This is a genomic window from Pseudomonas sp. LAMO17WK12:I1 (assembly GCF_900177315.1).
Lineage (GTDB): Bacteria > Pseudomonadota > Gammaproteobacteria > Pseudomonadales > Pseudomonadaceae > Aquipseudomonas > Aquipseudomonas marginalis.
On sequence record NZ_FWZV01000007.1, the window covers coordinates 338419 to 394797 of the forward strand.

Annotated in this window: 52 protein-coding genes (1 of these 52 only partly in view); 24 read left to right on the forward strand and 28 right to left on the reverse strand. The window is 59.8% G+C overall.

The features are described from left to right. The 3 genes in view from B9N88_RS15960 to mnmG are tightly spaced (at most 18 nt apart) and all read right to left on the reverse strand, a layout consistent with a single transcriptional unit that may run on beyond the window. Window positions 1–88, reverse strand: the beginning of a protein-coding gene (locus tag B9N88_RS15960) for a ParA family protein (protein WP_016978715.1). Its footprint begins 710 nt before the window's first position; 88 of the gene's 798 nt are visible here — the first part of the coding sequence; its start codon is at window positions 86–88; the stop codon falls past the left edge of the window. An 18-nt stretch (window positions 89–106) separates the two neighbouring features. Continuing rightward, window positions 107–751 (reverse strand): 16S rRNA (guanine(527)-N(7))-methyltransferase RsmG, encoded by a 645-nt coding sequence (gene rsmG, locus B9N88_RS15965; RefSeq protein ID WP_027608173.1) that lies wholly within the window; start codon window positions 749–751, stop codon window positions 107–109. Then, window positions 748–2640: a tRNA uridine-5-carboxymethylaminomethyl(34) synthesis enzyme MnmG gene (gene mnmG, locus B9N88_RS15970; RefSeq protein WP_027608172.1), complete on the reverse strand. Its 1893-nt coding sequence runs from the start codon at window positions 2638–2640 to the stop codon at window positions 748–750. Before mnmG ends, rsmG begins: the two co-directional genes overlap by 4 nt. A gap of 564 nt (window positions 2641–3204) precedes the next feature. Here mnmG and B9N88_RS15975 point away from each other — a divergent pair. The 3 genes from B9N88_RS15975 to B9N88_RS15985 all read left to right on the forward strand — a co-directional run bounded on the left by B9N88_RS15975 (window position 3205) and on the right by B9N88_RS15985 (window position 7186). Further along, window positions 3205–3711: a sigma-70 family RNA polymerase sigma factor gene (locus B9N88_RS15975; protein ID WP_027608171.1), complete on the forward strand. Its 507-nt coding sequence runs from the start codon at window positions 3205–3207 to the stop codon at window positions 3709–3711. Continuing rightward, on the forward strand, window positions 3711–4655 hold the full coding sequence (locus B9N88_RS15980) for a FecR domain-containing protein (RefSeq protein WP_027608170.1): 945 nt from the start codon (window positions 3711–3713) through the stop codon (window positions 4653–4655). Before B9N88_RS15975 ends, B9N88_RS15980 begins: the two co-directional genes overlap by 1 nt. 92 nt (window positions 4656–4747) lie before the next feature. Beyond that, window positions 4748–7186, forward strand: a complete 2439-nt coding sequence (locus B9N88_RS15985; RefSeq protein WP_027608169.1) for a TonB-dependent siderophore receptor — start codon at window positions 4748–4750, stop codon at window positions 7184–7186. 60 nt (window positions 7187–7246) lie between these two features. Here B9N88_RS15985 and mnmE read toward each other — a convergent pair whose 3' ends face one another. From mnmE to rpmH, 5 genes are all read right to left on the reverse strand, one after another. Then, window positions 7247–8617, reverse strand: a complete 1371-nt coding sequence (gene mnmE, locus B9N88_RS15990) for a tRNA uridine-5-carboxymethylaminomethyl(34) synthesis GTPase MnmE (RefSeq protein WP_043293853.1) — start codon at window positions 8615–8617, stop codon at window positions 7247–7249. A 79-nt stretch (window positions 8618–8696) separates the two neighbouring features. Continuing rightward, window positions 8697–10400 (reverse strand): membrane protein insertase YidC, encoded by a 1704-nt coding sequence (gene yidC, locus B9N88_RS15995; protein WP_027608166.1) that lies wholly within the window; start codon window positions 10398–10400, stop codon window positions 8697–8699. Between the two features lie 2 nt (window positions 10401–10402). Continuing rightward, the gene (yidD, locus tag B9N88_RS16000; RefSeq protein WP_010207715.1) at window positions 10403–10648 is read right to left on the reverse strand and encodes a membrane protein insertion efficiency factor YidD; all 246 of its coding nucleotides are present in this window, start codon (window positions 10646–10648) and stop codon (window positions 10403–10405) included. Then, entirely contained in the window at window positions 10641–11045 is a 405-nt protein-coding gene (gene rnpA, locus B9N88_RS16005; RefSeq protein ID WP_053128141.1) for a ribonuclease P protein component, read from the reverse strand. Before rnpA ends, yidD begins: the two co-directional genes overlap by 8 nt. Before the next feature lie 16 nt (window positions 11046–11061). Then, window positions 11062–11196: a 50S ribosomal protein L34 gene (rpmH, locus tag B9N88_RS16010; RefSeq protein ID WP_003213577.1), complete on the reverse strand. Its 135-nt coding sequence runs from the start codon at window positions 11194–11196 to the stop codon at window positions 11062–11064. Window positions 11197–11781: 585 nt separating this feature from the next. On the opposite strand from rpmH, the gene dnaA reads away from it, so the two are divergent. The 5 genes from dnaA to B9N88_RS16035 all read left to right on the forward strand — a co-directional run bounded on the left by dnaA (window position 11782) and on the right by B9N88_RS16035 (window position 19312). Continuing rightward, the gene (gene dnaA, locus B9N88_RS16015; protein ID WP_027608165.1) at window positions 11782–13302 is read left to right on the forward strand and encodes a chromosomal replication initiator protein DnaA; all 1521 of its coding nucleotides are present in this window, start codon (window positions 11782–11784) and stop codon (window positions 13300–13302) included. 38 nt (window positions 13303–13340) lie between these two features. Then, entirely contained in the window at window positions 13341–14444 is a 1104-nt protein-coding gene (gene dnaN, locus B9N88_RS16020; protein WP_005783345.1) for a DNA polymerase III subunit beta, read from the forward strand. 20 nt (window positions 14445–14464) lie between these two features. Then, a complete protein-coding gene (recF, locus tag B9N88_RS16025) occupies window positions 14465–15568 on the forward strand; it encodes a DNA replication/repair protein RecF (protein ID WP_027608164.1) in 1104 nt (367 codons plus the stop codon). A 4-nt stretch (window positions 15569–15572) separates the two neighbouring features. After that, window positions 15573–17990: a DNA topoisomerase (ATP-hydrolyzing) subunit B gene (gyrB, locus tag B9N88_RS16030; RefSeq protein ID WP_027608163.1), complete on the forward strand. Its 2418-nt coding sequence runs from the start codon at window positions 15573–15575 to the stop codon at window positions 17988–17990. Window positions 17991–18340: 350 nt separating this feature from the next. Continuing rightward, window positions 18341–19312 carry a class I SAM-dependent methyltransferase gene (locus B9N88_RS16035; protein ID WP_027608162.1) on the forward strand — a complete coding sequence of 324 codons (972 nt, stop codon included), beginning with the start codon at window positions 18341–18343 and terminating at the stop codon, window positions 19310–19312. 174 nt (window positions 19313–19486) lie between these two features. On the opposite strand, the gene B9N88_RS16040 is transcribed toward B9N88_RS16035, so the two are convergent. Continuing rightward, window positions 19487–20212: a response regulator transcription factor gene (locus tag B9N88_RS16040; RefSeq protein WP_027608161.1), complete on the reverse strand. Its 726-nt coding sequence runs from the start codon at window positions 20210–20212 to the stop codon at window positions 19487–19489. 448 nt (window positions 20213–20660) lie between these two features. Here B9N88_RS16040 and B9N88_RS16045 point away from each other — a divergent pair, with 448 nt between their 5' ends. Next, on the forward strand, window positions 20661–22943 hold the full coding sequence (locus tag B9N88_RS16045; protein WP_027608160.1) for a CHASE2 domain-containing protein: 2283 nt from the start codon (window positions 20661–20663) through the stop codon (window positions 22941–22943). A 180-nt stretch (window positions 22944–23123) separates the two neighbouring features. Here B9N88_RS16045 and B9N88_RS16050 read toward each other — a convergent pair whose 3' ends face one another. The 4 genes from B9N88_RS16050 to glyQ all read right to left on the reverse strand — a co-directional run bounded on the left by B9N88_RS16050 (window position 23124) and on the right by glyQ (window position 27520). Beyond that, entirely contained in the window at window positions 23124–23894 is a 771-nt protein-coding gene (locus B9N88_RS16050; protein WP_027608159.1) for a lysophospholipid acyltransferase family protein, read from the reverse strand. A gap of 82 nt (window positions 23895–23976) precedes the next feature. Beyond that, on the reverse strand, window positions 23977–24513 hold the full coding sequence (gmhB, locus tag B9N88_RS16055; protein WP_166655292.1) for a D-glycero-beta-D-manno-heptose 1,7-bisphosphate 7-phosphatase: 537 nt from the start codon (window positions 24511–24513) through the stop codon (window positions 23977–23979). Window positions 24514–24515: 2 nt separating this feature from the next. After that, the gene (glyS, locus tag B9N88_RS16060; protein WP_027608157.1) at window positions 24516–26570 is read right to left on the reverse strand and encodes a glycine--tRNA ligase subunit beta; all 2055 of its coding nucleotides are present in this window, start codon (window positions 26568–26570) and stop codon (window positions 24516–24518) included. After that, window positions 26567–27520 carry a glycine--tRNA ligase subunit alpha gene (gene glyQ, locus B9N88_RS16065; RefSeq protein ID WP_003187265.1) on the reverse strand — a complete coding sequence of 318 codons (954 nt, stop codon included), beginning with the start codon at window positions 27518–27520 and terminating at the stop codon, window positions 26567–26569. The genes glyS and glyQ overlap by 4 nt, the downstream gene beginning before the upstream one ends. An 81-nt stretch (window positions 27521–27601) precedes the next feature. Between glyQ and B9N88_RS16070 the strand changes: the two genes are divergently transcribed. Continuing rightward, window positions 27602–28159, forward strand: a complete 558-nt coding sequence (locus B9N88_RS16070; protein ID WP_027608156.1) for a DNA-3-methyladenine glycosylase I — start codon at window positions 27602–27604, stop codon at window positions 28157–28159. Between the two features lie 40 nt (window positions 28160–28199). Beyond that, the gene (locus B9N88_RS16075) at window positions 28200–29087 is read left to right on the forward strand and encodes a lysophospholipid acyltransferase (protein ID WP_027608155.1); all 888 of its coding nucleotides are present in this window, start codon (window positions 28200–28202) and stop codon (window positions 29085–29087) included. Between the two features lie 124 nt (window positions 29088–29211). On the opposite strand, the gene B9N88_RS16080 is transcribed toward B9N88_RS16075, so the two are convergent. From B9N88_RS16080 to def, 5 genes are all read right to left on the reverse strand, one after another. Beyond that, the gene (locus B9N88_RS16080) at window positions 29212–29523 is read right to left on the reverse strand and encodes a tetratricopeptide repeat protein (protein ID WP_027608154.1); all 312 of its coding nucleotides are present in this window, start codon (window positions 29521–29523) and stop codon (window positions 29212–29214) included. Between the two features lie 18 nt (window positions 29524–29541). Continuing rightward, a complete protein-coding gene (gene trkA / locus B9N88_RS16085) occupies window positions 29542–30915 on the reverse strand; it encodes a Trk system potassium transporter TrkA (protein ID WP_027608153.1) in 1374 nt (457 codons plus the stop codon). A gap of 22 nt (window positions 30916–30937) precedes the next feature. After that, window positions 30938–32248 carry a 16S rRNA (cytosine(967)-C(5))-methyltransferase RsmB gene (gene rsmB, locus B9N88_RS16090; RefSeq protein WP_027608152.1) on the reverse strand — a complete coding sequence of 437 codons (1311 nt, stop codon included), beginning with the start codon at window positions 32246–32248 and terminating at the stop codon, window positions 30938–30940. After that, complete coding sequence (fmt, locus tag B9N88_RS16095) at window positions 32245–33198, reverse strand: methionyl-tRNA formyltransferase (RefSeq protein ID WP_027608151.1); 954 nt, start codon at window positions 33196–33198, stop codon at window positions 32245–32247. Before fmt ends, rsmB begins: the two co-directional genes overlap by 4 nt. Before the next feature lie 69 nt (window positions 33199–33267). Then, window positions 33268–33774: a peptide deformylase gene (def, locus tag B9N88_RS16100; protein ID WP_005783383.1), complete on the reverse strand. Its 507-nt coding sequence runs from the start codon at window positions 33772–33774 to the stop codon at window positions 33268–33270. Window positions 33775–34028: 254 nt separating this feature from the next. Here def and dprA point away from each other — a divergent pair, with 254 nt between their 5' ends. Then, window positions 34029–35132, forward strand: a complete 1104-nt coding sequence (gene dprA, locus B9N88_RS16105) for a DNA-processing protein DprA (RefSeq protein WP_027608150.1) — start codon at window positions 34029–34031, stop codon at window positions 35130–35132. 75 nt (window positions 35133–35207) lie between these two features. Continuing rightward, window positions 35208–35765 (forward strand): L-threonylcarbamoyladenylate synthase type 1 TsaC, encoded by a 558-nt coding sequence (locus tag B9N88_RS16110; RefSeq protein WP_027608149.1) that lies wholly within the window; start codon window positions 35208–35210, stop codon window positions 35763–35765. Between the two features lie 104 nt (window positions 35766–35869). Here the strand turns inward: B9N88_RS16110 and B9N88_RS16115 are convergent, their stop codons facing one another. Then, entirely contained in the window at window positions 35870–36847 is a 978-nt protein-coding gene (locus tag B9N88_RS16115; RefSeq protein ID WP_027608148.1) for a quinone oxidoreductase family protein, read from the reverse strand. Window positions 36848–37023: 176 nt separating this feature from the next. Between B9N88_RS16115 and hemF the strand changes: the two genes are divergently transcribed. After that, window positions 37024–37956 carry an oxygen-dependent coproporphyrinogen oxidase gene (gene hemF, locus B9N88_RS16120; protein WP_027608147.1) on the forward strand — a complete coding sequence of 311 codons (933 nt, stop codon included), beginning with the start codon at window positions 37024–37026 and terminating at the stop codon, window positions 37954–37956. Next, window positions 37956–38777, forward strand: a complete 822-nt coding sequence (gene aroE / locus B9N88_RS16125; protein ID WP_027608146.1) for a shikimate dehydrogenase — start codon at window positions 37956–37958, stop codon at window positions 38775–38777. Before hemF ends, aroE begins: the two co-directional genes overlap by 1 nt. On the opposite strand, the gene B9N88_RS16130 is transcribed toward aroE, so the two are convergent. The 3 genes from B9N88_RS16130 to betC all read right to left on the reverse strand — a co-directional run bounded on the left by B9N88_RS16130 (window position 38778) and on the right by betC (window position 42952). After that, the gene (locus B9N88_RS16130) at window positions 38778–40346 is read right to left on the reverse strand and encodes a SulP family inorganic anion transporter (protein WP_027608145.1); all 1569 of its coding nucleotides are present in this window, start codon (window positions 40344–40346) and stop codon (window positions 38778–38780) included. It lies immediately after the preceding gene. Window positions 40347–40506: 160 nt separating this feature from the next. Continuing rightward, window positions 40507–41421, reverse strand: a complete 915-nt coding sequence (choX, locus tag B9N88_RS16135; protein ID WP_027608144.1) for a choline ABC transporter substrate-binding protein — start codon at window positions 41419–41421, stop codon at window positions 40507–40509. A gap of 16 nt (window positions 41422–41437) precedes the next feature. Further along, window positions 41438–42952 carry a choline-sulfatase gene (gene betC / locus B9N88_RS16140; protein ID WP_027608143.1) on the reverse strand — a complete coding sequence of 505 codons (1515 nt, stop codon included), beginning with the start codon at window positions 42950–42952 and terminating at the stop codon, window positions 41438–41440. Between the two features lie 103 nt (window positions 42953–43055). Between betC and B9N88_RS16145 the strand changes: the two genes are divergently transcribed. From B9N88_RS16145 to B9N88_RS16170, 6 genes are all read left to right on the forward strand, one after another. Next, the gene (locus B9N88_RS16145; protein WP_027608142.1) at window positions 43056–44006 is read left to right on the forward strand and encodes a choline sulfate utilization transcriptional regulator; all 951 of its coding nucleotides are present in this window, start codon (window positions 43056–43058) and stop codon (window positions 44004–44006) included. Window positions 44007–44037: 31 nt separating this feature from the next. Continuing rightward, window positions 44038–44364, forward strand: a complete 327-nt coding sequence (locus tag B9N88_RS16150; RefSeq protein ID WP_027608141.1) for a DOPA 4,5-dioxygenase family protein — start codon at window positions 44038–44040, stop codon at window positions 44362–44364. Between the two features lie 177 nt (window positions 44365–44541). Further along, window positions 44542–45507 carry a 2-dehydro-3-deoxygalactonokinase gene (locus tag B9N88_RS16155; RefSeq protein WP_027608140.1) on the forward strand — a complete coding sequence of 322 codons (966 nt, stop codon included), beginning with the start codon at window positions 44542–44544 and terminating at the stop codon, window positions 45505–45507. Window position 45508: 1 nt separating this feature from the next. After that, complete coding sequence (locus tag B9N88_RS16160) at window positions 45509–46129, forward strand: 2-dehydro-3-deoxy-6-phosphogalactonate aldolase (RefSeq protein ID WP_027608139.1); 621 nt, start codon at window positions 45509–45511, stop codon at window positions 46127–46129. Between the two features lie 47 nt (window positions 46130–46176). Beyond that, on the forward strand, window positions 46177–47325 hold the full coding sequence (dgoD, locus tag B9N88_RS16165) for a galactonate dehydratase (protein WP_003170741.1): 1149 nt from the start codon (window positions 46177–46179) through the stop codon (window positions 47323–47325). Window positions 47326–47440: 115 nt separating this feature from the next. Beyond that, window positions 47441–48751, forward strand: a complete 1311-nt coding sequence (locus tag B9N88_RS16170; protein ID WP_027608138.1) for an MFS transporter — start codon at window positions 47441–47443, stop codon at window positions 48749–48751. Between the two features lie 36 nt (window positions 48752–48787). On the opposite strand, the gene B9N88_RS16175 is transcribed toward B9N88_RS16170, so the two are convergent. From B9N88_RS16175 to trpB, 4 genes are all read right to left on the reverse strand, one after another. Next, window positions 48788–50440: an FAD-binding oxidoreductase gene (locus B9N88_RS16175; RefSeq protein ID WP_027608137.1), complete on the reverse strand. Its 1653-nt coding sequence runs from the start codon at window positions 50438–50440 to the stop codon at window positions 48788–48790. A 161-nt stretch (window positions 50441–50601) separates the two neighbouring features. Then, window positions 50602–51042: an anti-virulence regulator CigR family protein gene (locus B9N88_RS16180; protein ID WP_027608136.1), complete on the reverse strand. Its 441-nt coding sequence runs from the start codon at window positions 51040–51042 to the stop codon at window positions 50602–50604. A 135-nt stretch (window positions 51043–51177) separates the two neighbouring features. Further along, window positions 51178–51987: a tryptophan synthase subunit alpha gene (trpA, locus tag B9N88_RS16185; protein ID WP_027608135.1), complete on the reverse strand. Its 810-nt coding sequence runs from the start codon at window positions 51985–51987 to the stop codon at window positions 51178–51180. Further along, the gene (trpB, locus tag B9N88_RS16190; protein WP_027608134.1) at window positions 51988–53214 is read right to left on the reverse strand and encodes a tryptophan synthase subunit beta; all 1227 of its coding nucleotides are present in this window, start codon (window positions 53212–53214) and stop codon (window positions 51988–51990) included. A 111-nt stretch (window positions 53215–53325) separates the two neighbouring features. On the opposite strand from trpB, the gene B9N88_RS16195 reads away from it, so the two are divergent. Next, window positions 53326–54222: a LysR family transcriptional regulator gene (locus B9N88_RS16195; RefSeq protein ID WP_027608133.1), complete on the forward strand. Its 897-nt coding sequence runs from the start codon at window positions 53326–53328 to the stop codon at window positions 54220–54222. Between the two features lie 8 nt (window positions 54223–54230). On the opposite strand, the gene B9N88_RS16200 is transcribed toward B9N88_RS16195, so the two are convergent. Next, window positions 54231–54557, reverse strand: a complete 327-nt coding sequence (locus B9N88_RS16200; RefSeq protein ID WP_003170746.1) for an ElaB/YgaM/YqjD family protein — start codon at window positions 54555–54557, stop codon at window positions 54231–54233. 156 nt (window positions 54558–54713) lie between these two features. On the opposite strand from B9N88_RS16200, the gene B9N88_RS16205 reads away from it, so the two are divergent. Together B9N88_RS16205 and B9N88_RS16210 are read left to right on the forward strand one after the other, a co-directional pair. Then, on the forward strand, window positions 54714–54929 hold the full coding sequence (locus B9N88_RS16205; RefSeq protein WP_027608132.1) for a dodecin: 216 nt from the start codon (window positions 54714–54716) through the stop codon (window positions 54927–54929). Between the two features lie 115 nt (window positions 54930–55044). Then, complete coding sequence (locus B9N88_RS16210) at window positions 55045–55269, forward strand: DUF1161 domain-containing protein (protein WP_005783407.1); 225 nt, start codon at window positions 55045–55047, stop codon at window positions 55267–55269. A 91-nt stretch (window positions 55270–55360) separates the two neighbouring features. Here the strand turns inward: B9N88_RS16210 and B9N88_RS16215 are convergent, their stop codons facing one another. Further along, the gene (locus B9N88_RS16215) at window positions 55361–56362 is read right to left on the reverse strand and encodes an LLM class flavin-dependent oxidoreductase (RefSeq protein ID WP_021491416.1); all 1002 of its coding nucleotides are present in this window, start codon (window positions 56360–56362) and stop codon (window positions 55361–55363) included. Window positions 56363–56379: the final 17 nt, after the last annotated feature.

The following is a 56379-nucleotide window of genomic DNA, read 5'->3' on the forward strand; positions in this document are numbered from 1 at the left end:
TGGCGACCAGGGATGCTGCGAGGTTGATGCAGGTGGTGGTTTTGCCCACGCCACCTTTCTGGTTCGCTATCGCGAATACCTTAGCCATTCTTGCTTGTGTTCCCAATCATGCCGTGCGGCGCAGTATCAGCAGATGGCGTTGGCCTTGGCAACCGGGTACGGCCAAGGCGTGTTCGCTATCGAGGTGGAAGTCTGCCGGCAATGCTAACAGCTCATCGCTTGGATGGACGCCCTTCATTGCCAGCCAGCGGGTGTCGCGGTCGCCCAGGTGACGAGTCCAGTTGCTGAAGTTCTCCATGCTGCTGAACGCCCGGGAAACAATTCCGTTGAAGGGCAACTCAGGCGTGAAGGCTTCGACGCGACTGTGGATAACGTGCAGGTTATCCAGCTTGAGTTCGAGTTTGACCTGGGTCAGGAAGCGGGTTTTCTTGCCGTTGCTGTCCAAGCAGGTCACTTGCGACTCAGGAAACAGGATAGCCAGCGGGATGCCAGGCATACCGCCACCACTGCCGACATCGAGCCAACGACCGTTTTCGATAAACGGCATCACGCTCAGACTGTCGAGCAAGTGACGGGAAACCATTTCGTCGGGATCACGCACAGCCGTCAGGTTGTAAGCCTTGTTCCATTTGATCAACAGGGCCAGGTAACCCAGCAGCAAATCGTGCTGGGCTTCGGTCAAGTCCACGCCCAATTGGCGCGCACCTGTGGATAACTCTTCGGCGTGTTGCGAGGTGACCAACGAACTCAAGCGCTTTGCTCCAACTGACGGCCCGCGCCGCGTTTTTTCAAATGAATCATCAACAGCGAAATAGCTGCAGGGGTGACGCCCGGGATACGTGAAGCCTGCCCGAGGGTCTCGGGGCGAGTTATCCCCAGCTTGCTTTGGATTTCTTTCGACAATCCGGAAATACCGGTGTAGTCGATATCCACAGGCAGCCTGGTGTCTTCACTGGCGCGCAGACGAGCGATCTCGTCCTGCTGGCGGTCAATGTAACCGGCGTACTTGGTCTTGATTTCGACCTGCTCGGCAACCTGTGGATCATCGGCGCCGCCGCCGGTCACTTCGACCAGACCGGCGTAGTCGATTTCCGGACGGGACAGCAGGTTCAGCAGGTTGTATTCATGAGTCAGCGGCGTGCCGAATTTTTCCGCAATCGCGTCGCCCTGCTCGGTCCCGGGGCGAACCCAGGTACTTTTCAGGCGCTGCTCTTCAAGCTCGATGCTTTCGCGTTTTTTGCAGAAGGCCGCCCAGCGCGCATCGTCGACCAGCCCCAGTTCACGACCTTTTTCGGTCAGGCGCAGGTCGGCGTTGTCTTCCCGCAGAATCAGGCGGTATTCCGCCCGGGAAGTGAACATCCGATACGGTTCCTGGGTTCCCAGGGTAATCAGGTCGTCGACCAACACGCCGATATACGCTTCATCGCGACGCGGGCACCAGCTGTCTTTGCCCTGTGCACGCAACGCGGCGTTGGTACCGGCCAGCAAACCCTGGGCGCCGGCTTCTTCGTAGCCGGTGGTGCCGTTGATTTGCCCGGCGAAGAACAGACCGCCGATAACCTTGGTTTCCAGGCTGTACTTCAGGTCACGCGGGTCGAAGTAGTCGTATTCGATGGCGTAGCCCGGACGCACGATGTGTGCGTTTTCCATGCCGCGAATCGATTGCACGATCTGGATTTGCACATCGAACGGCAGGGAAGTGGAAATCCCGTTCGGGTACAGCTCATGGGTAGTCAGGCCTTCCGGCTCGATGAAGACCTGATGGCTTTCCTTGTCGGCAAAGCGGTGGATCTTGTCTTCGATCGACGGGCAGTAACGCGGGCCAATACCTTCGATCACCCCGGAGTACATCGGCGAACGGTCGAGGTTCGCGGCAATGATTTCGTGAGTGCGCGCATTGGTATGGGTAATCCAGCAGCTCACCTGTTTGGGGTGTTGCTCCTTGGAACCCATGAACGACATTACCGGAATCGGAGTATCGCCCGCTTGTTCGGTCATCACCGAGAAATCCACGGAACGCCCGTCGATACGCGGTGGGGTCCCGGTTTTCAGGCGACCGACGCGCAGCGGCAATTCGCGCAGGCGTTTTGCCAGGGCAATCGACGGCGGATCACCGGCGCGGCCACCCGAATAGTTCTGCATGCCGATGTGGATAAGTCCGCCGAGGAACGTACCGGTGGTCAACACCACGGATTCTGCGAAGAAACGCAGGCCCATTTGGGTGACAACACCGCGAACCACGTCCTGTTCAACGATCAAGTCATCGGCGGCTTGTTGAAATATCCACAGGTTGGGCTGGTTTTCCAGGGTTTCGCGGACTGCGGCTTTGTACAGGATGCGGTCTGCCTGGGCCCGAGTGGCACGCACGGCCGGGCCTTTGCGGCTGTTGAGCACGCGAAATTGAATACCACCCTTGTCGGTAGCCTCGGCCATCACGCCACCAAGGGCGTCGATTTCCTTGACCAGATGGCTTTTGCCGATCCCACCAATGGCAGGGTTGCAACTCATGGCGCCGAGGGTTTCCACGTTATGCGTCAGCAACAGGGTTTTTACGCCCATGCGTGCTGACGCCAGTGCTGCCTCGGTACCGGCATGACCGCCGCCGATGACGATCACTTCAAAACGGGAAGGGAAATCCACCACGCACCTCGTGCCTGCTTATGTAGGTAATCAGGAATTGTTTGTTGAAAGGGTTTTGGAGCTTTGGCGGCAAGTATAGGGACTTCGCCCTTCCTAAAGAACCCTTTGCACAAAATTTAACCAGCTGTGGATGAATCACAGACAATAGAAATTAAAAGAGAGAAATTTATTAAATCTTTGTTTTTATGTTTATTTCTACTAGGCACCTTTTCTGTGGATAGATCTCTACAGGCCTTTATTTACAATGTGTACAGCGATTCAAAAGTCTGTGGTCATGTGCCAATGAGGCCCTTGGATAAGTGCTTTAAGCCTGTGGATTAAACAGGTGGTTATCCACAGAGGGGTTTTTACTCAGGTTTCGAGCCCTGTTATCAACTGGGCACAGGGGTGGTTATTCACAGGGCTTAATCCACAGAAATCCGTGCAATGGTGTGAATTTCGCCCACGACGAAGCCAACCGAATCTTTCTATTCGGGGGTGAGCACGTCAAAAAGAGATCTATTGTGAGAAAACAGCCAGGCAGTTAATAATAGCGATTATCATTAACCTAGCTTGTCATGCCCTATGTCCCCTTCTTCACACACGGCTGCGGTTCAGAACATCTACGAGCAGCACCACTCCTGGTTGCACGGGTGGCTCAAAGGTAAGTTGCATAACGCGTGCGATGCAGCCGATGTGGCGCACGATACGTTCGTGCGCATTCTGGTTGGGCGGCATGCGGCGCAGATCGTTGAACCGCGTGACTACCTGGCAACCATCGCCAGGGGCCTGGTGATTGATCGTTATCGCCGGCATGCCATCGAGCAGGCCTACAAGCAGACCTTGGCCGAACGGCCTGAAGCCACGGCCATCAGTGAGGAAGACAAAGCCATCATCATCGAGACGCTGGTGGCTGTGGATAAAGCCCTGTCCGGACTCGGCGAGCGAACGCGACGGATCTTCCTGTTGTCGCAGATCGAGGGGCTGACTTATCAACAGATCGCCGATCAACTGCAGGTGTCGCTGACCACGGTGAAGAAGCACATGATCCGTGCATTGACTGAATGCTCGCTGATCATGGCCAGCCTGTAATGGCCGCCCCCGATCGCAAGACCTTCGAGGCCGCTGCTCACTGGTATGTACAGTTTCAATCCCAAACGCCTACGGCTGCTGAACGCCTTGCCTGGCAACAATGGCTCAACGGCGATCCGTCCCATCAGGCGGCGTGGAACCAGATGGAGCAATTGCAGCGCAGTCTCGGCGCCCTGCCCCAGGATTTCACCCGCCGGGCATTGTCGACCACGCAACAACGTCGCCAGGTATTGAAGTGGATGCTGGTAATGGGCGGTACCGGGTGCCTGGGCTGGAATGTCCAGCAACACACCTCCCTGGGCAATGTTTGGGCCGACTACCGGACCTCTGTGGGGGAACGCCGGCGTATCGCATTGGCTGACGGCACACGGATTGATCTGAATACCAGCACGGCGATTGACGTGATCTTCGACGGGCGCCAACGTTTGATCCGGCTGCGTGAAGGTGAAGTACTTATCCACACCGGCAAGTTGGGCGGGCACACGCCCTTTTATGTCGAAACCCGCCAGGGCCGAGTCCAGGCATTGGGTACTCGGTTTACAGTGCGCCAGTTGCCGGATTCCACGCGTGTCGGTGTTCTGGAGGATCGCGTAAGTGTGGCCCCTGGTGACCGGCCCAACCATGCTCGACTGCTCGGTGCCGGTGAAAGCGCTGACTTTGATCGTCAAAACGTAGGGCTTGGCCACACGTATAGCGGGTCCCAGGCTGCCTGGGTCGACGGCCAGCTGATCGTATTGGATGCTCGCCTCGGGGATGTGATCGAAGACCTTGCCCGCTACCGTCCGGGCGTCCTGAAATGCGACTTGGCTAGTGCACGCCTACGTGTTTCCGGGACTTTCCGCCTCGATTCCACCGATGCGGTGCTGGCGAATCTGCAGGCAACCTTGCCCATTCAGGTGAAATACTTCACTCGCTATTGGGTTTCGGTGAAGCGAATCGCTTGATCGGAAAAAATATCCTCACAAGGGGTTATCTTTTTTTTACCTGGCACGGCCCTAAAGGTAATCACGACGCCACCTTCAGGGCTTACCCACCTATGCGCCTTCGCACCAAGCTCCGCCAGCGACTTTCCTACCACGGTATGACGTGCAGCCTACTGCTCGGCACAGCAGCCACAGCCGGTGTTTTGCTATCCAATGACGCCATGGCCGCCAGCACGGTGCAGCATTACGCCATTGCGGCTGGTCCCCTGGACAATGCCTTGAGCCAATTTGCCGCCAGGGCGAATGTGATTCTGTCTTTCTCGCCCCAACAAACCGCGCGCTTGAACAGCACCGGGCTGGAAGGTGACTATTCGATTGAGCAAGGCTTTGCACTGTTGCTGCAGAACTCGGGGTTACAAGCGGTAGTCCAGGCGCCTGGCAGCTATGTCTTGCAGGCCATTCCTACAGGGCAACTCACGCTCGCGCCCACCACGGTCAGTACTTATCAACAGGCTGGGTTCAATCAGGAGATCGCCGGGGATGTGGGCTACAAAGCGCAAAACAGCCGTATCGGCACCAAGACCAGCACGCCTCTGTCGGAAACACCGCGTTCGGTATCGGTCGTCACCGGCCAGCGCATCAAGGACCAGAAGTCGCAGACCCTGACTGAAGTATTGGGCTACGTGCCAGGTATCTTCGCGCCGCCCTTTGCTGCTGGCGACGGTCTCGCAGGTGACTTGTTCTTCATCCGCGGTTTCAATGCCACGGATTACGGCTACGGCCTGCTGCGAGATGGCCTGCGTGTACAAGGCAATCGGTACGACACCACCAGTGAGCCCTATGGCCTGGAGCGGGTCGAAATATTCCGTGGGCCCTCTTCCCTGCTGTACGGTGAAAACGCGCCTGGCGGTTTAGTGAACCTGGTGAGCAAACATCCGACTGCCACGCCGCAGGGTGAAGTGCAGCTCGGTTATGGCTCGAATAATCGGCGTCAGTTGGGTGTGGATATCTCTGGTCCACTCAACGACAGCGACAATATCCTTGGCCGGGTGGTGATGCTCGGCCGCAAGTCTGATACGCAGACTGACCATGTTCCTGATGATCGCCTGTATATAGCGCCTTCACTGACCCTGAATTTCGACGACTTCAACACGCTCACTCTGTTGGCCAATTACCAAAAGGACCACACCAATCTCGAACTCGGCCTACCCGCCGCGGGGACCTTGCTTACAAATCCGAACGGAAAGCTGTCCAAGCACACCATGCTCGGCGACCCGGACTGGAATACGTTCGAACGTGAAGCCTGGAGCAGCGGCTACGAATTCAGCCACAGCTTCAATGATGAGTGGCAGTTCCGCCAGAACTCGCGGTACATGCAATCGCGCATCAACCGTCACGAAACCTGGCCGGGCACATTGAACAATGGCGGTTTCGGCACCCAACTGAACATGACGGCCTACGACCGCTACAACAAGTCGATGGTCTACTCCCTGGATAACCAGTTGGAAGGCAAATTCCAGGTCGGTGACCTGGAAAATACCGTGCTGTTCGGCGCCAGCTATGACCGCACCTCGTTCAACCAGGATTGGGACGCAGGCTTCGCCGGCACCATCAATGTGTATAACCCCGTGTACCTGCGTGAGCCGCTTACCCCGGTGGCTGTGCAAAACACCTTGCTCGAGCAGCAGATGAAGGGTGTTTATGCACAAATCCAGAGCAAGTATGACCACTGGTTGTTCCTGCTGGGCGGCCGCCAGGACTGGGTCGACAGTGATTTCCGCGACAAGGTCAACAAGGCCAGCGACACCGGCTCCGAAGACCGCAAGTTTACCTACCAGGGCGGGGTGATGTACCAGTTCGACAACGGCCTGACGCCGTACGTCAGCTACTCCACCGCATTTGTGCCTGTACAGCAGATCTCCAACGCCGGTTCACCGTTGAAGCCGATCACCAGTAGTCAGTATGAAGTGGGGGTGAAGTACGAACCGGTCGGCTGGGATACGGCGATGACCCTGTCGGTGTATGACTTGCGCAAGGAAGATGACACCTACCTCGACGCCACCACCAACAGCTACCGCCAGGTGGGCGAAAGCCGGGCCAAAGGGGCCGAGGTCGAGGTGAACAGCAACATCACGCCCAACCTGAATGTGACCGCAGCCTACACCTACACTGACGCTCGTATTACCAAGGACTCGGCTACCTCGCTGGTCGAGGGGCATCAGATGACGGGGGTTCCGCGCAACCAGGCCTCGGTGTGGGGCAAGTACCGCTTCCTCGATGGCCAACTCAGGGGCTTGTCCCTGGGCGGCGGTGTGCGCTATTTCGACAGTACGTTTTCTTACACCCAGCCAAGCCTGTACGGAAAGCTGGATGCTGGGAGCGTCACTCTGGTGGACGCAGCCGTCGGCTATCAGATCGACAAGCACTGGTCAGTGGACGTGAACGCCAAGAACCTGTTCGACAAGGAGTATGTTTCTGGATGCAACGACGCGGGCCGCTGCTACTGGGGTGACAGTCGTACACTGCTTGGGACTGTTTCGTACAACTGGTGATGGATGAAGGCCTGAAGAATCAAAATGATCTTCAGGCCGCTATCGCTGGCAAGCCTGCTCCTACTTGCCGATACAGAAGCTGGAGAAGATCCGTCCCAACAAATCATCGGAGCTGAATGCGCCGGTGATTTCTCCCAACAGCTGCTGCGCCTGGCGAAGATCCTCAGCCAGCAGCTCCCCCGCCCCCGCCAAGGTCAACTGCGCCCGGCCGTGCTCCAATGCCGAGCTTGCATGGCGCAGCGCCTCCAGGTGCCTGCGGCGCGCACTGAAGCTGCTTTCCGACGTCTGCTCGTAACCCATGCAGGCCTTGAGATGCTCGCGCAGCAATTCCAGGCCCTCACCCGCAGACTTGGCGCTCAGGCTGATAGTGACGTGGCCATCAGCGCTGGTTTCCATCGCAATGGCTTCACCCGTCAGATCGGCTTTGTTACGAATCAAGGTGACTTTGGCCGGGTCCGGCCGTTGCTCGAGGAATTCCGGCCACAATGCAAAAGGATCCACAGCCTCCGGCGCGGTGGCGTCCACCACCAGCAGTACCCGGTCCGCTTCGCCGATGGCTTTGAGCGCGCGTTCCACGCCGATCTTTTCCACCTGGTCATCGGTATCGCGTAAACCGGCGGTGTCGACGACGTGCAACGGCATGCCATCGATGTGGATATGTTCGCGCAGGATATCCCGGGTGGTGCCGGCGATCTCGGTGACAATGGCTGCTTCACGCCCCGCCAGCGCATTGAGCAGGCTGGATTTGCCGGCATTGGGACGCCCGGCGATCACGACGGTCATGCCGTCTCGCAGCAACGCGCCTTGCCCGGCTTCCCGCAGGACTGTGGATAACTCATCACGGACCTTATCCAGCATCGCCAATACATGGCCATCGGCAAGGAAGTCGATTTCCTCTTCAGGAAAATCAATCGCCGCCTCGACGTAGATGCGCAGGCTGATCAACTGTTCGGTCAAGTTATGCACACGCAGGGAAAAAGCGCCCTGCAGAGAGCGCAGCGCATTGCGTGCAGCTTGCGCAGAACTGGCCTCGATCAAATCGGCAATCGCCTCGGCCTGTGCCAGGTCGAGCTTGTCGTTGAGGAATGCCCGCTCACTGAACTCACCCGGGCGAGCCAGGCGGCAACCCAACTGCAGGCAGCGCTGCAGCAACATATCCAGAACGATCGGGCCACCGTGCCCCTGCAATTCCAGCACGTCTTCACCCGTGAAGGAGTTGGGTCCCGGGAAATACAGGGCCAGGCCTTCGTCCAATACTTCCTCATCAGAGCCGAGGAACGGGCCGTAATGGGCATAGCGCGGCGTCAACTCTCGTCCGCTGATGGCCTTCGCGGCAATCCCGGCGAGCGGTCCGGAAATACGAACGATACCGACACCGCCGCGACCCTGAGCGGTAGCGACAGCAGCGATGGTTTCACGAGGAGCGCTCATCAGCAGGTTCCAGAATAAAAGTGACGGAAAGCAAAACGCCCCACTAGGGGGCGTCTTGAGTGGTTATCCACAGAGTAAATTACGCCTCGGCTTTTTTGGTAGCCGCTTCGATTTTACGTGTGATGTACCACTGTTGAGAGATCGACAACACGTTGTTGACCACCCAGTACAGAACCAGGCCAGCCGGGAACCACAGGAAGAAGAAGGTGAAGATGATTGGCATCATTTTCATCACCTTGGCCTGCATCGGATCCGGCGGCGTCGGGTTCAGGCGCTGCTGGATAAACATGGTCGCGCCCATGATGATCGGCAGGATAAAGAACGGGTCTTTGATCGACAGGTCAGTTATCCACAGCATGAACGGTGCCTGGCGCATTTCCACGCTTTCCAGGAGTACCCAGTACAGCGACAGGAATACCGGCATCTGTACCAGAATCGGCAAGCATCCACCCAGCGGGTTGATCTTCTCTTTCTTGTACAGCTCCATCATGGCCTGCGACATTTTCTGCCGGTCATCGCCATGTTGTTCTTTCAGTGCGGCCAGTTTAGGGGCCACGGCACGCATGCGCGCCATCGACTTGTAGCTGGCGGCCGACAGTGGGAAGAAGATCCCCTTGATCAGCATGGTCAGGAAGATGATCGACCAGCCCCAGTTACCGACGATGCTGTGGATATGTTGCAGCAGCCAGAAGATCGGCTGGGCAATGAACCACAGGATGCCGTAATCCACAGTCAGTTCCAGACCTGGGGACAACTCTTTCAGCACGGCCTGGCTTTTCGGGCCGGCGTACAGCGTAGCGCTGGTTTCAGCCTTGGCACCTGGAGCGACGGTCATCGCCGGGCCTGTGTAGCCGATGATGTAGTTGCCTTTGCTGTCCTTGCGCGCCAGTACTGCATTGTTCTGGCCGGGCTGAGGAATCCACGCGGTCACGAAGTAGTGTTGCAGCCAGGCTACCCAGCCACCGTTCACGTTATAGGTGATCGGCGCCTTGGTTTTGTCTTCGGCCACTTTATCCATGTCTTTCATGGATACTTTTTTGTACGGCTCCGAACTTGTCCACAGGGCAGCGCCCAGGTAAGTCGCGGTACCCGTCGCAGTGCTGGACGATGGATCGGAACTGGCGTCACGCTTGAGCTGCGCAAACATTGCGCCGGTCCAAGGCTGGGCGCTCTGGTTGTCGATCAGATAGGTGACAACGATGTCGTACAGGCCGCGCTTGAGTGTGAAGCGCTTGATGTAGTTGACGCCGTCCTTGCTGAACTTCAAGTCCACGACCAGTTGGTCTTGGCCATCTGCCAGTTGATAGCTCTTCTTCTCCGCAGAGAAAATCGGACGACCGGTTGCACTCGCATCAGGGCCGTTGGTGCCGATCAGGCCACTTTGTGCCTGGTAAACACGTTCGCCACCGTTATCGAACAACTGGAATGGGATTTCCGGGTGATCCTGACGACGCGGATACAGCGGAAGTGTCAGCTTGGCAACATCGCCACCTTGCGGGTCGATAGCCAGGTCCAACACATCCGTCTTGATCTGGATGAGGTCGGTGCTTGCGGCAACTGCAACTTCGGCAGGTGCTTTTGTTTCGCCCGCTGCCCGTGGAATGTCATCACTGGCGGCAGTATTGGTGCCACTTACTGTATCGGGAAGCCCCGCTGGAACAGCATTGGCAGCAACATTCTGAGTCGGCAGGGCAGCCTGGCCATAGTCCTGGTTCCACTTAAGGACCATGACGTAGGACACGATTGCCAGGGCGACGATCAGGATCGTGCGTTTAATATCCATGATTACTCGGCCATCGAAGAAGAACGGGAGGTAGGGATAGGTGGAACCGGGTCATAACCACCGGGATTCCACGGATGACAGCGACCTAAACGACGAAAGGTCAGCCAGCCACCGCGCAGAAGACCATGATTTTCTATGGCCTCTAACGCGTAGCAGGAACAACTGGGGTAGAAACGACAGTGGCTGGCCATCAGAGGACTAATGGCATAGCGATAAAACTGGATCGGAACGAGTGCCAGTTTACGCATCGGTGCTGTCTACCCCTACAGTTTCGGTGCTGACTGCTGGTGCTGGTTTGTTGGTACGCGCCAGACGTTTCCAGAGCTTGCCGAAATGCTGAATCAATTCGGGGTTTTCTACATCCCCCAAGCCTTTGCGCGCGACGATAACAATATCCCAACCAACCAGAGTGTCCTGGTGGAGGCGAAACGATTCGCGCATCAGACGCTTGAGGCGATTGCGCTCAACGGAGAGCTTTACGCTCTTCTTGCCGATCACCAACCCGAGACGGGGGTGATCAAGATCGTTGTTACGCGCAAGGAGCAGGAGATTTTTCCCCGGAACCTTGCCGGTGGGGGAGTCAAAGACTGCCTTGAAGTGCCGGGGGGTTAGCAGACGCTTTTCCCGACTGAAGTCCTGACTCACCACCAGTACCGGATTATCAAACTGCCAGACGCGCACGACCTTTGGCGCGGCGACGCGACAGGACAGCACGGCCGTTCTTGGTAGCCATGCGAGCACGGAAGCCGTGGGTACGGGCGCGTTTGATGGTGCTTGGTTGGAAAGTACGTTTCATGGCGTTGTTACCTGGTTCGTCCACAACGGGCCGGAATGGCCCCCGTTTTAAGAGACCGGCGATTCTAGAGAAAGCAAGCCTCTAGGTCAATTTCCAACCAGCTTTTCCTTCAATTAGATCTTTACGGGCCTCCAGACCTTTTCTTTCCGTTCTGCTTCCATGAGCAATGCCATAGATATAAAAATAAAGAAGGAAGTTATTTAAAGCTTTTCTGTAAAGCTTATAAAAGCTAGGCAGGCCATCCTCTGTGGATAACTACCTTAAGGCCATATTCCACGTGCTGTACAGAGAATGACAACATGGGGGAGAAGCGGTGCTCTGCCTGTGCTGCGCTGTCGGATAAGCTGTGTGTGGAATGGCATGTTATCCACAGGCCAGTTACCCACAGACTTTCGACCCCACTTGTACAACGAGCTCAGGCGCGCTTATCCACAGAGCTTATGCACAGACCATCTGTCGCATTTTTTGCAGTTAAGGCATTGATTTTGGCTGGCCTGTGAGCAACCTACATGTGGATAAGTGGGCTGCTGGCCGCTACAATGGCGGCTGTTTTTGCCTCACCGGCTTTCAACTTAGGGGATATCCGTGTCAGTGGAACTTTGGCAGCAGTGCGTGGAGCTTTTGCGCGATGAGCTGCCTGCCCAGCAATTCAACACCTGGATCCGCCCGCTACAGGTCGAAGCCGAAGGCGACGAGTTGCGTGTCTATGCGCCCAATCGTTTTGTTCTCGACTGGGTCAACGAGAAGTACCTGAGCCGCGTTCTCGAATTGCTCGATGAACACGGCAATGGCCTTGCGCCCGTGCTTTCCTTATTAATAGGCAGCAAACGCAGCTCGGCACCTCGTGCTGCACCGAATGCTCCGCTCGCAGCGAGTGCCTCGCAGGCTCAAGCCCCTGTGGCGCCTGTTAATAACTCGCCAGCGCCGGTTGCCCAGACGCCTTCGAAAGCCTCGTCGCAGAACAACGCGCCTATCAATGAAGAGCCGTCCCGCGACAGCTTCGATCCGATGGCGGGTGCCAGTTCACAGCAGGCTCCGGTCCGCGCCGAGCAGCGCACGGTGCAGGTCGAAGGTGCGCTCAAGCACACCAGCTACCTGAACCGCACGTTCACCTTCGAGAACTTCGTCGAAGGTAAATCCAACCAGCTGGCCCGCGCGGCCGCCTGGCAGGTCGCCGATAACCCCAAGCATGGTTACAACCCGCTCTTCCTGTATGGCGGCGTTGGCTTGGGTAAGACCCACTTGATGCACGCTGTGGGTAACCACCTATTAAAGAAGAACCCGAATGCCAAGGTTGTGTACCTGCACTCGGAGCGCTTCGTGGCTGACATGGTCAAGGCCCTGCAGCTCAATGCGATCAACGAGTTCAAGCGGTTCTACCGCTCCGTTGATGCATTGCTGATCGATGACATTCAATTCTTCGCGCGCAAGGAGCGTTCCCAGGAAGAATTTTTCCACACCTTCAACGCCCTGCTCGAAGGCGGCCAACAGGTCATCCTGACCAGTGACCGTTACCCGAAGGAAATCGAAGGCCTGGAAGAACGCTTGAAGTCGCGCTTTGGCTGGGGCCTTACCGTTGCGGTAGAGCCGCCGGAGCTGGAGACCCGCGTAGCGATCCTGATGAAAAAGGCCGACCAGGCGAAAGTCGATCTGCCCCACGACGCCGCGTTTTTCATCGCCCAACGCATCCGTTCCAACGTGCGTGAGCTGGAAGGTGCGCTCAAGCGTGTCATTGCGCACTCTCACTTCATGGGCCGCGACATCACCATCGAGCTGATTCGCGAATCCCTGAAAGACTTGCTGGCATTGCAGGACAAACTGGTGAGTGTGGATAACATCCAGCGCACCGTGGCCGAGTACTACAAGATCAAGATTTCCGACCTGCTGTCCAAGCGCCGTTCGCGCTCGGTGGCGCGTCCTCGTCAGGTGGCCATGGCACTCTCCAAGGAGTTGACCAACCATAGCCTGCCGGAAATCGGTGATGTGTTTGGCGGCCGCGACCACACCACGGTCTTGCACGCGTGCCGCAAGATCAACGAACTTAAGGAATCCGACGCGGATATTCGCGAGGACTACAAGAACCTGCTGCGTACACTGACTACTTGATGACACCAGCGCAGCTTATTAAGGCAAGGGACTAGACCATGCATTTCACCATTCAACGCGAAGCCCTGTTGAAACCCCTGCAACTGGTCGCAGGCGTCGTCGAGCGCCGACAGACCTTGCCGGTGCTCTCCAACGTATTGCTGGTGGTCGAAGGCCAGCAATTGTCCCTGACCGGTACCGACCTGGAAGTCGAGCTGGTCGGTCGCGTGCAACTGGAAGAGCCCGCTGAACCTGGCGAGATCACAGTACCCGCGCGCAAGCTGATGGACATCTGCAAAAGCCTGCCGAACGACGCGCTGATCGACATCAAGGTTGATGAGCAGAAGTTGGTGGTCAAGGCGGGTCGCAGTCGTTTCACGCTGTCTACGTTGCCGGCCAATGATTTCCCGACTGTGGAAGAAGGCCCTGGCTCACTGACCTGCAGCCTGGAGCAAAGCAAACTGCGTCGTCTGATTGAGCGCACCAGCTTCGCCATGGCCCAGCAGGACGTACGTTACTACCTCAACGGCATGTTGCTGGAGGTGTCGGAAGGCATCATTCGCGCCGTGGCCACTGACGGTCACCGTCTGGCGATGTGCTCGATGCGCGCCGATATCGGTCAACCTGACCGTCACCAGGTGATCGTGCCGCGTAAGGGTATTCTCGAACTGGCGCGCCTGCTCACCGAGCCGGATGGCAATGTCAGCATCGTGCTGGGTCAGCACCATATCCGCGCGACCACCGGCGAGTTCACCTTCACCTCCAAGCTGGTCGACGGCAAGTTCCCGGATTACGAGCGCGTTCTGCCTAAAGGCGGCGACAAGCTGGTGATCGGTGATCGCCAGGCCCTGCGTGAAGCGTTCAGCCGTACTGCGATCCTGTCCAACGAGAAGTACCGGGGCATTCGTCTGCAGCTGGCCAACGGTCAGTTGAAAATCCAGGCCAATAACCCGGAGCAGGAAGAAGCGGAAGAGGAAGTGGGCGTCGACTACAACGGCGGTTCTTTGGAAATCGGCTTCAACGTGAGCTACTTGCTGGACGTGCTGGGTGTGATGACCACCGAACAGGTTCGCCTGATCCTGTCCGACTCCAACAGCAGCGCCCTGGTGCAGGAATCCGATAATGACGACTCGGCTTACGTTGTTATGCCGATGCGCCTGTAATCGTGCCCAGCAGAAGCTAGATGTCCCTTAGTCGCGTCTCGGTCACCGCGGTGCGCAATTTGCACCCGGTGACCTTCTCCCCCTCCCCCCGCATCAATATCCTCCACGGCGCCAACGGCAGTGGCAAAACCAGCGTGCTGGAAGCCATCCACCTGCTCGGGCTTGCCCGTTCCTTTCGCAGTGCCCGCTTGTTGCCGGTGATTCAGTACGAACAACTGGCTTGCACGGTATTTGGCCAAGTCGAACTGGCAGAGGGTGGGCACAGCAGCCTGGGGATTTCTCGTGATCGCGGCGGTGAGTTCCAGATTCGCATCGACGGGCAAAATGCTCGCAGTGCCGCACAACTGGCAGAGATCCTGCCGTTGCAACTGATCAACCCTGACAGCTTCCGCTTGTTGGAAGGCGCGCCGAAGATCCGCAGGCAGTTCCTCGACTGGGGAGTGTTCCACGTGGAACCGCGATTCATGGCCACGTGGCAGCGCCTGCAGAAGGCCCTGCGGCAGCGGAACTCATGGCTGCGGCATGGTACACTTGACGCCGCTTCGCAAGCGGCCTGGGACCGGGAATTGTGCCTGGCCAGCGATGAAATAGATGAATACCGCCGTGCCTATATCAAAGCCTTGAAACCAGTCTTTGAGCAGACCTTGAGTGAGTTGTTGGATCTCGAGGGGCTGACGCTGAGTTACTACCGTGGCTGGGACAAAGACCGTGAGCTGAGTGCAGTGCTCGCGACGTCCCTGCAGCGGGATCAGCAAATTGGCCATACCCAGGCCGGACCCCAACGGGCTGATTTGCGTCTTAGATTAGGCGCACACAATGCTGCGGATATCTTGTCCCGCGGCCAGCAGAAGTTGGTGGTGTGTGCACTGCGGATCGCCCAGGGGCATCTGGTTAGCCAAGCCCGACGTGGTCAGTGTATTTATCTGGTGGATGACTTGCCGTCTGAACTCGACGAGCAACACCGCCGTGCGTTATGCCGCTTGTTGGAAGATTTACGCTGCCAGGTGTTTATCACCTGTGTAGACCACGAATTATTGAGGGAAGGCTGGCAGACGGAAACGCCAGTCGCTTTGTTCCACGTGGAACAAGGCCGTATCACCCAGACCCACGACCATCGGGAGTGAAGGCATGAGCGAAGAAAACACGTACGACTCGACCAGCATTAAAGTGCTGAAAGGTTTGGATGCCGTACGCAAACGTCCCGGTATGTACATTGGCGACACTGATGACGGTAGCGGTCTGCACCACATGGTGTTCGAGGTGGTCGACAACTCCATCGACGAAGCTTTGGCCGGTCACTGCGACGACATCAGCATCATCATCCATCCGGACGAATCCATTACCGTGCGCGATAACGGTCGCGGCATCCCGGTAGATGTGCACAAAGAAGAAGGTGTTTCGGCGGCAGAGGTCATCATGACCGTGCTCCACGCCGGTGGTAAGTTCGACGACAACTCCTACAAAGTCTCCGGTGGTCTGCACGGTGTGGGTGTGTCGGTGGTGAACGCTCTGTCCGAAGAGCTGATCCTGACGGTTCGCCGCAGTGGCAAGATCTGGGAGCAGACCTACGTCCACGGTGTACCGCAGGAACCGATGAAAATCGTTGGCGACAGCGAAACCACTGGTACCCAGATCCACTTCAAGCCCTCGGCTGATACCTTCAAGAACATCCACTTCAGCTGGGACATCCTGGCCAAGCGGATTCGTGAATTGTCCTTCCTCAACTCCGGTGTCGGCATCGTCCTCAAGGATGAGCGCAGCGGCAAGGAAGAGCTGTTCAAATACGAAGGTGGCTTGCGTGCGTTCGTTGAATACCTGAACACCAACAAGACTGCGGTCAACCAGGTGTTCCACTTCAACATCCAGCGTGAAGACGGCATCGGCGTGGAAATCGCCCTGCAATGGAACGACAGCTTCAACGAGAACCTGTTGTGCTTCACCAACAACATTCCACAGCGTGACGGTGGTACTCACCTGGTGGGTTTCCGTTCGGCGCTGACGCGTAACCTGAACACCTATATCGAAGCCGAAGGCCTGGCGAAGAAGCATAAGGTCGCCACCACCGGTGACGATGCCCGTGAAGGCCTGACCGCAATCATCTCGGTGAAAGTGCCGGACCCTAAGTTCAGCTCCCAGACCAAAGACAAGCTGGTGTCTTCCGAAGTGAAAACTGCGGTTGAACAGGAGATGGGTAAGTACTTCTCCGACTTCCTGCTGGAAAACCCGAACGAAGCCAAGCTGGTTGTCGGCAAGATGATCGACGCCGCACGTGCCCGTGAAGCGGCGCGTAAAGCCCGTGAGATGACCCGCCGTAAAGGTGCGCTGGATATTGCCGGCTTGCCAGGCAAACTGGCTGACTGCCAGGAGAAGGACCCTGCCCTCTCCGAACTGTACCTGGTGGAGGGTGACTCTGCTGGCGGTTCCGCCAAGCAGGGTCGTAACCGTCGCACCCAGGCCATCCTGCCGTTGAAGGGTAAGATCCTCAACGTCGAAAAGGCTCGTTTCGACAAGATGATTTCCTCCCAGGAAGTCGGCACCTTGATCACGGCACTCGGCTGCGGTATTGGCCGAGACGAGTACAACATCGACAAGCTTCGCTATCACAACATCATCATCATGACCGATGCTGACGTCGACGGTTCGCACATCCGTACCCTGCTGCTGACCTTCTTCTTCCGTCAGTTGCCCGAGCTGATCGAGCGTGGCTACATCTACATCGCCCAGCCGCCGTTGTACAAAGTGAAGAAAGGCAAGCAAGAGCAATACATCAAAGACGACGACGCCATGGAAGAGTACATGACGCAGTCGGCCCTGGAAGATGCCAGCCTGCACTTGAACGACGAAGCCCCGGGGATCTCCGGCGAGGCGCTGGAGCGTCTGGTTAACGACTTCCGTATGGTGATGAAGACACTCAAGCGCCTGTCGCGCCTGTACCCACAGGAATTGACCGAGCACTTCATCTACCTGCCGTCCGTAAGCCTGGAGCAGTTGGGCGACCACGCACACATGCAGGAATGGCTGGCCCAGTACGAAGTGCGCCTGCGCACTGTCGAAAAATCCGGCCTGGTGTACAAAGCCAGCCTGCGTGAAGACCGTGAACGTAACGTCTGGCTGCCAGAGGTCGAATTGATCTCCCACGGCCTGTCGAACTACGTCACCTTCAACCGCGACTTCTTCGGCAGCAACGACTACAAGACCGTTGTGACCCTCGGCGCGCAACTGAGCACCCTGCTGGACGACGGTGCTTATATTCAGCGTGGCGAGCGTAAGAAAGCGGTCAAGGAGTTCAAGGAAGCCCTGGACTGGTTGATGGCGGAAAGCACCAAGCGCCACACGATCCAGCGATACAAAGGTCTGGGCGAAATGAACCCGGATCAGCTGTGGGAAACCACCATGGACCCAGCTCAGCGTCGTATGCTGCGCGTAACCATCGAGGACGCCATTGGCGCAGACCAGATCTTCAACACCCTGATGGGTGATGCGGTCGAACCTCGCCGTGACTTCATCGAGAGCAATGCCCTGGCAGTGTCTAACCTGGACTTCTGATTCCGGTGTAGGTTGAAAGGATAGTTGCGATGTTTCACAAATAAATGTTCGACCAGCCCCTAGGGTTAGGTTGCCATTTTTGAAAAGGGCCCGCTTACAGCGGGCCTTTTTTTGGTTCACGGAATCCTGGGAAACACAGAAACAAGAACGCCGATCTGATTGATGAACCCCGGCTAATCCAAAGAATTCAAAACCCAGGCAGTTATAACAGCGTCACCTTGTTTACTGCGCTGGACCATCTTCAGGGACGCTTGATCAGTTGCATAAAGTGCCAACGCTGCTATCAGTAAGGCTCCTCGGGTGCGAGCGCGCTACACTGGCAAAAATAGCTCGGGACGGGGTTCTGGAAGATGACGCTGGTAACGGATGAAGAGTTTGATGCCGCTTTGGCTGTGATGCAAAAGCTGCTTTGGGCTGATCCCCAGGATAGAGAGCGACTGCAAACGCTTGGCCTTAATCTCATCCCTTGCAATTTTTACTCAAGTACACCATCGATTTCCGAAACGTATAGCTCCTATGAATACAACGAATCAGAACCACCGTATCTGCACAGTGTCCTGTTTGATCAGGAAAAACTCCGGGCGGAGTTGATCAAGCTGATTCCGTACGCGGTGGATTTCAATCCTGCTGAAGTGGATGATCACGAAACTTGTACCTCCTATTTCTGGAAAAACGGCCAATTCACATGCAGTGATGCCATGGCCTATTACGCCTATGTCAGGCAGATCCGCCCGAAGACCATTGTGGAGATAGGCAGTGGGTTCTCATCACTGATTGCCCTGGAGGCGCTGGGCAAAAACGGAACGGGACGGTTGCACTGCATAGAACCTTTTCCGAGGCCCTTTATCACGTCGCTGAGCAACGAGGGCGCCCTTCAATTGGAAACGATACGTGCCCAGGATTTGACCGTTGAGATGTTGAATTCCACGCTGCAAGATGGCGATATCCTGTTTATCGATTCCACCCACACGGTCAAAACAGGTAGCGATTGCCTGCATATTTACCTTCGCTTGCTACCGAAAATAACCAGGAAAATATTTGTCCATGTTCATGATGTTTTTCTGCCCTTTGGTCTTCCACAGAAGTGGTTGATCGATCACCAGATCTACTGGACCGAACAGTATTTACTGCTGGCGCTGTTGATTGACAACCCACGCACGAAACTGTTGTTCGGCAATGCGTACCACAAACATTTCAACGATGATCTTTTGACCAAACTCATGCAGGGTCGATCTGAAAGCGGCGGGGCCAGTTTCTGGTTTGAGTTTGATGGGCGCATATCCACTACGGATTTAACCAGAGCAGGCGTCGAAGACCTCTAGAGTTGCGTATCCAGCGCCTTGAGTGGCTTTCGAACACTGAGGGCTCATCATCTATTTTGTGAGTCCACACCAGGTACAACACCAAAATAAAAAAGGCCAAAGCATAACGTTGGCCTTTTTTATTGCGTGGGAAATCAACTTCTGCAAAATGCTCCACGTGGAACATCGTGGTTTTTATCCATGAGAAGAAGCCGCCGCCACACTCTCCAACCGATACCCATACCCATAGATCGTCAACAGCTGCCAACCCCTGTCAGCAGTAAGCCCCAGCTTGTTGCGTAGCCGATAGATATGCGTATCCAGTGGCCGCGAGGACACCATTTCTTCATGGGTCCAGAACCGCTCATAAAGGTACTCGCGTGACAGCGGCCGAGCCAGGTTGGCGAACAAGCAGCTCGCCAGGCGGTATTCGCGTTCGGTAAGGTTGATCGGTTTGCCTGCGCGTGTGACGGTCAACTCTGCATCGTCGAAGGTCAGGTCGTTGAAACTCTGCACTTCAGGGGTTGCCGATCTCTGCAGGCCATGCCGACGTAGAACGGCTGTCACTCGTGCCTTCAGTTCGTTAGGTCGAAAGGGTTTGCTGACGTAGTCGTCGGCCCCGCTGTTCAATGCGCTGACGATATCGCTTTCGGCATCACGGCTGGTGAGCATGATGACTGCAGGTGGCGACTCCATGTGTTCACGGGTCCAGCGCAATAAGGCAATACCGGTGATGTCGGGCAGTTGCCAGTCGAGTATCAGCAGGTCGAAGGTCTCCCGGCGCAATTGTCGCAGCAGGTCTTCGCCGCGCTCGAAGCAATGCAGTGTCCAGGGTTGTTCGGCGGTGCTGGGGATTTGTCGCAGTGTCTGTTCCACCCGTCGCAATTCAGCGGGTTCGTCATCCAGTATTGCGACACGCATGGGGGGGTCCTTTCTTCTTGAAGAGTACGGCAGTCGTATTGAGGGGCACGTACTGCGCAGATGCCGGTCAATGAATCTGAAGAATTGTGCTCAGGTTCGTCGACCCCTTGGATCTCTCGGTACGCTGGGATCAATAAGCGAATACGCCATTGAAAGCCCTCCATACCTATGTGGGAAAGATACCGGCTCCAGGCGTTAAGGAAAAGGATCAGCCGACGCATGCGCTGTCGTAAACTCCTGTGCCCCGATAGTGGATGCCCTTTGGACTCCCCGCCGTTATGAACATCCAGCAGGAAATTTTTTCCACCGTGTCGAAAATGAGCTTCACTGGGCTCAATGCGTCGCTCTATCACGTACGCGTGTCGGCTTACGCCGTGCAACGCCTGAGGAGGAATCGGGGGTCTATGCCATCTTCTATCGCACGCCAACAACTCAAGCGCGTTGATCCATGATGCTCTGGGGAAAGGCCGAAAAGCGCCAACCCACCCATGCCCAGCGCCTGTTCCACGGTCTGGTACGTGAGTGGTTATGGATCGGTTTGCTGCTGTTGCCAATCACTGCCTACCTCTCGATGAGTCCTGGCCTGGCCTTGAACAACCCGCTATACGACAGCCTTCGACGTCTGGCGCCCCTGCCGGTGGATCCGCGCATCCTGCTGGTAACCATCGATGACCCTAGCCTGAAGAAACTCGGCCAGTGGCCCTGGCCGCGCAGTGTGCACGCCGACCTGATCGATCGCCTGAGCGCGGCGCAGCCGGCCGGTATCCTGTTTGATGTGATCTTCAGCGAGCCCGGTAACCCGGTCAATGACAAGCGCCTGGCCGACGCGGTGTGCAACGCCGGCAACGTATTGTTGCCCTTGGCTCGTGACGATTCGGCCAGCTACAGCCAGTCTGGGGCACAAATGCTGTCGCTGCTCAAATGTGCCAAGGGTGTCGGGCATATCAATGTGGAGGCGGATAGCGATGGCGTGGTCCGCAGGCTGTATATGCGCGAGGGGCCAGCCGGTGCCACGGCGCTTCAGTTAGCGTGGCTGGCTTTCGCGATGAGCGGGCAATCGGCCGAGATGCCCGGGGAACCTCTGCCATCGATCACCCAGGATTGGCACCGGGAGCATGCGGTCCGTATCCCGTTTATTGCTGCCGACACCCATTTCCCGAGCGTCTCTTATGTCAGCGTATTACGTGGTGAGGTCCCTCCTGAGCGGTTGCGGGGCCGTCTGATTCTGGTGGGGGCGACAGCGTCGGGCATGGGCGATCGCTTTGTCACACCGCTCTCGCCTATGGCCGGTACGACCGCGGGTGTGGAGATCCAGGCCAATGTGCTCAATGGCTTGCTGCAAGGTCGAAGTATCGTGGACATGCCCGGTTGGCTGGCCGCACTGATGGCAACGTCCTTGGTGGCAATGCTGCTGGGCCTGCTGCTCTACCGTCCACGCTATGCGCTGTGGATGACCCTGGGATGCATGTGCTTGGCCTTGCTCGGTTCAGCGGCCTTATTGCGCCTGGGCTACTGGTGGTCGCCTGCGGCCTGCTTGATCGGTTTGCTGCTCAGCTACCTGATCTGGAACTGGCGGCGTCTCAGCGTGATCCTGGCCTACTTCGGCTGGGAATTGGCGCGCCTGGATAACGAACCCAAAGTCTTGCCCGAGCGCCGCCGTGCACCCGCCAATAAGGGTGACGTATTGCAGGGCCGTATCTTTGCCTTGGAGCAAGCCGTCAGTCGTACGCGGGACACGCGACGGTTTATGGCTGATGGATTGGAATGCCTGCCGGTGGCGACACTGATCACAGACACCCAGGGTAATGTCCTGTTGGCCAACCGCATCGCCCGGGAAGTGTTCGGCAATGACTTGATCAACCATAACCTTCTGGAGCAACTGGCCGACCTGGGTTATCCGCCGCTGCACAATGGCGTACGCCCTACCCTCTCGACACTGGAACTCGTTGAGTTTCGTGATATCCACCAACGCAGCCTGCGCATGGAGCTTGCCCCCTTGCTGCCGGCCGAAGGGGATGTCGCGCTGGGATGGCTGCTGAGCCTCACCGACCTGAGCAAGGAGCGCGAGGCCCAGCAGCATCGGGAAACCATGCTGCGCTTCCTCTCCCACGACTTGCGCGCCCCCCACTCGGCGATCCTCGCCCTGTTGGATGTGCACGACAGTGAGTCGCCGATATTTGCACAGATAGAGCAACAAGTACGCCGCGCCTTGAGCCTGACCGAATCATTTGTGCAACTGGCGAGGGCTGAGGCCGATGGCTACCAGTTCGAGCCTACGCTGTTCGCCATGTTGGTAATGGATGCCTTTGATCAAGTGGCCGTGATCGCCCAGCTCAAGGGGATTCACCTGGTCCACGATCTGGACGAGGCCGACGAAGGGATGGTGTCAGCCGATCAATCGCTGCTCACCCGCGCATTGTTCAATGTGCTGGAGAACGCGATCAAATATTCCCCGTCCGGTACCACTGTCCGGCTGCGACACAGCAGCGCGCAAGGCTGGCTGGAATGCCGCATCAGCGACCAGGGCCCAGGCATAGCCGCCGAGGATTTGCCTGAACTGTTCAGCCAGTACAAGCGCTTTGACTCGGCCCAAGGCAGCGAAGGGCTGGGGTTGGGACTGAGCATGGTCAAGGCGGTGGTGGAGCGTCATGGGGGCCGTATCGAGTGTGAAAGCACCGTGGGCAAAGGCACCACTTTCCGCCTGCAGTTGCCCTTGCTGGACGACTGCTAAAACGTACTTTTCCGCTGTGCATAAAAAACCGGTCTCAAGGACCGGTTTTTTAATGAAGGAAAAAACTTATGCACGTTTTTTGCGATTTTAATGGATTTGGAAATATCTAACTAAATCAACTTATTAGGACCAAAAAAAGCCAATTCGCCAACAAAGCGTACACAGGTTATCCACAGATGCTCATACCACCGGCGTCTCCACCACAATCGGCTCTGGCGGTAGGGAACCCATGGCCCGCTGCTGCGCTTCATTCCATGCCTGGGCACGGTCATTCAGCGCGGCAATGGCGCGTGGGCCTTCCCCTTCTGCGTACATTGGCTCGCCTATCACCACAGTGATGGTGCCTGCGCGTTTTGCCCAACCCGCCTTCGGCCAGAACTTGCCGGCGTTATGCGCAATCGGCAGCACCGGCAGGTTTGCGTTAACTGCCAATGCGGTACCGCCGCGAGAGAACTTGCCTACTGTCCCAAAGGGTACCCGCGTACCTTCCGGGAAGATCAGCACCCACACGCCATCCTTGAGCAGTTCATCGCCCTTCTTGGCGACGTGCTTGAGCGCCGCCTTGGGGTTGTCACGGTCGATGGCGATCGGGCGCAACATGGCCATGGCCCAGCCGAAGAACGGCACGTACAGCAGCTCGCGCTTGAGCACCTGGCTCAACGGCGAGAAGTAAGCCGAGAGGAAGAAGGTCTCCCAGGTGCTCTGGTGGTTCGACAGAATCACGCACGGCTGCTCCGGTACGTTTTCAGCGCCCTTGATCTCGAAACGAATGTTCAGGAACGCCTTGGTCAGCCACAACGCGCAGCGGCACCAATAGACGTTGATAAAGCGATAGCGCGCCTTGAACGGCAGGAACGGCGCAATAAAAAAGCTCAGGGTGCACCAGAGAAACGAACTGGTGCCCAGCAGCAGGTAAAAGAAAAAGGTTCTGATGGCCTGCAAAATCGACATGGCGGCATTTACCGTTGCGGGACATGGCCCGCCTGTTAAAAGCGCACTCCCGAACAGTCCTTGGCCAGGAAGTCGAGGGCGGCTAGTTGTTGATAAGTTCTGCGGCAACCGCCGCCAGATCGTCAAAAATCAAGGTGCCTACCGGCAGGTTTTTCGCCTGGGTCTTTTCGCCTTTCCCGGTCTTTACCAAAACTGGCTGAGAGTCGACGGCTTTGGCCGCCTCCAGGTCACCGAGGCTGTCCCCGACGAACCATATCCCAGCCAAGGGCACCTTGTAATGTTCTGCAATGGTTTTCAACATGCCAGGCTTGGGTTTGCGGCAATCGCAGCCCTCATCCGGCCCGTGAGGGCAGTACACCACCAGCCCCACTTCCCCGCCCTGCTCCGCCACCAGCGTGCGCAAGCGCGTGTGCATGGCGTCCAGGGTGGCGATGTCGTAATAGCCGCGGGCGATGCCGGACTGGTTGGTGGCGATGGCCACCGTCCAGCCGGCTTTGCTCAACTGCGCGATGGCCTCGATCGAACCGGGCAGTGGAATCCATTCCGCCACCGACTTGATGTAAGCGTCGGAGTCGTAGTTGATCACCCCGTCCCGATCGAGAATCAGCAGTTTCAACATGGTCAGCTCAGTGTCGAAATGTCAGCGATGTTGACGAACAGGCCACGCAGACGCGCCAGCATGGCGTAGCGGTTTTTCCGCACGCCGGCATCTTCGGCATTGATCATCACCGCTTCGAAGAACGCATCCACCGGCTCACGCAAGGTCGCCAGGCGTGCCAGGGCTTCGGCGTAATTGCGTTCGGCGATCAGCGGCTTCACCGCGTTCTCTGCCTTGGCAATGGCAGAATTCAGCGAGAACTCCTTGGCGTCGGCGAACAGGCCTGGGTCGACATCGGCGTTGCCCAGGCCTTCGGCCTTGCCCAGCAGGTTCGACACACGCTTGTTCACAGCGGCCAGGGCGTCGGCTTCCGGCAGCTTACGGAACGCCTGTACGGCTTGTACGCGTTGATCGAAGTCCAGCGCCGAACCCGGTTGCAGGGCACGTACCGACAGGTAGACGGAAACGTCCACGCCTTCGTCTTCATAACGCGCACGCAGGCGGTCGAACACGAACTCCAGCACTTGCTCGGCCAGGCCGGCTTGCTTGACCTTGCCACCGAACTGGCCGACCGCGAACACCACGGCCTGGGTCAGGTCGAGGTCGAGTTTCTTGTCGATCAGGATACGCAGCACGCCGAGGGCCGCGCGACGCAGGGCATACGGGTCTTTGCTACCGGTAGGCAGCATGCCGATACCGAAGATACCGACGAGGGTATCCAGCTTGTCGGCGATGGCCACGGCCGCACCGGTCAGGGTGGTCGGCAGCTCGGCGCCGGCGCCACGCGGCATGTACTGCTCGTTCAGCGCCAGCGCGACATCGTCCGCCTCGCCATCGTTGAGGGCGTAGTAGTAACCGGCAACGCCCTGCATCTCCGGGAACTCGCCGACCATTTCGGTGGCCAGGTCGCACTTGGACAGCAAGCCTGCACGCGCAGCCCAGGCGGCATCACCGCCGATGCGTGGGGCAATGTAGGCCGCCAGCTTGGAAACGCGCACGGCCTTGTCGTAGACGCTGCCAAGTTTTTCCTGGAACACCACGTTCTGCAGGCGCAGGTTGAAGTCTTCCAGCTTCTGCTTCTTGTCTTGCTTGAAGAAGAACTCGGCGTCAGTCAGGCGCGGACGCACGACTTTCTCGTTACCGGCGATGATCTGCTGCGGGTCCTTGCTTTCGATGTTGGCCACGGTGATAAAGCGCGGCAGCAACTTGCCGTCCACGTCCAGCAGGCAGAAATACTTCTGGTTGTCCTGCATGGTGGTGATCAGCGCTTCCTGCGGCACATCGAGGAAACGTTCTTCGAACGAGCACACCAGCGGCACCGGCCATTCAACCAGCGCGGTCACTTCGTCGAGCAGGCTTGGCGGCACGATGGCGGTGCCTTCCTGCAGGCGGGCGAGTTCTTCGGTGCGTTTGCTGATCAGATCGCGACGCTCGTTGGCATCGGCCAGCACGTAGGCAGCACGCAGATCGGCGGCATAGTTAGCCGGCGAAGTGATGCGCACCGCTTGTGGATGGTGGAAGCGATGGCCACGGGAATCACGGCCAGCTTTCTGGGCGAGGATGGTGCAATCGATGACCTGGTCACCGAGCAGCATCACCAGCCACTGGGTCGGGCGCACGAACTCTTCCTTGCGCGCGCCCCAGCGCATGCGCTTGGGAATCGGCAGGTCGTTCAGGGAGTCTTCGACGATGGTCGGCAACAGGCTGGCGGTGGGCTTGCCTGTGATGACCTGGCTGAAACGCAGTTTCGGGCCGCTCTGGTCGATCTCGCTCAGCTCGACGCCACACTTCTTGGCGAAGCCCAGTGCGGCTTGGGTCGGGTTGCCTTCGGCGTCGAAAGCCGCCTGGCGTGGCGGGCCGTCGAGGTTGATGCTGCGGTCCGGCTGCTGGGTTTCCAGCGCGGTCAGCAACACGGCCAGGCGGCGCGGTGCGGCGTAGACTTTTTTCGCTTCAAATTTCAGGCCGGCGCTCTGCAGGCCTTTTTCGATACCGGCCAGGAACGCATCGGCCAGGGTATTGAGTGCCTTGGGTGGCAGCTCTTCGGTGCCCAGTTCAACCAGGAAATCTTGAGCACTCATTGTGCAGCCTCCAGCTTAGCCAACACTTCATCACGCAGGTCCGGGGTGGCCATCGGGAAGCCCAGCTTGGCGCGAGCCAGCAGGTAGGCTTGAGCGACGGAACGCGCCAGGGTGCGTACACGCAGGATGTATTGCTGGCGCGCGGTTACCGAGATGGCACGACGGGCGTCCAGCAGGTTGAAGGTATGGGAGGCCTTCAACACCATTTCATAGCTCGGCAACGGCAGCGGCTGGTCGAGTTCGATCAGGCGCTTGGCTTCGCTTTCATAGAAGTCGAACAGTTCGAACAGCTTGTCGACGTTGGCGTGTTCGAAGTTGTAGGTCGATTGCTCCACTTCGTTCTGGTGGAACACGTCGCCATAGGTCACTTTGCCGAACGGGCCGTCAGCCCACACCAGGTCGTAGACCGAATCCACGCCCTGCAGGTACATGGCCAGGCGCTCGAGGCCGTAGGTGATCTCACCGGTTACCGGGTAGCACTCGATGCCACCGGCCTGCTGGAAGTAGGTGAACTGGGTGACTTCCATGCCATTGAGCCAGACTTCCCAGCCCAGGCCCCAGGCGCCGAGGGTGGGCGACTCCCAGTTGTCTTCGACGAAACGGATGTCGTGCACCAGCGGGTCGAGGCCCACGTGCTTGAGCGAGCCCAGGTACAGTTCCTGGAAGTTGTCCGGGTTCGGCTTCAGGACTACCTGGAACTGATAGTAGTGCTGCAGACGGTTCGGGTTTTCGCCGTAGCGGCCGTCAGTCGGGCGACGACTGGGCTGCACATAAGCGGCGTTCCAGGTTTCCGGGCCGATGGCCCGCAGGAATGTAGCGGTGTGGAAAGTGCCGGCGCCTACTTCCATATCGTAGGGCTGAAGTACCACACAACCTTGCTCGGCCCAGTATTGCTGGAGGGCGAGGATCAAGTCTTGGAAGGTACGCACGGCTGGCGTAGGCTGGCTCACGAAATTCACCTGTTACTTGGGCTGCGATTTAAAGAGCGGGAGTATACCCGATTCGGCCGCGCCACCATCCCCTGGAGCCTTATGCCACGCTGCTTTTGGTGTTCTGAAGATCCGCTGTACATGGCTTATCACGATCAGGAGTGGGGAACGCCGCTGCGCGATGCGCAGGGTTTGTTCGAGTTGCTTTTGCTCGAAGGGTTCCAGGCGGGCCTGTCCTGGATCACCGTTCTACGCAAACGCGAGCATTATCGAAAGGTCTTGTTTGGTTTTGATGCCCTGCGTCTGGCACAGCTGACCGATGCCGAGATCGAAGCGCTGATGCTTGACCCTGGCATTGTGCGTAACCGCCTCAAGCTCAATGCCACCCGGCGCAACGCCGCAGCCTGGCTGGCGCTTGAAGATCCGGTGGGGTGGCTCTGGTCGTTTGTCGGCGGCGTGCCCAAGGTCAACCATTTCAAGGACCGCAGCGAAGTGCCGGCGATTACGCCGGAGGCTGAAGCCATGAGCAAAGCACTCAAGAAAGCCGGCTTCACCTTTGTCGGCCCGACCATCTGTTACGCGTTCATGCAGGCCTCGGGCATGGTCATGGACCACACCCAGGACTGCGACCGTTACGCGGACTTGGTCAACGCCGGTTAGAATGGCGGCTTTGCGCACCACACACGATCAGGAGTGACCTGTGGAAAAGTTTAAAGGCGCCTTGCTGGTAGGCGCTCTTCGGTTGTTTGCCCTATTGCCCTGGCGCGCGGTTCAAGCGGTCGGCACGGCCATCGGCTGGATCATGTGGAAAACCCCTAACCGCTCCCGTGACACGGTGCGGATCAACCTCTCTAAATGCTTCCCGGACATGGACCCCGCCGCGCGCGAGCGCCTGGTTGGCCAGAGCCTGAAGGACATCGGCAAGTCCCTGACCGAAAGCGCCTGCGCCTGGATCTGGCCGGCCCAGCGCTCCATCGACCTGGTGCGTGAAGTCGAAGGCCTCGAGGTGCTGCACGAAGCCCTGGCCTCGGGCAAAGGTGTGGTCGGCATCACCAGCCACCTGGGCAACTGGGAGGTGTTGAACCACTTCTATTGCAGCCAGTGCAAACCGATCATTTTTTACCGTCCGCCCAAGCTCAAGGCGGTGGATGAATTGCTGCGCAAGCAGCGCGTACAACTGGGTAACCGCGTGGCGGCGTCCACCAAGGAAGGCATCCTCAGTGTGATCAAGGAAGTGCGCAAAGGCGGCCAGGTGGGTATTCCGGCCGACCCGGAGCCGGCCGAGTCCGCCGGGATCTTCGTGCCGTTCTTCGCCACCCAGGCGCTCACCAGCAAGTTCGTGCCGAACATGCTCGCCGGCCACAAGGCGGTCGGTGTGTTCCTGCATGCGCTGCGGCTGCCGGACGGTTCGGGCTACAAAGTGATTCTGGAAGCGGCGCCGGAAGACATGTACAGCACCGACACCGCCACGTCCTGCGCGGCGATGAGCAAAGTGGTGGAGCGTTATGTCGGCGCCTACCCGAGCCAGTACATGTGGAGCATGAAGCGCTTCAAGAAACGCCCGCCGGGTGAGGCGCGGTGGTACTGACCCAGAGCCAATCCAAAACCAAATGTGGGAGGGGGCTTGCTCCCGATAGCAGTGTGTCAGCCAATGCATAGTTGACTGAACCACCGCTATCGGGAGCAAGCCCCCTCCCACATTTTCGATCTGCTTAGCTTTGGCGCTCGAGTTTCTTCAGGAACACCGTCATCTCTTTCTCGGCCTGCTTGTCGCCATGGGCCTGGGCCGCTTCGATGCCCTTCTCCCACGCCTGTCGCGCCGCGGCGTTATCACCCTGCCCCAGCTGCGCCTTGCCCAACAACTTCCACGCCGCCGAATACTTCGGATCGAACTCGACGCATTTGTGCAAATGCTCCGCCGCCTTGGCATTGTCCTTCAGGTCCAGATAACCCTTGCCCAGCCCAAAGCGCAGCAGGGAATTATCCACACCCTTGGCGAGCATTTTTTCCAGGGATTCGAGCATGTCGGTCACTCCGGTTGATCAGAAAAAGCTCAATCCCACGTGGAACAGCTTCTCCACATCGCGGATATGTTTTTTATCCACCAGGAACAGGATCACGTGGTCACCCGTGGCGATCACCGTGTCGTCGTGGGCGATGATCACTTCCTCATCACGAATGATTGCGCCAATGGTGGTGCCCGGCGGCAGGCCTATATCGCGGATGGCCTTGCCGATCACTTTGCTCGACTTCGAATCACCGTGGGCAATCGCTTCGATGGCCTCCGCCGCACCCCGGCGCAGGGAGTGCACGCTGACGATATCGCCACGGCGCACGTGGGCAAGCAAGGTGCCGATGGTGGCCAGTTGTGGGCTGATGGCGATGTCGATATCGCCGCCCTGGATCAGGTCGACGTAGGCCGGGTTGTTGATGATGGTCATCACCTTCTTGGCCCCCAGCCGCTTGGCCAGCAGCGACGACATGATGTTGGCCTCGTCATCGTTGGTCAGGGCCAGGAAGATATCCGCATCGGCGATGTTTTCTTCCATCAGCAGGTCGCGGTCCGAGGCACTGCCTTGCAGTACGACCGTGCTGTCCAGGGTGTCGGACAAATGCCGGCAGCGTGCCGGGCTCATCTCGATGATTTTCACCTGGTAGCGACTCTCGATCGCTTCGGCCAGGCGCTCGCCAATCTGCCCGCCGCCGGCGATGACGATGCGTTTGTAGCTCTCATCGAGCCGACGCATTTCACTCATGACGGCACGAATATTCGCTTTGGCAGCGATGAAGAATACTTCGTCATCGGCCTCGATCACCGTATCGCCCTGGGGCAGGATCGGCCGGTCACGTCGGAAAATCGCGGCTACGCGGGTTTCCACATTCGGCATGTGTTCACGCAGTTGACGCAACTGCTGACCCACCAGCGGCCCACCGTAGTAGGCCTTCACCGCCACCAATTGCGCCTTGCCGCCGGCGAAGTCGATCACCTGCAAGGCGCCGGGGATTTCGATCAGGCGCTTGATGTAGTGGGTGACGACCTGTTCCGGGCTGATCAGCACGTCCACGGGGATAGCGTCGTTGTCGAACAGGCCGGCGCGGGTCAGGTAGGCGGCTTCACGCACCCGGGCGATCTTGGTCGGGGTGTGGAACAGGGTGTGGGCGACCTGGCAGGCGACCATATTGGTCTCGTCGCTGTTGGTGACCGCGACCAGCATGTCGGCATCGTCGGCACCCGCCTGACGCAGCACGGTAGGAAACGACGCCCGGCCTTGTACGGTGCGGATATCCAGGCGGTCGCCCAGGTTGCGCAGGCGCTCGGCATCGGTGTCGACCACGGTGATGTCATTGGCTTCACTGGCCAAATGTTCGGCCAGTGTGCCGCCAACCTGCCCTGCTCCAAGGATGATGATTTTCATCCGGTCACTCCCTTAAACCCGTTCAGCCGCGCGCGGCGGCGATCTTGATCAGTTTGGCGTAGTAGAAACCATCATGCCCGCCTTCCTGCGCGAGTAACTGGCGGCCATGGGGCTGCTTGATACCGGCGGCCGTGGCGAGGTCCAGTTCCCGCGCGCCGCTGGTGCGGGCGAGAAAGGCTTCGATCACCTCGGTGTTTTCGGTGGGCAAGGTGGAGCAGGTGGCGTAGAGCAGGATGCCGCCGACTTCGAGGGTCGGCCACAGTGCGTCGAGCAGTTCGCCTTGCAGCACCGCAAGGGCGGTGATGTCGTCGGGTTGGCGGGTGAGCTTGATGTCCGGGTGACGGCGGATCACACCGGTGGCGGAACACGGCGCGTCAAGCAGGATGCGTTGGAACGGTTTGCCGTCCCACCAGGTGGCGGTGTCGCGGCCGTCGGCAGCGATCAGCTCGGCGCTGAGGCCCAGGCGCGCGAGGTTCTCCCGTACACGCACCAGGCGCTTGGCTTCCAGATCGACCGCCACTACACCGGCCAGGTCCTTTTCGACTTCGAGGATGTGACAGGTCTTACCGCCCGGAGCACAGCAGGCGTCCAGTACACGCTGACCGGGAGCCAGGTCGAGCAGGTCGGCGGCCAGTTGCGCGGCCTCGTCCTGCACACTGATCCAGCCTTCGGCGAAGCCCGGCAGGCTGCGCACGTCGGTGGCCGCTTCCAGCACGATGCCGTCGCTGCTGTACACGCATGGCGTGGCGTTGATCCCTGCGTTCGTCAGCAAGTGCAGGTACGCATCACGGCGGTGATGACGACGATTGACCCGCAGGATCATCGGCGGGTGCGCGTTGTTGGCCGCGCAAATGGCTTCCCATTGCTCGGGCCAGAAGGCCTTCAGGGATTTTTGCAGCCAGCGCGGGTGAGCGGTGCGCACCACCGGGTCATGTTCCAACTCGGCCAGCAGTCCTTCGCTTTCGCGCTGGGCGCGGCGCAGTACCGCGTTGAGCAGGGCCTTGGCCCAGGGCTTTTTCAGCTTGTCGGCGCAACCGACGGTTTCACCGATGGCGGCGTGGGCCGGCACGCGGGTGTAGAGCAATTGATAGAGACCGACCAGCAGCAGCGCCTCGACATCAGCATCGGCCGCCTTGAAAGGCTTTTGCAGCAGCTTGGCTGCCAGCGCCGACAACCGTGGTTGCCAGCGAGCGGTGCCGAAGGCCAGGTCCTGGGTGAAACCGCGATCGCGGTCTTCGACCTTGTCCAACTGCGTGGGCAGCGAACTGTTCAGCGAAGCCTTGCCGTTGAGTACGGCGGCCAGGGCCTTGGCGGCGGCCAGACGCGGGTTCATTGGGCTGCCACCCCGAGGATCGTGCCCAGGGAAAATTTCTCACGGCGACTGTTGTACAAATCGCTGAAATTAAGCGCCTTGCCACCGGGCAATTGCAGACGGGTCAGGCACAGCGCCTGTTCGCCGCAAGCGACCAGCAGCCCCTCCTTGCTGGCACCGATGATTTCACCGGGTGCGCCTTTGCCGTCGGCCAAGGTCGCGGCCAACACTTTCAAGGCTTCGCCATTGAGGGTGCTGTGGCAGATCGGCCACGGGTTGAAGGCACGCACCAGGCGTTCCAGCTCCACAGCCGGGCGGCTCCAGTCGATGCGGGCTTCGTCCTTGTTCAGCTTGTGGGCGTAGGTGGCCAGGCTGTCGTCCTGCACCTCACCTTGCAGTGTGCCAGCGGCGAGACCGGCAATGGCCTGGATCACGGCGGGCGGGCCCATCTCGGCGAGGCGGTCGTGCAGGCTGCCACCGGTGTCTTGGGCCGTGATCGGAGTGGTGACCTTGAGCAGCATCGGGCCGGTGTCCAAACCCGCCTCCATGCGCATCACCGTCACGCCGCTTTCGCTGTCGCCTGCCTCCACGGCACGCTGGATCGGCGCCGCACCGCGCCAGCGTGGCAGCAGTGAGGCGTGGCTGTTGATACAGCCCAGGCGTGGAATATCCAGCACGACCTGGGGCAGGATCAAACCGTAGGCCACCACCACCAGCAAGTCCGGTTGCAGCGCCGCCAGTTCAGCCTGGGCCTCGGCGTTGCGCAGGGTCGGCGGTTGCAGCACGGGGATGTTGTGCTCAAGCGCCAACTGCTTGACCGGGCTCGGCATCAGTTTTTGCCCGCGACCGGCCGGGCGATCCGGCTGGGTGTACACCGCGACGATGTCATAAGGGCTGGCAAGCAGGGCCTTGAGGTGTTCGGCGGCAAATTCAGGCGTGCCGGCAAAAACAATGCGCAATGGCTCGGTCATGGGAGGTCTCGGTTAAAAGCAGTCACAAAAGAAAAAGGCTTGCCGCAGCAAGCCTTTGGAAGGAGGGCATCAAGCTTGCTGGCGATGCTTTTTTTCCAGCTTCTTCTTGATCCGGTCGCGTTTGAGCGTGGACAGGTAATCGACAAACAGCTTGCCATTGAGGTGGTCGCATTCGTGCTGGATGCACACGGCCAGCAGGCCTTCGGCAATCAGTTCGAACGGTTTGCCGTCGCGGTCGAGGGCCTTGATCTTCACGCGCAGCGGGCGCTCGACGTTCTCGTAGAACTCCGGTACCGAGAGGCAGCCTTCCTGGTATTCGCCCATCTCGTCGGTCAACGGTTCGAATTCGGGGTTGATATACACCCGCGGTTCGCTGCGATCTTCCGACAGGTCCATGACCACGACGCGCAGATGCACGTTGACCTGGGTGGCGGCGAGGCCGATACCAGGCGCTTCATACATTGTTTCAAACATGTCATCGACCAGCTGACGAACCTTGTCGTCCACTACGGCCACCGGCTTGGCGATTGTGCGCAGGCGCGAGTCGGGGAATTCGAGGATGTTCAAAATAGCCATAAGCGTAATTGCTGCACATGTGAGGTAAAGGCAAATCGGCAGTGGGAATGGACCCATACGGCCGGTGTGAAACGCCCGAAAGCCGCGAAGGCCCTGGCATTTCACGCGAACGCACATAATAAAGGAGATTCACCCCATGAGGAAATCGCTACTTATCCCCCCATTTCGAGACTGCCCCTCGACCGTAATAAATAGCCTGCTAAATAAGTTACCAACAGAGTTATCCACAGCTTGTTCCGGTCAAGGATGATCAGATGCTTTCGAAAAACTGCAATGAAATTTCCCCTTCAGAACTGGAAGCCCGCCTACGCCTGCACAGGCTGCCGGAGGTAGGCCCGAAGCGTTTTAGGTTGTTGATCGAAGCGTTCGGCAGCGCTTCAAAGGCCATCGGTGCCCCGGCCAGCGCGTGGCGCTCCTTGGGGTTGTCACCCATCAGCGCCGATGCCCGCCGTAGCCATGAGATCCGCGACGGCGCCAGTGAGGCGTTGGCCTGGTTGGAACGTCCGGACCAGCATTTGCTGATGTGGGACCAACCTGAGTACCCGGCACTGCTCGCCCAGATAGATGATGCCCCGCCGCTTTTATTTGTCGCCGGCGACCCGGGGATCCTGGAAAAACCGCAACTGGCGATGGTCGGCAGCCGCCGTGCATCCCGCCCCGGCATGGACACGGCCGCCGCATTTTCCCGCAGCCTGGCGAGCGCCGGTTTTGTCATCACCAGTGGCCTTGCGCTGGGAATCGACGGTGCGGCCCATCAAGCCGCTTTGGATGTGGGGGGTCATACAATCGGCGTACTCGGCACGGGCCTGGAAAATCTTTATCCACAGCGCCATCGACGGCTTGCGGCGGCGATGATTGCCCAAGGCAGCGCCGTGGTTTCCGAGTTTCCGCTGGACGCCGCGCCCCAGGCCGGTAACTTCCCCCGGCGCAACCGCATCATCAGCGGCCTGTCCCTGGGCGTGCTGGTGGTGGAGGCCAGCATGGCCAGCGGCTCGCTGATCACCGCCAAGCTCGCGGCCGAGCAAGGGCGCGAGGTGTATGCAATCCCGGGCTCCATCCATCATCCGGGGGCCAAAGGGTGTCACCAGTTGATCCGTGAGGGGGCGATGCTGGTGGAAACCATTGAACACATCCTCGAAGGCTTGCGTGGCTGGCAGGCATTGTCACGCCCGGCGCCGATGCCTGTGATACATCCGTTGGTGGCGCTGTTGCACGCGGCGCCCCATACCAGCGAAGCCCTCGCGCTGGCCAGTGGGCGGCCGTTGGCCCAGGTGTTGGCGACCCTCACGGAGTTGGAACTTGAAGGCCTGGTGATCTGCGAAAGCGGGCGCTGGCTTGCGCGTGGCCAGCTTTTGTAGCGGCCAGTTTTTTGGAACTAGGTTTTGTAAAGAAGATCGGTAAACTTCCCAGAGCTTTAGTCCGGAGAGTAAACAATGGTCAACAGGTGGCGTGTGCTGGAAGCCGCACGAGAAATTCGCGCAGGCGCGGTGATTGCCTATCCAACCGAAGCGGTCTGGGGCCTGGGTTGCGATCCCTGGAACGAAGAGGCGGTGGATCGGCTGCTGGCGATCAAGAACCGTTCGGTGGACAAGGGCCTGATCCTGGTGGCAGACAATATTCGCCAGTTCGACTTTCTGTTCGAAGACTTCCCGGATACCTGGATCGAACGCATGGCCAGCACCTGGCCCGGACCGAATACGTGGTTGGTGCCGCATCAGGATTTGTTGCCGGAGTGGGTCACCGGTGTGCACGACACGGTGGCGCTGCGGGTGAGCGATCATCCGCTGGTACGGGACTTGTGCGCGCTGGTGGGGCCGTTGATTTCCACCTCAGCCAACCCCCAGGGCCGCCCGGCGGCGCGCACGCGGATTCGTGTGGAGCAGTACTTCCGCGGGCAGGTGGATCTGGTGCTGGGTGGTGCCCTGGGTGGGCGCAAGAACCCGAGCCTGATTCGCGATTTGGCAACGGGTGAGGTGGTGCGGCCTTCCTGAGACCGCATCGCACCCATCGCGGGCAAGCGCCCTCTCACATTTGAACCGTGTCCGTCATGACAACACGGTCAAATGTGGGAGGGGGCTTGCCCCCGAAGAAGCCCTCAAGGCAACAGAATGGTCGACCCAGTGGTACGCCGCCCCGACAACTCCGTCTGTGCCTTCGCCGCGTCTGCCAGCGAATACCGCTGGTTGATATCAATGCGCACCTTGCCGCTCTTGATCATCGAAAACAGATCATCCGCCATCACCTGCAGGTTCGCCGGATTGTTGGCGTAGGTCGCCAGGGTCGGCCGTGTCACGTATAGCGAGCCTTTGGCCGCGAGTATCCCCAGGTTCACCCCATCCACCGCGCCCGACGCGTTGCCAAAGCTCACCACCAGGCCACGTGGCGCCACGCTGTCCAATGAGGTCAGCCAGGTGTCCTTGCCGACACCGTCGTAGACCACGGGCACCTTTTTGCCGTCAGTCAACTCCAGCACGCGCTGTGCGACATTTTCCTTGCTGTAGTCGATGGTTTCCCATGCGCCGAGGGATCTGGCCAGGGCGGCTTTTTCTGGCGAGCTCACGGTACCGATCAGCTTCACGCCCAGTGCCTTGGCCCATTGGCAGGCCAGGGAGCCCACGCCACCGGCGGCGGCGTGGAACAGGATGGTCTCGCCACCTTTGAGCTCATAGGTCTGGCGCAGCAGGTATTGAACGGTCAGGCCCTTGAGCATCGCGCCGGCGGCTTGTTCGAAGCTGATGTCGTCCGGCAGGTGCACCAGGTTGGCGGCGGGCAGCACGTGCAACTCGCTGTAGGCCCCAAGTGGGCCGCTGCCGTAGGCCACGCGGTCGCCGACTTTAAATTGCGTGACTTCGCTGCCCACCGCATCAACCACACCGGCGCCTTCTGCGCCAAGCCCCGATGGCAGGGCCGGCGGCGCGTAAAGGCCACTGCGGAAATAGGTATCGATGAAATTCAGGCCAATCGCCTCGTTACGCACTCGAACCTGCTGCGGGCCGGGCTCTGCCGGTGTGTAGTCCACATATTCAAGTACGTCGGGGCCGCCATGGGCGCTGAACTGGATACGTTTGGCCATCTGCACTTCTCCTGAGGTCGAATTCGCGTAGCCCCCTATCGGACTCCTAAGCTTGATCTTCGTCAACTGCGGCGCTCCTAAGTGCAGTGCTGTCCAAGTGCAGTGGTATCCTGTGTGCCCATTTGCCGCCGACGCCCCACGGCTTCGCGTAGCTTTGCCCGATTCAAGGTGATGTCATGACTACTCGCACCGAGGCTGTCAAAGCCTACCTGCTCGACCTGCAAGACCGCATTTGCAGCGCCCTGGAAACCTTCGAGACGGACACTCGCTTTATCGAAGACGCCTGGACCCGGCCTGCCGGCGGCGGCGGTCGCACCCGTGTGATCGAGAACGGCTCGGTCATCGAAAAGGGCGGCGTTAACTTTTCCCACGTGTTCGGCAGCGGCCTCCCACCGTCAGCCAGTGCGCATCGCCCCGAGCTGGCCGGTCGCGGGTTTGAAGCCCTGGGCGTGTCGCTGGTGATTCATCCGCACAACCCACACGTGCCAACGTCCCACGCCAACGTGCGTTTTTTCATCGCCGAAAAAGAAGGCGAAGAGCCGGTGTGGTGGTTCGGTGGCGGCTTCGACCTCACGCCCTACTATGGCAACGAAGAAGACTGCATTCACTGGCACCGCGTGGCCGAGCAGGCCTGCGCGCCGTTTGGCCCGGACGTTTACTCGCGCTACAAGGCCTGGTGCGATACCTACTTCCACATCAAGCACCGCAACGAGCCCCGTGGTATTGGCGGCCTGTTTTTCGATGACTTGAACGAGTGGGACTTCGACACCTGCTTCGCGTTTATCCGCGCCATCGGCGATGCCTACATCGACGCCTACCTGCCGATTGTGCAGCGCCGCAAAGCCGCCGCGTATACCGAACAGCAACGCCAGTTCCAGGAATTCCGTCGCGGCCGCTACGTTGAATTCAACCTGGTGTATGACCGTGGCACCCTGTTCGGCCTGCAGTCGGGCGGGCGCACAGAGTCGATCCTGATGTCGCTGCCACCTCAGGTGCGCTGGAGCTACGACTGGAAAGCCGAGGCCGGCAGCGAAGAAGCACGCCTCACCGACTACTTCCTGCAAGACCGCGATTGGCTGGGCATCGCCGCGCCCAAGGCGGCTGTCTGATGGATCGTTATGTGGTGTTCGGCAACCCCATCGGCCACAGCAAGTCGCCGCTGATTCACCGTATGTTCGCCGAGCAGACCGGCGAGCAACTGGACTACAGCACCTTGCTCGCGCCGCTGGAGGATTTCACCGGCTGTGCCCGTGAGTTTTTCCAACAGGGCCGAGGTGCCAACGTCACCGTGCCGTTCAAGGAAGACGCCTACCGTCTGGCCAACAGCCTCACCGAACGGGCACAACGCGCCGGGGCGGTGAACACCTTGAGCAAACTGGCCGACGGTACGTTGCTCGGCGACAACACCGACGGCGCCGGCCTGGTGCGCGACCTGACGGTAAACGCCGGCTTGAATCTGCAAGGCAGACGCATCCTGTTGCTGGGCGCGGGTGGCGCGGTAAGGGGCGCGTTGGAGCCGTTGCTGGCTGAACGGCCCGCTTCGTTGATCATCGCCAACCGCACCGTGGAAAAAGCCGAATTGCTCGCCGAGCTGTTCGACGACCTGGGCCCGGTGTCCGCCAGTGGATTCGACTGGCTGCGTGAGCCGGTGGACGTGATCATCAATGCCACGTCCGCCAGCCTGTCAGGCGATGTACCGCCGATTGCCGGCAGCCTGATCGCACCGGGCAAGACATTTTGCTACGACATGATGTACGCCAAGCAACCCACCGCGTTCTGCCGCTGGGCCAGTGAGCAAGGCGCAGCCGTGGCGATGGATGGCCTGGGCATGCTGGTGGAGCAAGCGGCTGAAGCGTTCTTCCTGTGGCGTGGTGTGCGTCCGGATTCGGCGCCGGTGTTGGCTGAACTGCGCCGACAGTTGGCGCAGTAATCAATCTTCAAACTGGATGGGGCATTTATCGGCCCCCTCCAGTTTTTTCAACTCTTCCACCACCTGTGGCCTGGCGCGGCGCAATGTCAGGCTACGGCCCAGCCCGTTTAAACGACGCGCCTCCTGGTGCAGCATCTCCACCCCGGAATAGTCGATAAAGTTGATCTGCTGCGCCTCGATCACCACCCGCTCACCCTGCAAGCTTTGCAGGCGTACTTGCAGGTAATGGCTGGCGCCAAAGAAGATCGACCCACCGACGCGCAACACATCCTCTTCCCCATCACGCCATTGCTGTACCCGTGGCTGCGACGTGCGCTTAAGGTAGAAAAACAACGACGCCAACACCCCCGCATAAATCGCCGTTTGCAACTCCAGCAACAAGGTGGCGACACAGGTCAGACTCATCACTACGAACTCTGCGTGGCTCACGCGGAACAACGCACGAATACCCCGACGATCCACCAGGCCCCAGGAAATCAGCAAGATGCTGGCGGCCATGCTCGGGATCGGAATATGTGCGATCAATGCCGCGCCAAACAGCGCAAACAAGGCCACCCATACTGCGGAAAACACCCCGGCCAACGGCGAACAGGCACCCGCCTCATAGCTGAGGCCGGAGCGGGTGAACGACCCTGCCGACAGATACCCGGAGAAAAATCCGCCAACGATATTGGATAAACCCTGGGCGCGAACTTCCTGGTTGGCATCGAGCAATTGTTGCGAACGGGCCGACAGCGAACGGGCAATCGACAGGCTGGTCACCAGCCCCAGCATGCCCACCGCAACGGCGCTGGGCAGCAGGCGCAGGATCATGTCCGGATCCAGCGGCAACGGGCTGAACGGTGGCAGCTTGCCGATAAACGAACTGACCAGCACCACATGCCCGAACATCGTCGGCCATAGCCACGTTGCCAGGCTACCCAGGGTCAGTGCGATCAGCAGCGTTGGCCAGCGAGGCACAAGGTATTTGAGCAACACGCCCACCAGCAAAGTACCGAGCCCAAGGGCAAGGGATGCATGGTCCCACTCGCCAGCGTGGTCGATCAGCGCCAGCAGGCTATTGATCGCTGTGGCCTGGCTCGGTAAATCCAGGCCAAGCAGATTGGGCAGCTGCCCGAGGGCAATCACCACGGCGGCACCGAGGGTGAAACCCAGCACCACCGAATGCGAGACGAAGTTCACCAGCGCGCCAAAGCGCAGCATGCCCAGCAGCCACTGGAATACCCCGGCGAGGAATGTCAGCAACAGGATCAGGGTGATGTAGTCCTGAGACCCCGGCACGGCCAACGGGCTGACGCTGGCGTACAGCACGATGGAAATCGCTGCCGTGGGGCCACAGATCAGGTGCCAGGATGAACCCCACAGGCAGGCGATCAGCACCGGGATGATGGCGGCATACAGACCGTACTCCGGTGGGAGACCGGCGATCAGCGCGTAGGCAATCGACTGGGGCAGCGCGAGCACGGCGCCGCTGAGGCCGACCAGCGCGTCCCGGCCGACGCTGGCGCGGGTCTGGCGCGGCAGCCAGCTGAGGAACGGGAAGAGTGTATGGCGGTTGGGCCGGGGCATTTATAACTCGGCTGAAAAGGTTTGACTCAGGGTATCAGTACACACTGGTCCTTGTGGGAGGGGGCTTGCTCCCGATATAGGTGGACCCGTCGAAATCTCTCTGACTGGCACTCCGCTATCGGGAGCAAGCCCCCTCCCACAATTGGAATAGCGCAAGGCCCTAGAGTTTGGCCTTTACTGCCGGCAACGCGTCCTTGCCATCCACGGTTTTCACACCGTCCAACCATTTATCCAGCACCGCCGGGTTCGCCTTGATCCACGCCTTCGCCGCGTCGGCATTGCTGACCTTGTTGTTGGCCACCTCAGCCATGATGCTGTTCTCCATTTCCTGGGTGAAGCTCAGGTTGGTCAGCAGTTTGCCGACGTTAGGGCAGGCCTGCGCATACCCTTTGCGGGTCAAGGTATACACACTGCCGGTGTCACCGAAGTATTTCTCGCCGCCTTTGAGATAGTGCATTTTCAGTTGCACGTTCATTGGGTGTGGCGTCCAGCCGAGGAAGGTGACGAAACGCTGTTTCTTCACCGCCCGTGAGACCTCGGCGAGCATCGCCTGTTCACTGGACTCGATCAGCTTCCACTGGCCCAGGTCGAAGTCATTCTTCTTGATGATCTCCTGCAGCGAGATATTTGCCGGCGCGCCGGAACCGATGCCATAGATCTTCTTGTCGAACTTGTCGGCGAATTTGTTCAAGTCGGCAAAGTCATGCACCCCGGCATCCCACACATAATCCGGCACGGCGAGGGTGAACTCGGTGCCGTCGAGGTTCTTCGCCAACTGCACCACATCGCCGTTGGCCACGAATTTGTCGTAGAAGCCCTGCTGCGCCGGCATCCAGTTGCCCAGGAATACATCCACCTGACCGTCCTTGAGCCCGCCGAAGGTGATCGGCACCGCCAGGGTGTCGACCTTGGCCTTGTAGCCCATGCCGTTCAGCAGGAAACCGGTAATGGCGTTGGTGGCGGCAATGTCGCTCCAGCCTGGATCGGCCATCTTCACGGTCTCACAGCGGGTGTCCGCATACGCATTGGCGCTACTCAGCACCAACATGCCCACTACTGCAGTTAACTTTTGCATGGCCTTCCCTCTGTACTTATTGGTTTTGGCAGGGTTGTGGATAACGTGCCTTGCGCTCCAGGTCGTCGAGGTCGATATGGTTGCGCATGTATTGCTGACTGGCGTCCACCAGTGGCTGGTGATCCCAGCTCTTCAGCTTGCCTTCGGTCAGCGCCTCGAACACCAGGCGACGACGGCGTTGGCTGGCGAGCACCTGCTGGTGGATCGCCGGGATGTCCCACTTGGCCCGCGCCTCATTCAAAAACGCCTCTAACAGTGGCCGGTGTTCCGGTGACTGGCTGAGGTCTTCCCGCTCGTGCGGGTCGTTGTGCACATCGAACAGTAGACAAGGGTCGTCTTCGCTGTAGATGAATTTGTAGGCGCCACGGCGAATCATCATCAATGGGCTGATGGTGCCTTCGGCCATGTATTCGCCAAAGACTTCGTCATGCCCGCCCTGCCCCTGCAAGTGCGGGACCAGCGAGCGACCGTCCAGTGGCAGGCGCGGGTCCAGCTCGCCGCCGGCCAGTTCCACCAGGGTGGGCAGCAGGTCGGCGGTGGACACGGCCTGGGTCACCCGGCCCGGTGCAAATTGCCCCGGCGCACTGACCAGCAGCGGCACGCGGGCGGCCATTTCAAACCAGTGCATTTTGTACCAGAGGCCGCGCTCACCGAGCATGTCGCCGTGGTCGCCGGAGAAAACGATGATCGTGTCGTCGGCCAGGCCGGTGTCTTCCAGGGTCTGCAGCAGCTTGCCGACATTGCTGTCGATGTAGCTGCACGCGCCGAAGTAGGCACGGCGAGCATCGCGAATCTTATCCACAGGCAACGGTTTGTCCCACAGGTCATAGACCTTGAGCAGACGCTGGGAATGCGGGTCGAGATCTTCCTGGCTCGGCGTTGCGGGCAACGGGATGTCGTTGTCGTCGTACAGATCCCAGAACGGCTTGGGAATGGTGTACGGGTCGTGGGGATGGGTCATCGACACGGTCAGGCAGAACGGCTGGTCGCCGTCTTCGCGGATGTGGTCGAACAGGTACTGCTGGGCCTTGAACACCACCTCTTCGTCGAAATCCAGCTGGTTGGTACGCACGCACGGGCCGGCTTGCAGCACCGAGGACATGTTGTGGTACCAGGTGGGGCGTACGTCCGGCTCATCCCAGTTCACTGCCCAGCCATAGTCGGCGGGGTAGATGTCGCTGGTCAGGCGTTCTTCATAGCCGTGCAGTTGGTCGGGGCCGCAGAAGTGCATCTTGCCTGACAGCGCGGTGCGATAACCGAGGCGCCGCAGGTAGTGGGCATAGGTCGGCACATCGGCGGGAAAATCCGCCGCGTTGTCGTAGGCGCCGATCTTGCTCGGCAATTGGCCGCTGACCAGGGTGAAGCGTGAGGGGGCACACAGCGGGCTGTTGCAATAGGCCGCGTCGAACACCACGCCCTGTGCGGCGAGGCGGCTCAAATTCGGCAACTTGATCGGAGAAGGTCCGTAGAACGGAAGCAGCGGCGCGGCCATTTGATCGGCCATGATGAAAAGAATGTTCTTGCGCTTCATGGGGCTTCGGCATTCCATAGGCAGTGTTTATGCGAATGAGCATGCAGCCCATGGAAAATGGGGTAAAGCCCATGACGAGCAATGTCTAGGATAAGCACAGCTTATGTATGAAGCCCTTGGAGACCTGTCCCTCGACCTGCTACGCGCATTCGAGGCGGCCGCGCGCCATCGCAGCTTTACCGCCGCGGCGATGGAGCTGGGCACCACTCAGCCGGCGATCAGCCAGCAGATCAAGCGCCTTGAAGAACAACTGACGATCCGCCTGTTTGATCGCATCTATCGGGGCATCGAACTGACCGACGCCGGCGCCCTGCTGTTCGAGCATGTGCAAGGCGGTTTGCAGAGCATCAACCAGGGCCTCAGTGTGATCACCCAGCAGGACCAGCACGAAGTGCTGCAAGTGGCCACAGACTTTGCGTTCGCCGCCTACTGGCTGATGCCGCGCCTGCATCGCTTCCACGCCGCCAACCCCCAGGTAGACGTGAGCCTGGTAACCAGCGAGCGCAACCACGCGACACTGCGCAGCGACATCGACGTGGCGGTGCTGTTTGGCGATGGCCGTTTCAAGCAGGGCGACAGCCTGTGGTTGTTCAACGAGGAGGTATTCCCGGTGTGCAGCCCGCAATGGCTCAAGGAGCAGGCCAGTCCTTTGACTGTGCATACCTTGCCCGACTACCCGTTGCTGCACCTGCGCCAGGAAAACAACAGTCAGTGGTTCGACTGGAGTGGCGTATTTCGCGAGCTGGGTATCACCGCCGCGCCCACGCCCGGCCAGCTGCGATTCGACAACTACACTTTATTGATCCAGGCAGCGATTGCCGGCCAAGGGGTGGCGATCGGCTGGCGCCATTTGGTGGATAACCTGCTGGAACAGAACTGGTTGTGCCGACCGATCGGCAACACGGTGGTTTCGCGCTTTGGCTATTACGTGGTGCAGCCCCAGCGCAAGCGGCGTGGGCAGTTGGTCGAACGTTTCGTCGACTGGTTGCAGGCAGAACAGGCCAGCAGCGCGCAGTCCCTGACCGGACTGGCCCTGCCGTCGATTGCGGTCTAGGATTTGCCGCACATTGGATCCGGAGTCCGTCATGCAACGTATCAAGGGCTACCACGCCCATATCTACTTTGACGCCAGCACCATCGACCAGGCGCGCACCCTATGTGAAGACGGCGCGAAACTGTTCCCGCTGCGCATGGGCCGTGTGCATGAACGGCCCGTAGGCCCGCACCCGGACTGGAGCTGCCAGCTGGCGTTCGATGCCGAATACATTGGCGTGGTGCTGCCGTGGCTGGCGCTGCATCGCAATGGGCTGGTGGTGTTCCTGCACCCCGAAACCGGCGATGAGCTGAAGGATCACACCGATCACGCGATCTGGATGGGTGCGATGCGCGAGCTGGATCTGTCGGTTTTTTAACCTCTCTTTATCAGATAAAACCCGCTTCTTCCCGCAGTAAAAGGCGAGGAAGTTGTAGGATTTATCTTGTTTCGTCTCACTATATGGGACTGTTATTTATATATTGAGATATTGCCGGCCATAGGTTTATATTCGCCCATCTGCTTTTTTCAGCACCCACTCATTTCAGGTGAAGCGATGCAGGCGCAATTGATCGCGCTCGATTGGGGGACCAGCTCCCTTCGTGCTTATAAACTCGGGCCCGCAGGCGTCGTGCTGGAACAGCGCTCGCTGGCGTCGGGCATCATGCATTTGCCCAGTGAGCCCCGGGTCATCGGCGGTGTGCACTGCAGCGATGGCTTCGAGTTGGCGTTCGATGCGGCATGCGGCGACTGGCTCGAGGCCCAACCCCATCTTCCAGTGATCGCCTGCGGCATGGTCGGCAGCGCCCAGGGCTGGAGCGAGGCCGCATATCGCAATACGCCGGTCGACGTCGCCAGCCTGGGCCAGGCGTTGCACACGGTGCGCAGCCTGCGCGGCGTCGATGTGCATATCGTGCCCGGCGTGATCGAGCAGGTCGGTTTGCCCAATGTGATGCGCGGTGAAGAAACCCAGGTGCTGGGTGTGCTGCAAAGCCTCTCGGCCAACGGTGAAATGTTGATCGGCCTGCCCGGCAGCCATTCCAAATGGGTCGAGGTGGTGGAAGGTTGCATCACCCACTTCGATACCTTCATGACCGGTGAACTGTTCGCGGTGCTGAGCAAGCACAGCCTGCTGGGACGTACGCAAAAGGTATCCGCGCAGTTCCAGGCCGAGGCTTTCGACCGCGGCGTTCAAGTGGCGCTGTCGAAAGAGGGTCAGCGCGGCGTGCTGTCGACCCTGTTCAGTGCGCGCACCCTTGGGCTGACTGCCGAACTTACCCCTGAGCAGCAGCCCGATTACCTGTCCGGCCTGCTGATCGGCCATGAACTGGCCGGTCTGCCAGCCAGTGCGCGGCTCGTCCCCATCATCCTGGTGGGCGCCGGCCCGCTTTGCGTGCGCTACCAACGCGCCCTCGCCCTCTGCGGTTTCGCCCACGTCAGCCTGGCGCAGGAAGCGACCGAGCGCGGCCTGTGGCAACTGGCAGTGGCCGCCGGGCTCACTCAACCTGCAACGGAGGCCTGACATGCTCAAGCAAGCACTGGCACAAAACGGTTTGATCGCAATCCTGCGCGGTGTGCGCCCGGACGAAGCCCAGGCGGTCGGCCAGGTGCTGTATGACGCCGGCTTTCGCGTGATCGAAGTCCCGCTCAACTCGCCGGACCCTTACACCAGCATCCGCATCCTGCGCGACAGCCTGCCCGCCGATTGCCTGATCGGCGCCGGTACGGTGTTGACGCCTGCGCAGGTCGAGCAGGTGAAAGCTGCCGGTGGCCAAGTGATCGTCATGCCCCACAGCGATGCCAAGGTCCTGCGCGCTGCCAAGGCCGCTGGCCTGTACCTGTCGCCGGGTGTGGCCACGCCCACCGAAGCGTTCGCCGCGCTGGACGAAGGCGCCGACGTGTTGAAGCTGTTCCCGGCCGAGCAAATGGGCCCCTCTGTGATCAAGGCGTGGCTGGCGGTATTGCCGGCAGGCACGTTGCTGCTGCCGGTGGGCGGCATTACCCCGGACAACATGCAGGTGTTTATCGACGCCGGCGCCAAGGGGTTCGGGCTGGGTTCCGGGTTGTTCAAACCGGGTATGACAGTGGATCAGGTAGCGAGCCGCGCCCAGGCTTATGTCGCCGCCTGGAAAGCCCTGAGCTGAGATCAAGTTCCGCGCCCCTGGCGCTGCATCTATAAGAGAGATAACAGATGAAAATCACCAAACTGACGACCTTTATCGTCCCGCCGCGCTGGTGCTTCCTCAAGGTCGAGACCGACCAGGGCGTGACCGGCTGGGGTGAGCCCGTAGTCGAAGGCCGCGCTCACACCGTGGCTGCGGCGGTCGAGGAACTGTCCGACTACCTGATCGGCAAGGACCCACGCAATATCGAAGATATCTGGACCGTGCTCTACCGCGGCGGCTTCTACCGTGGCGGCGCCGTGCACATGAGCGCCCTCGCCGGCATCGACCAGGCGCTGTGGGACATCAAGGGCAAGGCCCTGGGCGTATCGGTCAGCGATCTGTTGGGTGGCCAGGTACGCGACAAGATCCGCGTGTACTCCTGGATCGGTGGCGACCGCCCGGCCGACACCGCCCGCGCCGCCAAAGAGGCCGTAGCCCGTGGCTTTACCGCGGTGAAAATGAACGGCACCGAAGAGTTGCAGTTCGTCGACAGCTTCGAAAAAGTCGACCTGGCCCTGGCCAACGTCGCGGCCGTGCGCGATGCGGTCGGCCCTAACGTCGGCATCGGCGTCGACTTCCATGGCCGTGTGCACAAGCCCATGGCCAAGGTGCTGATGAAAGAACTCGACCCGTACAAACTGATGTTTATCGAAGAGCCGGTGCTCAGCGAAAACTACGAAGCCCTCAAGGAACTGGCGCCCCTGACCAGCACCCCGATTGCCCTGGGCGAGCGCCTGTTCTCGCGCTGGGACTTCAAGCGCGTGCTCAGCGAAGGCTACGTCGACATCATCCAGCCGGACGCTTCCCATGCGGGCGGTATCACCGAAACCCGCAAGATCGCCAACATGGCCGAAGCCTACGACGTGGCCCTGGCCCTGCACTGCCCGCTGGGCCCGATTGCGTTGGCGGCGTGCCTGCAACTGGATGCGGTTTGCTACAACGCGTTTATCCAGGAGCAAAGCCTGGGCATTCACTACAACGAGAGCAACGACCTGCTCGACTACGTGCGCGACCCGGGCGTATTCGACTATGACCAGGGCTTTGTGAAGATCCCCAACGGGCCGGGCCTGGGGATCGAGATTAATGAGGAATACGTGATCGAACGCGCAGCCATCGGCCACCGCTGGCGCAACCCGATCTGGCGCCACGCCGACGGCAGCTTTGCCGAGTGGTGATGTCTGCCTGAAAGAACACGGTCAAACATGTGGGAGAGGGCTTGCCCCCTCCCACATGTTGATCCGGTTTCTGCAGAAGTCCCTTCCTCAACAAATATAAGAAGAGGCACCTACCATGCAACCTGAATCCTTGAGCGGGCAGGCTTCTTTAGTCACGCCTACCCGAAAGCGCTACTTCATCATGGTGCTGCTGTTTATCACCGTGGTGATCAACTACCTCGACCGCAGCAACCTGTCGATTGCCGCCCCGGCGCTGACCAGCGAACTGGGTATCGACCCGGTACATGTCGGGCTGATTTTCTCCGCGTTCGGCTGGACGTACGCCGCCATGCAGATCCCCGGCGGCTGGCTGGTGGACCGGGTGCCGCCGCGTATCCTCTACACCGCCGCCCTGTTGCTGTGGTCCATCGCCACCGTGATGCTCGGTTTTGCCGCCAGCTTCATTGCGCTGTTTGTGCTACGCATGGCGGTGGGTGCCCTGGAAGCACCGGCTTACCCCATCAACAGTCGCGTGGTCACCAGCTGGTTCCCCGAGCGTGAGCGCGCCACGGCCATTGGCTTCTACACCTCCGGGCAGTTTGTCGGGCTGGCGTTCCTGACGCCGGTCCTGGCCTGGTTGCAGCACCATTACGGCTGGCACATGGTATTTGTCGTGACCGGTGGCGTGGGCATTCTGTGGGCGGCGATCTGGTATGCCCTGTATCGCGAGCCTCGGGACTTCAAAGGCGTCAACGCCGCTGAAATCGAGTTGATCCGCGAAGGTGGCGGGCTGGTGGACTTGAGCGCACAAGCGAGCAAGAGCAAGGCGCCCTTCAGTTGGGTCGACCTGGGCATTGTCCTGAGCAAGCGCAAGTTGTGGGGTATCTACCTGGGGCAGTTCTGCCTGAACTCCACGTTGTGGTTCTTCCTGACCTGGTTCCCGACCTACCTGGTGAAATACCGCGGCATGGACTTCATCAAGTCCGGCATGCTCGCGTCACTGCCCTTCCTCGCGGCTTTCGTCGGCGTGTTGTGTTCGGGGTTGTTTTCCGACTGGCTGATCCGCCGTGGCGCTTCGGTGGGGTTTGCCCGCAAGTTGCCGATCATCAGCGGCCTGTTGATCTCGACGGCGATCATTGGCGCCAACTTCGTCGAATCGACACCGTTGGTCATCGCCTTCCTCGCCCTGGCGTTCTTCGGTAATGGCCTGGCCTCGATCACCTGGTCGCTGGTCTCGACCCTTGCCCCGGCACGTCTGCTGGGACTGACCGGCGGGGTGTTCAACTTCATCGGCAACCTGGCGGCGATTGCCACGCCGATCGTCATCGGTTTCCTGGCCAGTGGCGATTCGTTTGCGCCGGCGATCACCTACATCGCCGTGCTGGCGCTGTTGGGCGCACTCTCCTATGTGCTGCTGGTGGGCAAGGTCGAGCGGATCGAGCTGTAAGCCGTGGGCGGCCTGCGGGCCGCCCGTTGGCCGGGCTCAGGGCACCGACATTTCGTTACGGAACACATTCGAAGGATCCCAGCGTTGCTTGGTTCGGCGCAGGCGGTTCTCGATGATCGTGTTGGGGAAGAAAATTCCATACCACAGAGGGTTCCTGGGGTTCGCGGGATTGCCACCGAGGTGGGTCATGTCCAGGTCGGGGTAGTTGATGTAGCAGCCCTCGAACTCCGGGTCATTGGGAGCACCGTTGGTGAATGCAGCGTAATAGAGGCCGCGGATCCAGTCGGCATGGGCGCGGTCGATGGCGTCATCGTCGGCGTGCCAGTAACACTGCGGTTGCCATTTGAGGTACGAGGAGCGTTGCGCGGCTGACGTCTGCGCCAGGATCGGGCCGTCCATCTGGTTGATGCGCCCGCCGAACGACTGGATCTGGATCAGGCTTTGGGTCAGGTATTGCTCGGCGTCCGGCAAGGTCAGCGTCGTCCAGATCGCGTCCAGCACGCGCTGTGTAAACCCGCCTTTCTGATACGCCGATTTATACCGCCCGCGCTGATTGTCGCCGGAACCGTTGAGCGATTGGGTGGCGTACAACCAGTCCAAACGCCTGGCGGCCTCATGGGCACTCTGCAGGGAGTCGACCCAGCGGCCCTTTTGCCCGCCACGTGGCTGATGCACGACGTGGAACGGCAGGAGCGACTCCGTCGCACCGACACCCACCGCGGCCTGCATGCTGCTGACAAAGTCGTCGAAAGGCGCCAGGTCATCGAGCTTCCCGTCCTTGTCGACGTAGTGGATGCCCAGGGTCACGTTGCCGGTATTGAGGTGGCGCATCTCCAGTTTGGTGGCCAGGCCCCAGGTTGCCGGGTCGGCCTGATGATCCACGAACCAGTTTTGATAGGCGTGCAGCAAACGTTCGAGGGCGGCGCGTGAGAGGTCTGACCAGTCCCATTCCAATGGCAGCCAGAGCACTTCCTCCGGGGCTGGCGGCAGCGTCTTGAAATAGTAACTGGTGATGATGCCGAACTGCCCACCACCGGCGCCGCAACAGGCGGCGAACAGGTCCAGCTCATCGGTGTCGAGGCTGTTACGGGACACATGGACAGGTTCAAGGCCCGGGCCGGGTCCATTGGCGACCAGCAGGTCGACGCCGTCCAGCCAGTCGCAGACCAGCCCGTATTTACGCGACAACAACCCATAGCCGCCGCCGCAGATATGCCCGCCCAGTCCCACCGAATAGCAGGATCCACTGGGCAGCGCCTTACCTGCCAATTTGTACAGCGCGACGCTGGTGTCCCAGTTCTGGCAGCCGGGCTCCAGGCGGAATGCATAGCGATGGGGCGAAGCGGGTACCAGCACTGAGCTGATCAGGCCGTTGGGGTCGTAGGCCAATTGGTTCATCTGGCCGATGTCCAGGATCGACAACACCTCGCCTGGCGCATCCGGCATCTTGTTAGAGACAAATCCTTCATAGCAATGCCCGCCGCTGCGCACCGTGATACGGCCATTGGGCACAGCCAGGGCCTGGGCGGCTGCGTCGATGATGTCTTGTGGGTTGTGGCAGAGGTAGATCTGGCTGGCGCCGTTGGGTGAAGACTCGCCCTGGACGTTGCCCAATGGCCAGCGCAGGTTGAAACCCTTTTGCAACGTGGAATGACGACGGTCCGAGGGGGTGATGAGATCAAATGCCATGATGGACTCCTGGGAGACGATAATGACTTCTGATGCAGCTAACTTAACGACCGGCAACGCAAGAAGGCGTGACTTGCAGAGGTGGTTAGACGGCAATAGGCACGAAGTGTGTTGAGGGGGGTATTCCCCCTCAAGCCTAGCCTATATGGAAAAAGCCCGGATCAGTTCAGCACGCCGTCCAGAATTTCATAGACGATACCGGTACCCACCGCGATCAACACCACATCCGGCCCCGAACGGCGCCACTCATAACCCGGGTACACCGGCAGGCGCGCCAGCGCACGGTTGTCCAGGCGCTCGCCGTAGTAGCCGCGCGGCAGGGGTTGGCCGCGCACCAGGCGCACATTCGGCGGTGGCGGTGCGCCACGGGAGAACTGGCCGTGGTTGTCGTGAATGATCTGGCGTACCGGGCCGAAGTCCTGGGGCGGGCCTCCGCGACGGTTGTCCTGCGGGCCGCGATGGTCGTCGCCACGTTGCTCGTGCTGGCCTTGCGGGCCGCCACGGTCGTCACCCCGCTGGTCAGGCGGCGCGGCTTGCACCAGGGCGCTGGCGCCAAGCACCAGCACACCAAGACCTGCAATCACGGATTTAGGCATTTTCATCGGGTATTCCTCAGGGCACACATACAAAAAAGGGATCTCGAACGCGGTTCGAAATCCCTTGGTCTTGCTGTTTAGGCCGTGATTGCGCGCGTTGATTCCTCTGTATCAGGAACTTTACCTCTGGCTACATGGCGCTTACTTACGGGCGTTGCGCACACCTTCCGACAGTGCCGCGCACAGGCTCAATACGCCATCGATTGCTTGTTGATCGTTACTGGCATTGGCGATGTGATCGATCAGGGCCGAGCCCACCACCACACCATCGGCCAGGCGCGCGATGGCGGCCGCCTGTTCCGGTGTGCGGATACCAAAACCGATGCTGATCGGCAGGTCGGTATGCCGACGCAGGCGGGTCACGGCTTCCTCGACGTGTTCCAGGGTCGCAGCGCCGGCGCCGGTCACACCGGCCACGGATACGTAGTACACAAACCCGGAACTGCCGTTGAGCACGGTCGGCAGGCGCACGTCATCGGTGGTCGGCGTGGTCAGGCGGATAAAGTCGATACCTGCAGCCTGGGCCGGGTCGCACAGCTCGCTGTTATGTTCTGGCGGCATGTCGACCACGATCAGGCCGTCGACGCCGGCCTCTTTGGCGTCAGCGATGAACTTAGGCACACCGTATTTGTGGATCGGGTTGAAGTAGCCCATCAACACCAGCGGGGTATCGTTGTTGTCCTTGCGGAACTCACGCACCATCTGCAGGGTTTTCAGCAGGTTCTGCTTGGCTTCCAGCGCGCGGATGTTGGCCAGTTGGATGGCCGGGCCGTCGGCCATCGGGTCGGTGAAGGGCATGCCCAACTCGATCACATCGGCGCCCGCAGCGGGCAAGCCCTTGAGGATCGCCAGCGAGGTGTCATAACCCGGGTCACCGGCCGTGACGAAGGTCACCAGGGCGGCGTGGTTTTGTTCCTTGAGTTGCGCAAAGCGGGTTTGCAGGCGGCTCATTTAGTGTTTCTCCTGCTGAGACTGTTCCATGTGGTGCATCACGGTCTGCATGTCTTTGTCGCCCCGGCCGGACAGGTTGACCACCATCAGGTGATCCTTCGGCAGGGTCGGTGCGCGCTTGAACACTTCGGCCAGGGCATGGGCGCTTTCCAGGGCAGGAATGATCCCTTCCAGGCGGCAGCATTTGTGGAAGGCATCCAGGGCTTCATCGTCAGTCACCGAGGTGTACTGGACACGGCCGATATCGTGCAACCAGGCGTGTTCCGGGCCGATGCCTGGGTAGTCGAGGCCGGCGGAAATCGAGTGGGCGTCGATGATCTGGCCGTCGTCGTCCTGCAGCAGGAAGGTACGGTTGCCGTGCAGCACGCCCGGTACGCCGCCGTTGAGGCTGGCGGCGTGCTTGCCGGTCTCGATGCCGTGGCCGGCCGCTTCAACGCCGATGATCTCGACGCTGGTGTCGTCCAGGAATGGGTGGAACAGGCCCATGGCGTTGGAGCCGCCGCCGATGCATGCCACCAGGCTGTCCGGCAGGCGGCCTTCCTGGGCTTGCAGCTGGGTGCGGGTTTCCTTGCCGATCACGGCCTGGAAGTCGCGCACCATCGCCGGGTACGGGTGCGGGCCGGCCACGGTGCCGATCAGGTAGAAGGTGTCGTCGACGTTGGTCACCCAGTCGCGCAGGGCTTCGTTCATGGCGTCCTTGAGGGTGCCGGTGCCGGCGACCACCGGGATCACTTCAGCACCCAAAAGCTTCATGCGGAACACGTTGGCCTGTTGGCGCTCGATGTCGGTGGTGCCCATGTAGATCACGCACTGCAGGCCGAAACGCGCGGCCACGGTGGCCGTGGCTACGCCGTGCATACCGGCGCCGGTCTCGGCGATGATGCGTTTCTTGCCCATGCGCCGCGCCAGCAGGATCTGGCCGATGCAGTTGTTGATCTTGTGCGCGCCGGTGTGGTTCAGCTCTTCGCGCTTGAGGTAGATCTTGGCGCCGCCGCAGAACTCGGTCAGGCGCTCGGCGAAATACAGCGGGCTGGGGCGGCCGACGTAGTCGCGCTGGAAGTAGGCCAATTCTTCGTTGAACGCCGGATCGATCTTGGCCGCTTCGTATTCGCGGGCCAGGTCGAGGATCAACGGCATCAGGGTTTCGGCGACGTAGCGGCCGCCGAACGCGCCAAACAGGCCGTTGGCGTCAGGGCCGTTGCGCAGATCGGTCTGGGACTGAGTCATGGGACGCTCCAGGTAGGAATTCTGTATGGGAAGCAATGACGGCCACTCTACCCCTCACATCCGGCGCTGAAAACCGATAAGATCGCTGCAACCTGTCAGGAAAACTCACAGATGAGCCGCGACCTCCCGCCCCTCAATGCCCTGCGCGCATTTGAAGCCACTGCCCGCCTCAACAGCGTCAGCCAGGCTGCCGAGCAATTACACGTGACCCACGGTGCGGTCAGCCGTCAGTTGAAAGTGCTGGAGGAGCATTTGGGTGTCAGCCTGTTCATCAAGGACGGGCGCGGCCTTAAACTCACAGATGCAGGTGTGCGGTTGCGAGATGCCAGCGCCGAGGCGTTCGAGCGCTTGCGGGACGTGTGCGCCGAACTCACCCAGGCCAGCGCCGACGCACCTTTCGTGCTCGGCTGCTCAGGCAGTCTGCTGGCGCGCTGGTTGATCCCGCGCCTGGGCCGCTTGAATGCCGACCTGCCGGACCTGCGCCTGCACCTGTCGGCAGGCGACGGCGACCTCGACCCTCGACGCCCCGGCCTCGACGCCCTGCTGGTCTTCGCCGAACCGCCGTGGCCGGCGGATATGCAGGTGTATGAGCTGGCGAGCGAGCGTATCGGCCCGGTGATGAGCCCGCGTTTTGCCGGCTATGAGCGCCTGCGCCAGGCGCCGCCGCACGCCTTGTGTGGCGAAGCTTTATTGCACACCACGTCCCGTCCGCAAGCCTGGCCCAGTTGGGCGCAACGGCACGGCATCGAGCCCGGCGCGTTGAAACACGGCCAGGGTTTTGAGCATTTGTATTATTTGCTGGAGGCGGCGGTTGCAGGGTTGGGTGTGGCGATTGCGCCAGAACCGCTGGTAGCAGAGGACCTGCGCGCAGGTCGCCTGGTGGCGCCGTGGGGTTTCAGTGAAACCCCGGCGCACCTGGCGTTGTGGCTACCCAAGCGCGCCGCAGACGGGCGCGCGGGTCAGTTGGCGCACTGGCTCAAGGCTGAGCTGGCGCGCCAGCCTGTGTAGCCGGTCAATCAGTCACCGCGTTTGCACAGCAGGTAAGCGGCCAGCAGGCCCAGTGCGCCAACGGCGACGCCGGCGGTGGTCCATGGGTGCTCTTGTGCGTAATCCCGGGTAGCAACACCGGTTTCGCGGATTTTGACTTTGCTTTCTTCGTAGGCATCGCTGATCAGGTGACGGGAGTGCTTGAGGGCATTCTCGGCATTGCTTTTCAGGGCCTTCAGGGTTTTGCGCGACTCATCCGACGCATCGTCCTTGAGGCTCTCAAGGGACTTGAGCAGGCTCGAAATCTCGGCTTCCATGCTTTCCAGCGACGCTTTGCGTAAAGAAGTGTTGGCCATGTGGATTCTCCTGAAGTGATTGAGTGGCGTGTGTAGATACCGACTCCAGCGGTTTCAGAAAGTGCAGTAAATCTGAACTTTCGGGTAGGAACGGTCGCCAGAAGCAGTATGAACAATGACTGCTAGGCTTTATTGACGACCCTCAGGAGAAACACCATGTCTGATCATCACACCTACAAGAAAGTCGAATTGGTAGGTTCATCCACCACCAGCATCGAAGACGCAATCAACAATGCCCTGGCCGAAGCCAACAAGAGCATCAAGCATTTGGAGTGGTTTGAGGTGACGGAGACCCGTGGTCATATCAAGGATGGCAAGGTTGCCCACTACCAGGTCACGCTCAAGGTGGGGTTCCGAATTGCCAGTAGTTGATCGCGTCGGTTGAACTTGCCGGCTGGCCGATTGCCATAACCTGCGCTACAAACAATGGGTGCCGATGCCTGCAGCGTCGGCACGCTCGTTTCAATCAGCGCAAGGAAAGTGACGGATGAAGAAGTTCCTGTTAGCGGTAGGTTTGTTGAGCATTGCGGGCACGGCCCTGGCGGCGGGCAAGCCTTGTGAAGAGCTGAAAAGTGAAATTGCAGCGAAAATCGACGCCAAGGGCGCTTCGGGTTATTCGCTGGAAGTCGTGGATAAAGGCGCCTCGACCGACGCTAAAGTGGTTGGCACCTGTGAAGGTGGTACCAAGGAAATCGTCTACAAGCGCGGTTAATCCCGTGTGGCAGGCTTGAAGCCGACGCACCTGTGGCTAGGGAGCAAGCTCCCTAGCCACAGGTGCGTCGGTTTTTTTTTCGCCTGGGGGGTTAGCCCTTCATCAACTGCGCCAGCAGCTCGTAGGAATGAATCCGATCAGCGTGCTCGTACAGGTCGCAGGTGAAGATCAATTCATCGGCGCCGGTCTGTTCGATCAGCACTTCCAGCTTGGCGCGGATCTTAGCCGGGCTGCCCACCATTGCCAGTCCGAGGAAACTGCCGACGGCGTCTTTTTCATGGGGCAGCCACAGGCCGTCCATGGTTTTCACGGGTGGGCGCTGCACCAGGCTTTGCCCGCGCATCAAGGCAAGGATGCGCTGGTACACCGAGGTGGCCAGGTAGTCGGCCTGTTCATCGGTGTCGGCGGCAACCAAGGGAATGCCGAGCATCACGTAAGGCTTGTCCAGCACGGCCGAGGGCTTGAAGTGGTTGCGGTACACGCGAATCGCCTCGTGCATCAAACGCGGTGCGAAATGGGAGGCGAAGGCGTAGGGCAAACCGCGTTCGCCCGCCAGTTGCGCGCTGAACAGGCTGGAACCCAGCAGCCATACCGGTACGTTGGTGCCGGTGCCGGGCACCGCAATCACCCGTTGGTCCGGTGTGCGTGGGCCGAGGTAGGCCATCAGTTCGGCCACGTCTTCCGGGAAGTCATCCGCACTGCCGGAGCGTTCACGGCGCAGGGCGCGGGCGGTCATCTGGTCGGAGCCGGGCGCGCGGCCCAGGCCCAGGTCGATACGCCCTGGGTAGAGGCTTTCCAGGGTGCCGAACTGCTCTGCGATCACCAGCGGTGCATGGTTGGGCAGCATCACGCCGCCGGAGCCGACGCGAATCGTCGAGGTACCGCCGGCCAGGTAGCCCAGCAATACCGAGGTGGCCGAGCTGGCGATGCCATCCATATTGTGGTGTTCCGCCACCCAGAAACGGTTGTAGCCGAACTTTTCCACATGCTGGGCCAAATCCAGGGAATTGCGCAGCGACTGCGCCGGGCTGCCGTTGGCGCGCACCGGCACCAGGTCGAGGGTCGAAAACTTTACGTCGGACAGCGATTTCATAAGCCTGCTTCTCCAAT

Excerpts from the sequence above, each read along its gene's own strand:
- B9N88_RS15975 (WP_027608171.1), top strand. The coding sequence starts at position 3,205 with ATGTCCCCTTCTTCACACACGGCTGCGGTTCAGAACATCTACGAGCAG.
- B9N88_RS15980 (WP_027608170.1), top strand. The coding sequence starts at position 3,711 with ATGGCCGCCCCCGATCGCAAGACCTTCGAGGCCGCTGCTCACTGGTAT.
- B9N88_RS15985 (WP_027608169.1), top strand. The coding sequence starts at position 4,748 with ATGCGCCTTCGCACCAAGCTCCGCCAGCGACTTTCCTACCACGGTATG.
- mnmE (WP_043293853.1), bottom strand. The coding sequence starts at position 8,617 with ATGAGCGCTCCTCGTGAAACCATCGCTGCTGTCGCTACCGCTCAGGGT.
- yidC (WP_027608166.1), bottom strand. The coding sequence starts at position 10,400 with ATGGATATTAAACGCACGATCCTGATCGTCGCCCTGGCAATCGTGTCC.
- yidD (WP_010207715.1), bottom strand. The coding sequence starts at position 10,648 with ATGCGTAAACTGGCACTCGTTCCGATCCAGTTTTATCGCTATGCCATT.
- rpmH (WP_003213577.1), bottom strand. The coding sequence starts at position 11,196 with ATGAAACGTACTTTCCAACCAAGCACCATCAAACGCGCCCGTACCCAC.
- dnaN (WP_005783345.1), top strand. The coding sequence starts at position 13,341 with ATGCATTTCACCATTCAACGCGAAGCCCTGTTGAAACCCCTGCAACTG.
- recF (WP_027608164.1), top strand. The coding sequence starts at position 14,465 with ATGTCCCTTAGTCGCGTCTCGGTCACCGCGGTGCGCAATTTGCACCCG.
- gyrB (WP_027608163.1), top strand. The coding sequence starts at position 15,573 with ATGAGCGAAGAAAACACGTACGACTCGACCAGCATTAAAGTGCTGAAA.
- B9N88_RS16035 (WP_027608162.1), top strand. The coding sequence starts at position 18,341 with ATGACGCTGGTAACGGATGAAGAGTTTGATGCCGCTTTGGCTGTGATG.
- B9N88_RS16040 (WP_027608161.1), bottom strand. The coding sequence starts at position 20,212 with ATGCGTGTCGCAATACTGGATGACGAACCCGCTGAATTGCGACGGGTG.
- B9N88_RS16045 (WP_027608160.1), top strand. The coding sequence starts at position 20,661 with ATGATGCTCTGGGGAAAGGCCGAAAAGCGCCAACCCACCCATGCCCAG.
- B9N88_RS16050 (WP_027608159.1), bottom strand. The coding sequence starts at position 23,894 with ATGTCGATTTTGCAGGCCATCAGAACCTTTTTCTTTTACCTGCTGCTG.
- gmhB (WP_166655292.1), bottom strand. The coding sequence starts at position 24,513 with ATGTTGAAACTGCTGATTCTCGATCGGGACGGGGTGATCAACTACGAC.
- glyS (WP_027608157.1), bottom strand. The coding sequence starts at position 26,570 with ATGAGTGCTCAAGATTTCCTGGTTGAACTGGGCACCGAAGAGCTGCCA.
- B9N88_RS16070 (WP_027608156.1), top strand. The coding sequence starts at position 27,602 with ATGCCACGCTGCTTTTGGTGTTCTGAAGATCCGCTGTACATGGCTTAT.
- B9N88_RS16080 (WP_027608154.1), bottom strand. The coding sequence starts at position 29,523 with ATGCTCGAATCCCTGGAAAAAATGCTCGCCAAGGGTGTGGATAATTCC.
- trkA (WP_027608153.1), bottom strand. The coding sequence starts at position 30,915 with ATGAAAATCATCATCCTTGGAGCAGGGCAGGTTGGCGGCACACTGGCC.
- rsmB (WP_027608152.1), bottom strand. The coding sequence starts at position 32,248 with ATGAACCCGCGTCTGGCCGCCGCCAAGGCCCTGGCCGCCGTACTCAAC.
- fmt (WP_027608151.1), bottom strand. The coding sequence starts at position 33,198 with ATGACCGAGCCATTGCGCATTGTTTTTGCCGGCACGCCTGAATTTGCC.
- def (WP_005783383.1), bottom strand. The coding sequence starts at position 33,774 with ATGGCTATTTTGAACATCCTCGAATTCCCCGACTCGCGCCTGCGCACA.
- dprA (WP_027608150.1), top strand. The coding sequence starts at position 34,029 with ATGCTTTCGAAAAACTGCAATGAAATTTCCCCTTCAGAACTGGAAGCC.
- B9N88_RS16110 (WP_027608149.1), top strand. The coding sequence starts at position 35,208 with ATGGTCAACAGGTGGCGTGTGCTGGAAGCCGCACGAGAAATTCGCGCA.
- B9N88_RS16115 (WP_027608148.1), bottom strand. The coding sequence starts at position 36,847 with ATGGCCAAACGTATCCAGTTCAGCGCCCATGGCGGCCCCGACGTACTT.
- hemF (WP_027608147.1), top strand. The coding sequence starts at position 37,024 with ATGACTACTCGCACCGAGGCTGTCAAAGCCTACCTGCTCGACCTGCAA.
- aroE (WP_027608146.1), top strand. The coding sequence starts at position 37,956 with ATGGATCGTTATGTGGTGTTCGGCAACCCCATCGGCCACAGCAAGTCG.
- B9N88_RS16130 (WP_027608145.1), bottom strand. The coding sequence starts at position 40,346 with ATGCCCCGGCCCAACCGCCATACACTCTTCCCGTTCCTCAGCTGGCTG.
- choX (WP_027608144.1), bottom strand. The coding sequence starts at position 41,421 with ATGCAAAAGTTAACTGCAGTAGTGGGCATGTTGGTGCTGAGTAGCGCC.
- betC (WP_027608143.1), bottom strand. The coding sequence starts at position 42,952 with ATGAAGCGCAAGAACATTCTTTTCATCATGGCCGATCAAATGGCCGCG.
- B9N88_RS16145 (WP_027608142.1), top strand. The coding sequence starts at position 43,056 with ATGTATGAAGCCCTTGGAGACCTGTCCCTCGACCTGCTACGCGCATTC.
- B9N88_RS16150 (WP_027608141.1), top strand. The coding sequence starts at position 44,038 with ATGCAACGTATCAAGGGCTACCACGCCCATATCTACTTTGACGCCAGC.
- B9N88_RS16155 (WP_027608140.1), top strand. The coding sequence starts at position 44,542 with ATGCAGGCGCAATTGATCGCGCTCGATTGGGGGACCAGCTCCCTTCGT.
- B9N88_RS16160 (WP_027608139.1), top strand. The coding sequence starts at position 45,509 with ATGCTCAAGCAAGCACTGGCACAAAACGGTTTGATCGCAATCCTGCGC.
- dgoD (WP_003170741.1), top strand. The coding sequence starts at position 46,177 with ATGAAAATCACCAAACTGACGACCTTTATCGTCCCGCCGCGCTGGTGC.
- B9N88_RS16170 (WP_027608138.1), top strand. The coding sequence starts at position 47,441 with ATGCAACCTGAATCCTTGAGCGGGCAGGCTTCTTTAGTCACGCCTACC.
- B9N88_RS16175 (WP_027608137.1), bottom strand. The coding sequence starts at position 50,440 with ATGGCATTTGATCTCATCACCCCCTCGGACCGTCGTCATTCCACGTTG.
- B9N88_RS16180 (WP_027608136.1), bottom strand. The coding sequence starts at position 51,042 with ATGAAAATGCCTAAATCCGTGATTGCAGGTCTTGGTGTGCTGGTGCTT.
- trpA (WP_027608135.1), bottom strand. The coding sequence starts at position 51,987 with ATGAGCCGCCTGCAAACCCGCTTTGCGCAACTCAAGGAACAAAACCAC.
- trpB (WP_027608134.1), bottom strand. The coding sequence starts at position 53,214 with ATGACTCAGTCCCAGACCGATCTGCGCAACGGCCCTGACGCCAACGGC.
- B9N88_RS16195 (WP_027608133.1), top strand. The coding sequence starts at position 53,326 with ATGAGCCGCGACCTCCCGCCCCTCAATGCCCTGCGCGCATTTGAAGCC.
- B9N88_RS16200 (WP_003170746.1), bottom strand. The coding sequence starts at position 54,557 with ATGGCCAACACTTCTTTACGCAAAGCGTCGCTGGAAAGCATGGAAGCC.
- B9N88_RS16205 (WP_027608132.1), top strand. The coding sequence starts at position 54,714 with ATGTCTGATCATCACACCTACAAGAAAGTCGAATTGGTAGGTTCATCC.
- B9N88_RS16210 (WP_005783407.1), top strand. The coding sequence starts at position 55,045 with ATGAAGAAGTTCCTGTTAGCGGTAGGTTTGTTGAGCATTGCGGGCACG.
- B9N88_RS16215 (WP_021491416.1), bottom strand. The coding sequence starts at position 56,362 with ATGAAATCGCTGTCCGACGTAAAGTTTTCGACCCTCGACCTGGTGCCG.